The 57,671-nt window shown below is 42.6% G+C and carries 58 protein-coding genes (1 of these 58 running past the window's edge); 21 read left to right on the forward strand and 37 right to left on the reverse strand.

All coding sequences use genetic code 11. The annotated features are described in order from the left end of the window. Positions 1–171: 171 nt before the first annotated feature. The 8 genes from KSZ58_RS17470 (at position 172) to KSZ58_RS17505 (ending at position 5,061) form a co-directional block, all read left to right on the forward strand. The gene (locus tag KSZ58_RS17470; RefSeq protein ID WP_009270001.1) at positions 172–618 is read left to right on the forward strand and encodes an SIS domain-containing protein; all 447 of its coding nucleotides are present in this window, start codon (positions 172–174) and stop codon (positions 616–618) included. Between the two features lie 3 nt (positions 619–621). Then, positions 622–1,011, forward strand: coding sequence for a PTS sugar transporter subunit IIA (locus KSZ58_RS17475; protein ID WP_008816253.1), 390 nt, complete (start codon positions 622–624; stop codon positions 1,009–1,011). Between the two features lie 189 nt (positions 1,012–1,200). Continuing rightward, positions 1,201–1,767 (forward strand): RNA polymerase sigma factor, encoded by a 567-nt coding sequence (locus KSZ58_RS17480; RefSeq protein ID WP_002606474.1) that lies wholly within the window; start codon positions 1,201–1,203, stop codon positions 1,765–1,767. Next, on the forward strand, positions 1,739–2,455 hold the full coding sequence (locus KSZ58_RS17485; protein WP_009270002.1) for a hypothetical protein: 717 nt from the start codon (positions 1,739–1,741) through the stop codon (positions 2,453–2,455). The genes KSZ58_RS17480 and KSZ58_RS17485 overlap by 29 nt, the downstream gene beginning before the upstream one ends. After that, positions 2,440–3,312 carry an ABC transporter ATP-binding protein gene (locus tag KSZ58_RS17490; protein WP_009270003.1) on the forward strand — a complete coding sequence of 291 codons (873 nt, stop codon included), beginning with the start codon at positions 2,440–2,442 and terminating at the stop codon, positions 3,310–3,312. Before KSZ58_RS17485 ends, KSZ58_RS17490 begins: the two co-directional genes overlap by 16 nt. Continuing rightward, positions 3,309–4,541, forward strand: a complete 1,233-nt coding sequence (locus tag KSZ58_RS17495) for an ABC transporter permease (RefSeq protein WP_009270004.1) — start codon at positions 3,309–3,311, stop codon at positions 4,539–4,541. Before KSZ58_RS17490 ends, KSZ58_RS17495 begins: the two co-directional genes overlap by 4 nt. Before the next feature lie 6 nt (positions 4,542–4,547). Then, positions 4,548–4,769 carry a hypothetical protein gene (locus KSZ58_RS17500; protein WP_054343666.1) on the forward strand — a complete coding sequence of 74 codons (222 nt, stop codon included), beginning with the start codon at positions 4,548–4,550 and terminating at the stop codon, positions 4,767–4,769. A 103-nt stretch (positions 4,770–4,872) separates the two neighbouring features. Continuing rightward, entirely contained in the window at positions 4,873–5,061 is a 189-nt protein-coding gene (locus KSZ58_RS17505; RefSeq protein WP_009270006.1) for a hypothetical protein, read from the forward strand. Positions 5,062–5,364: 303 nt separating this feature from the next. Here KSZ58_RS17505 and KSZ58_RS17510 read toward each other — a convergent pair whose 3' ends face one another. The 4 genes from KSZ58_RS17510 to KSZ58_RS17525 are packed head-to-tail and all read right to left on the reverse strand — an operon-like array spanning position 5,365 to position 9,209. Then, positions 5,365–6,618, reverse strand: coding sequence for a zinc-binding dehydrogenase (locus KSZ58_RS17510; protein ID WP_008816233.1), 1,254 nt, complete (start codon positions 6,616–6,618; stop codon positions 5,365–5,367). Positions 6,619–6,634: 16 nt separating this feature from the next. Beyond that, complete coding sequence (locus tag KSZ58_RS17515; RefSeq protein ID WP_009588398.1) at positions 6,635–8,035, reverse strand: PTS mannitol transporter subunit IICB; 1,401 nt, start codon at positions 8,033–8,035, stop codon at positions 6,635–6,637. Beyond that, positions 8,032–8,784, reverse strand: a complete 753-nt coding sequence (locus KSZ58_RS17520) for a nucleoside/nucleotide kinase family protein (protein WP_009270007.1) — start codon at positions 8,782–8,784, stop codon at positions 8,032–8,034. The genes KSZ58_RS17515 and KSZ58_RS17520 overlap by 4 nt, the downstream gene beginning before the upstream one ends. Then, positions 8,781–9,209 (reverse strand): PTS sugar transporter subunit IIA, encoded by a 429-nt coding sequence (locus tag KSZ58_RS17525; RefSeq protein ID WP_008816230.1) that lies wholly within the window; start codon positions 9,207–9,209, stop codon positions 8,781–8,783. Before KSZ58_RS17525 ends, KSZ58_RS17520 begins: the two co-directional genes overlap by 4 nt. Positions 9,210–9,459: 250 nt before the next feature. Here KSZ58_RS17525 and KSZ58_RS17530 point away from each other — a divergent pair, with 250 nt between their 5' ends. Next, a complete protein-coding gene (locus KSZ58_RS17530; protein ID WP_233104432.1) occupies positions 9,460–11,433 on the forward strand; it encodes a BglG family transcription antiterminator in 1,974 nt (657 codons plus the stop codon). Between the two features lie 167 nt (positions 11,434–11,600). Here KSZ58_RS17530 and KSZ58_RS17535 read toward each other — a convergent pair whose 3' ends face one another. Genes KSZ58_RS17535 through KSZ58_RS17550 form a run of 4 tightly spaced genes read right to left on the reverse strand, consistent with a single transcriptional unit; the run spans position 11,601 to position 14,931 of the window. Further along, positions 11,601–13,025 carry a glycoside hydrolase family 1 protein gene (locus KSZ58_RS17535; protein WP_009270009.1) on the reverse strand — a complete coding sequence of 475 codons (1,425 nt, stop codon included), beginning with the start codon at positions 13,023–13,025 and terminating at the stop codon, positions 11,601–11,603. Continuing rightward, entirely contained in the window at positions 13,025–13,372 is a 348-nt protein-coding gene (locus KSZ58_RS17540; RefSeq protein WP_008816226.1) for a PTS lactose/cellobiose transporter subunit IIA, read from the reverse strand. The genes KSZ58_RS17535 and KSZ58_RS17540 overlap by 1 nt, the downstream gene beginning before the upstream one ends. Further along, a complete protein-coding gene (locus KSZ58_RS17545; protein ID WP_008816225.1) occupies positions 13,365–14,606 on the reverse strand; it encodes a PTS sugar transporter subunit IIC in 1,242 nt (413 codons plus the stop codon). Before KSZ58_RS17545 ends, KSZ58_RS17540 begins: the two co-directional genes overlap by 8 nt. 4 nt (positions 14,607–14,610) lie before the next feature. Continuing rightward, positions 14,611–14,931, reverse strand: a complete 321-nt coding sequence (locus tag KSZ58_RS17550; RefSeq protein ID WP_008816224.1) for a PTS sugar transporter subunit IIB — start codon at positions 14,929–14,931, stop codon at positions 14,611–14,613. A gap of 190 nt (positions 14,932–15,121) precedes the next feature. Between KSZ58_RS17550 and KSZ58_RS17555 the strand changes: the two genes are divergently transcribed. Both KSZ58_RS17555 and KSZ58_RS17560 read left to right on the forward strand, forming a co-directional pair. Further along, positions 15,122–17,002: a transcription antiterminator gene (locus tag KSZ58_RS17555; RefSeq protein WP_008816223.1), complete on the forward strand. Its 1,881-nt coding sequence runs from the start codon at positions 15,122–15,124 to the stop codon at positions 17,000–17,002. Between the two features lie 312 nt (positions 17,003–17,314). Beyond that, positions 17,315–18,073 (forward strand): DeoR/GlpR family DNA-binding transcription regulator, encoded by a 759-nt coding sequence (locus tag KSZ58_RS17560; RefSeq protein ID WP_008816222.1) that lies wholly within the window; start codon positions 17,315–17,317, stop codon positions 18,071–18,073. A 386-nt stretch (positions 18,074–18,459) separates the two neighbouring features. Here the strand turns inward: KSZ58_RS17560 and KSZ58_RS17565 are convergent, their stop codons facing one another. The 6 genes from KSZ58_RS17565 to ispF all read right to left on the reverse strand — a co-directional run bounded on the left by KSZ58_RS17565 (position 18,460) and on the right by ispF (position 23,589). Further along, on the reverse strand, positions 18,460–19,350 hold the full coding sequence (locus KSZ58_RS17565; RefSeq protein WP_002606492.1) for a PTS system mannose/fructose/sorbose family transporter subunit IID: 891 nt from the start codon (positions 19,348–19,350) through the stop codon (positions 18,460–18,462). A 1-nt stretch (position 19,351) separates the two neighbouring features. Continuing rightward, a complete protein-coding gene (locus KSZ58_RS17570; protein WP_022299977.1) occupies positions 19,352–20,182 on the reverse strand; it encodes a PTS sugar transporter subunit IIC in 831 nt (276 codons plus the stop codon). Positions 20,183–20,879: 697 nt separating this feature from the next. Next, entirely contained in the window at positions 20,880–21,611 is a 732-nt protein-coding gene (deoC, locus tag KSZ58_RS17575; RefSeq protein ID WP_002606494.1) for a deoxyribose-phosphate aldolase, read from the reverse strand. Between the two features lie 389 nt (positions 21,612–22,000). After that, positions 22,001–22,540 carry a rubrerythrin gene (rbr, locus tag KSZ58_RS17580; RefSeq protein ID WP_002606495.1) on the reverse strand — a complete coding sequence of 180 codons (540 nt, stop codon included), beginning with the start codon at positions 22,538–22,540 and terminating at the stop codon, positions 22,001–22,003. A 36-nt stretch (positions 22,541–22,576) separates the two neighbouring features. Continuing rightward, complete coding sequence (locus tag KSZ58_RS17585) at positions 22,577–22,984, reverse strand: transcriptional repressor (RefSeq protein ID WP_002606496.1); 408 nt, start codon at positions 22,982–22,984, stop codon at positions 22,577–22,579. A gap of 116 nt (positions 22,985–23,100) precedes the next feature. Beyond that, entirely contained in the window at positions 23,101–23,589 is a 489-nt protein-coding gene (ispF, locus tag KSZ58_RS17590; protein ID WP_008816219.1) for a 2-C-methyl-D-erythritol 2,4-cyclodiphosphate synthase, read from the reverse strand. A 195-nt stretch (positions 23,590–23,784) separates the two neighbouring features. Between ispF and KSZ58_RS17595 the strand changes: the two genes are divergently transcribed. The 4 genes from KSZ58_RS17595 (at position 23,785) to KSZ58_RS17610 (ending at position 27,548) form a co-directional block, all read left to right on the forward strand. Next, a complete protein-coding gene (locus tag KSZ58_RS17595; RefSeq protein ID WP_002606498.1) occupies positions 23,785–24,546 on the forward strand; it encodes a DUF6612 family protein in 762 nt (253 codons plus the stop codon). Positions 24,547–24,603: 57 nt separating this feature from the next. Then, a complete protein-coding gene (locus KSZ58_RS17600; protein ID WP_227761509.1) occupies positions 24,604–25,464 on the forward strand; it encodes a hypothetical protein in 861 nt (286 codons plus the stop codon). Between the two features lie 183 nt (positions 25,465–25,647). After that, positions 25,648–26,211 (forward strand): manganese efflux pump MntP family protein, encoded by a 564-nt coding sequence (locus KSZ58_RS17605; RefSeq protein WP_008816217.1) that lies wholly within the window; start codon positions 25,648–25,650, stop codon positions 26,209–26,211. A 71-nt stretch (positions 26,212–26,282) separates the two neighbouring features. Beyond that, a complete protein-coding gene (locus KSZ58_RS17610) occupies positions 26,283–27,548 on the forward strand; it encodes a replication-associated recombination protein A (protein WP_217752835.1) in 1,266 nt (421 codons plus the stop codon). A 325-nt stretch (positions 27,549–27,873) separates the two neighbouring features. On the opposite strand, the gene KSZ58_RS17615 is transcribed toward KSZ58_RS17610, so the two are convergent. Beyond that, positions 27,874–28,302 carry a GNAT family N-acetyltransferase gene (locus KSZ58_RS17615; RefSeq protein ID WP_008816215.1) on the reverse strand — a complete coding sequence of 143 codons (429 nt, stop codon included), beginning with the start codon at positions 28,300–28,302 and terminating at the stop codon, positions 27,874–27,876. Positions 28,303–28,507: 205 nt separating this feature from the next. Here KSZ58_RS17615 and msrB point away from each other — a divergent pair, with 205 nt between their 5' ends. Beyond that, positions 28,508–29,593, forward strand: a complete 1,086-nt coding sequence (gene msrB / locus KSZ58_RS17620; RefSeq protein WP_008816214.1) for a peptide-methionine (R)-S-oxide reductase MsrB — start codon at positions 28,508–28,510, stop codon at positions 29,591–29,593. A 527-nt stretch (positions 29,594–30,120) separates the two neighbouring features. On the opposite strand, the gene KSZ58_RS17625 is transcribed toward msrB, so the two are convergent. The 6 genes from KSZ58_RS17625 to KSZ58_RS17650 all read right to left on the reverse strand — a co-directional run bounded on the left by KSZ58_RS17625 (position 30,121) and on the right by KSZ58_RS17650 (position 35,674). Then, complete coding sequence (locus KSZ58_RS17625) at positions 30,121–30,873, reverse strand: class I SAM-dependent methyltransferase (RefSeq protein ID WP_009270010.1); 753 nt, start codon at positions 30,871–30,873, stop codon at positions 30,121–30,123. Next, positions 30,870–31,586, reverse strand: a complete 717-nt coding sequence (locus tag KSZ58_RS17630) for a hypothetical protein (RefSeq protein WP_008816211.1) — start codon at positions 31,584–31,586, stop codon at positions 30,870–30,872. Before KSZ58_RS17630 ends, KSZ58_RS17625 begins: the two co-directional genes overlap by 4 nt. A gap of 45 nt (positions 31,587–31,631) precedes the next feature. Further along, a complete protein-coding gene (locus KSZ58_RS17635) occupies positions 31,632–32,369 on the reverse strand; it encodes a GntR family transcriptional regulator (protein WP_002606518.1) in 738 nt (245 codons plus the stop codon). A 214-nt stretch (positions 32,370–32,583) separates the two neighbouring features. Further along, a complete protein-coding gene (yiaK, locus tag KSZ58_RS17640) occupies positions 32,584–33,585 on the reverse strand; it encodes a 3-dehydro-L-gulonate 2-dehydrogenase (protein WP_217752836.1) in 1,002 nt (333 codons plus the stop codon). Positions 33,586–33,695: 110 nt separating this feature from the next. Next, positions 33,696–34,478 carry an HpcH/HpaI aldolase/citrate lyase family protein gene (locus KSZ58_RS17645; protein ID WP_009588446.1) on the reverse strand — a complete coding sequence of 261 codons (783 nt, stop codon included), beginning with the start codon at positions 34,476–34,478 and terminating at the stop codon, positions 33,696–33,698. Continuing rightward, positions 34,475–35,674: a glycerate kinase gene (locus KSZ58_RS17650; protein ID WP_008816207.1), complete on the reverse strand. Its 1,200-nt coding sequence runs from the start codon at positions 35,672–35,674 to the stop codon at positions 34,475–34,477. The genes KSZ58_RS17645 and KSZ58_RS17650 overlap by 4 nt, the downstream gene beginning before the upstream one ends. Positions 35,675–35,796: 122 nt before the next feature. Here KSZ58_RS17650 and KSZ58_RS17655 point away from each other — a divergent pair, with 122 nt between their 5' ends. Continuing rightward, on the forward strand, positions 35,797–36,903 hold the full coding sequence (locus tag KSZ58_RS17655; RefSeq protein WP_217752837.1) for a sugar diacid recognition domain-containing protein: 1,107 nt from the start codon (positions 35,797–35,799) through the stop codon (positions 36,901–36,903). Between the two features lie 169 nt (positions 36,904–37,072). Here KSZ58_RS17655 and KSZ58_RS17660 read toward each other — a convergent pair whose 3' ends face one another. The 13 genes from KSZ58_RS17660 to KSZ58_RS17720 form a co-directional block, all read right to left on the reverse strand. Then, positions 37,073–38,257, reverse strand: coding sequence for an ATP-binding protein (locus KSZ58_RS17660; protein ID WP_224720942.1), 1,185 nt, complete (start codon positions 38,255–38,257; stop codon positions 37,073–37,075). A 271-nt stretch (positions 38,258–38,528) separates the two neighbouring features. After that, a complete protein-coding gene (locus tag KSZ58_RS17665; RefSeq protein WP_008816204.1) occupies positions 38,529–39,395 on the reverse strand; it encodes a ketose-bisphosphate aldolase in 867 nt (288 codons plus the stop codon). 20 nt (positions 39,396–39,415) lie between these two features. Next, positions 39,416–40,270, reverse strand: a complete 855-nt coding sequence (locus KSZ58_RS17670; RefSeq protein ID WP_008816203.1) for a class II fructose-bisphosphate aldolase — start codon at positions 40,268–40,270, stop codon at positions 39,416–39,418. Between the two features lie 18 nt (positions 40,271–40,288). Then, the gene (locus KSZ58_RS17675) at positions 40,289–41,377 is read right to left on the reverse strand and encodes a PTS fructose transporter subunit IIC (RefSeq protein ID WP_002606526.1); all 1,089 of its coding nucleotides are present in this window, start codon (positions 41,375–41,377) and stop codon (positions 40,289–40,291) included. Positions 41,378–41,398: 21 nt separating this feature from the next. After that, the gene (locus KSZ58_RS17680) at positions 41,399–41,710 is read right to left on the reverse strand and encodes a PTS fructose transporter subunit IIB (RefSeq protein WP_002606527.1); all 312 of its coding nucleotides are present in this window, start codon (positions 41,708–41,710) and stop codon (positions 41,399–41,401) included. Between the two features lie 134 nt (positions 41,711–41,844). Beyond that, the gene (locus KSZ58_RS17685) at positions 41,845–42,300 is read right to left on the reverse strand and encodes a PTS sugar transporter subunit IIA (protein WP_002606528.1); all 456 of its coding nucleotides are present in this window, start codon (positions 42,298–42,300) and stop codon (positions 41,845–41,847) included. 74 nt (positions 42,301–42,374) lie between these two features. After that, entirely contained in the window at positions 42,375–44,339 is a 1,965-nt protein-coding gene (locus tag KSZ58_RS17690; protein ID WP_044904369.1) for a transcription antiterminator, read from the reverse strand. Positions 44,340–44,363: 24 nt separating this feature from the next. Then, the gene (locus KSZ58_RS17695) at positions 44,364–45,254 is read right to left on the reverse strand and encodes an ROK family protein (protein ID WP_142419853.1); all 891 of its coding nucleotides are present in this window, start codon (positions 45,252–45,254) and stop codon (positions 44,364–44,366) included. A gap of 200 nt (positions 45,255–45,454) precedes the next feature. After that, positions 45,455–46,927: a glycoside hydrolase family 1 protein gene (locus KSZ58_RS17700; RefSeq protein ID WP_009588465.1), complete on the reverse strand. Its 1,473-nt coding sequence runs from the start codon at positions 46,925–46,927 to the stop codon at positions 45,455–45,457. Between the two features lie 17 nt (positions 46,928–46,944). Next, a complete protein-coding gene (locus KSZ58_RS17705) occupies positions 46,945–48,384 on the reverse strand; it encodes a glycoside hydrolase family 1 protein (protein WP_021420187.1) in 1,440 nt (479 codons plus the stop codon). An 11-nt stretch (positions 48,385–48,395) separates the two neighbouring features. Next, positions 48,396–48,845 (reverse strand): RNA polymerase subunit sigma-54, encoded by a 450-nt coding sequence (locus KSZ58_RS17710; RefSeq protein WP_009270015.1) that lies wholly within the window; start codon positions 48,843–48,845, stop codon positions 48,396–48,398. Positions 48,846–49,184: 339 nt separating this feature from the next. Continuing rightward, positions 49,185–50,762, reverse strand: coding sequence for a 2,3-bisphosphoglycerate-independent phosphoglycerate mutase (gene gpmI / locus KSZ58_RS17715; RefSeq protein ID WP_009270016.1), 1,578 nt, complete (start codon positions 50,760–50,762; stop codon positions 49,185–49,187). 102 nt (positions 50,763–50,864) lie between these two features. Continuing rightward, positions 50,865–51,806, reverse strand: coding sequence for an alpha/beta hydrolase (locus tag KSZ58_RS17720; RefSeq protein WP_008816196.1), 942 nt, complete (start codon positions 51,804–51,806; stop codon positions 50,865–50,867). 350 nt (positions 51,807–52,156) lie between these two features. On the opposite strand from KSZ58_RS17720, the gene KSZ58_RS17725 reads away from it, so the two are divergent. Beyond that, positions 52,157–53,065 carry a PD-(D/E)XK nuclease family transposase gene (locus KSZ58_RS17725; RefSeq protein WP_009270017.1) on the forward strand — a complete coding sequence of 303 codons (909 nt, stop codon included), beginning with the start codon at positions 52,157–52,159 and terminating at the stop codon, positions 53,063–53,065. 448 nt (positions 53,066–53,513) lie between these two features. Here the strand turns inward: KSZ58_RS17725 and KSZ58_RS17730 are convergent, their stop codons facing one another. The 3 genes from KSZ58_RS17730 to KSZ58_RS17740 all read right to left on the reverse strand — a co-directional run bounded on the left by KSZ58_RS17730 (position 53,514) and on the right by KSZ58_RS17740 (position 55,710). Further along, positions 53,514–54,131 (reverse strand): manganese efflux pump, encoded by a 618-nt coding sequence (locus KSZ58_RS17730; RefSeq protein ID WP_008816193.1) that lies wholly within the window; start codon positions 54,129–54,131, stop codon positions 53,514–53,516. A 68-nt stretch (positions 54,132–54,199) separates the two neighbouring features. After that, positions 54,200–54,766, reverse strand: coding sequence for a DUF3795 domain-containing protein (locus tag KSZ58_RS17735; RefSeq protein WP_008816192.1), 567 nt, complete (start codon positions 54,764–54,766; stop codon positions 54,200–54,202). Positions 54,767–55,023: 257 nt separating this feature from the next. Beyond that, the gene (locus KSZ58_RS17740) at positions 55,024–55,710 is read right to left on the reverse strand and encodes a hypothetical protein (protein WP_002606536.1); all 687 of its coding nucleotides are present in this window, start codon (positions 55,708–55,710) and stop codon (positions 55,024–55,026) included. Positions 55,711–55,838: 128 nt separating this feature from the next. Between KSZ58_RS17740 and KSZ58_RS17745 the strand changes: the two genes are divergently transcribed. The 3 genes from KSZ58_RS17745 to KSZ58_RS17755 form a co-directional block, all read left to right on the forward strand. Further along, on the forward strand, positions 55,839–56,885 hold the full coding sequence (locus KSZ58_RS17745) for an HNH endonuclease (RefSeq protein ID WP_008816191.1): 1,047 nt from the start codon (positions 55,839–55,841) through the stop codon (positions 56,883–56,885). A 255-nt stretch (positions 56,886–57,140) separates the two neighbouring features. Beyond that, a complete protein-coding gene (locus KSZ58_RS17750) occupies positions 57,141–57,563 on the forward strand; it encodes a rhodanese-like domain-containing protein (RefSeq protein ID WP_009588514.1) in 423 nt (140 codons plus the stop codon). Between the two features lie 4 nt (positions 57,564–57,567). Further along, positions 57,568–57,671, forward strand: the 5' end (the start) of a protein-coding gene (locus KSZ58_RS17755; RefSeq protein ID WP_065530222.1) for an Rrf2 family transcriptional regulator. The gene runs 334 nt beyond the window's last position; only the first 104 of its 438 coding nucleotides appear in the window; it begins with the start codon at positions 57,568–57,570; its stop codon lies beyond the right edge, outside the window.

A 57,671-nucleotide genomic window follows, 5' to 3' on the forward strand; every position in this document is an offset into this window, starting at 1 on the left:
TACTTACTTCTACCTATTTGAAACCCTTTCTAACGCTATATTTATGCTCTGTATAGACTTTTGTAGAAGAAAGTTCCACATTTTTTATTCGCCTTTTGAAAGTGGAATTTAACTTTTCACTTCAGCACAGCAGACTGGTATAAAAACCATAGGGAGCTGCTGCATACGAAAATGGTTGCACGCTATATTGGAGCCGGTCCCTACTATGCAGTTGCACAGGAAGGTGGTTTGAAGATCGCAGAAGCTGCATCTATTGCAGCTCTTGCTTATGAGCAGGAGGAATTTATGCATACCGGAACCACACAGATACAAAAGGATGCTCTATTATTTTTGATTGCTCCAGACGGTGTACAGGAAAAGCGAATGCTGGAGCTGATACGCTGGTGTCGGTTATATAGCGATTATGTAATACTAATCGCAAATCATTCTCATCCATTGAAAGATTCCAAAGCACTACTGTGCCACTTTCAAGATGATCCGTATTGCAGCGTCATGGAGTATATGGTCCCCTTTCAAATGCTTGCTCACCTGCTTGCGGAAGATAGAGGTCTGAGTGTTGTTCATGCGGCAAATGATGGTGCATCTGCTTATTTGAAGACGCACACAGAGGAGGTATGATTCATGAAATACATCATAGCGACCCATGGATATCTTGCGGATGGCTATGTCAGTTCCATACAGGTGTTAACAAAAAAGAACAATATTTACGCTGTTAATGCCTATGTTGATGACAGGGATGCTGCGCTGCAATTAAAAACAATCATTGAATCCTTTGAGAATCAGGAGGAAATTATCATTTTCACAGATCTCATGTGTGGAAGCATGACGCAGGCGGTAGCTCCTTATCTGGACAGATATAATGTACGTTGCATTACAGGAATCAATTTACCGCTGATTCTGGAGTTCGTACTAACGACAAGCACCATTGATGACGCTTATATAGAACACACTATTCAGGAAGCGCAGAAACAGATGGTGTTTGTCAATCACCTACTAAAGCAAACACAATAAAGCGAAGGACTTATTCAAGCTGTATAAAATGCTATAATTTTGTGAAAGCATATTAACGTAAAAAACGTTAGTCGTGAATAAAGCAATTATAGCAAGCTGTGGATAAGTCTTTTTATCATGTATGCTAAAATAAATGAAAAGTAAAACCTTTTTTCAAATCAAATCGTTAAGTAAGTGAGGAGGCGGCATATGAGAGAACAGCAGATCCTGCATAAAATAAAAAAAGGCGATCAGCAGACATTAAATAACTTCATACAAGACCTCTATCCATACGTCTATTCCTTCACATATCGCAAAATGCAGGGAGACGACAGTGCAAAGGATATTACACAGGAAGTGTTTGTGCGCTTCATCCGTCAGCTTCCCATGTATCATGCGCAGGGCAAGACGCTGCATTACCTATACCGGATTGCCAGTAACCTGTGTCATGACTATCACCGAAAAATGCAGCGTGATCTGCACACGGATATTGACAGGCAGGAAAACTTAATTTCTGCGGACAGTGATGTACATGAAGTCATTCTCGATCAGATACGAAATGAAGAGCTTATGTATTACATAGGGGAGCTGTCTGATTCTCAACAGGATGTAATTCTATTGAAATACTACCATCAGATGACATTTAAGGAAATAGCGCAGAGCTTCTCAATTCCCGTATCCACAGTGAAAACAAGACACACGGCGGCATTAAAGCGGCTTTGTGCATTATGGAAAGAAGGAGGTTATCATGAAACAGAAACTCATACAGGTAGATGAGGCAGCGATGGAACAAACGATTCTTCTCTGTCAAAAAGAGCAGGAACAATACATACAAAAAAACTGCACCTCTTTGCTACAGCTGATTCTTCGCTATATGTGGCTAGATTTTCGCTTCTATATGATCCTATCTATTATCGGACTATTGATTTCGATACTGCTGATAACGCTGGATGCAGTCAATGCTCAGATTTACACTGCTATTTACTTTTTCATACTGGGTATTTCTGCACTTTATGAATATTATAAATGCAGCCACTACAGGATGCTGGATATCATCAGTCCTGTTTACCTGAATCCCTGTCGCGCCTTCCTGATTCGTACAGCCGGTATCGCCTTAAACGGGCTCGTGATGTCTTTTATATTACTGGTGATATTCATCCTTAAAGAATCCTGGATTCCTGCTGATTTTATCATGACCGGTATCGTTCCGCTGTATGCCATGCAAATTATTTTTACACATTTAATACACAGAATCAAAGGCTATATATCCGCACTTGCCGCATACTCCATGTTTTATTGTATATATCTTTTTATATACAGTCAGTATATCCGGTACATGATATCCAATCCTCAGGCGGTGCTGGTTATACTTATCGTTTCTTGTTTAACGCTTTTCAATATGCGGCAGTTGAATAAAGGGATGTCGGATACAGAAAGGAGGCAGCAAAAATGGAGCTGGTTATAGAACATATCAATAAATCATTCAAAAAGAATCAGGTGCTGTATGATGTAAATTTAACGATTGAAAAGGGTGTACATGGCCTACTTGGTGCAAACGGAAGCGGCAAAACAACGCTGATGAGAATTCTGTGCGGACTGCTTCCAAAGGATGGCGGCAGCATCAGCTATGACGAAATAGACGCTTTAAAACAGTATGATGTCTATGCGTCAAAAATCGGCTATATGCCACAGCATTTTGGTTTTTATCCGCACTATACCGTCTATGAATTCCTGGAATATATGAGTATACTGAAAAATCAGTCAAAGCAATACAGCAGAAAAAGAATTGACGAGCTGCTGCATATTTTGCATCTGGAGGATAAGCGGAAAACAAAAATGAAACAGTTATCCGGCGGTATGCTGCGTAGAGTGGGAATCGCACAGGCACTACTAAATAAACCGGAGATTCTCATACTGGACGAGCCGACTGCCGGGCTGGATCCAAAGGAACGCATTATCTTCCGCAATCTGATTGCATCCCTCTCACAGGAATGCATCGTTCTGCTTTCCACGCATATCGTAAGCGATATCGAAACCATCGCAGACGATATCATCGTTATGAAGGAAGGAAAAATCATTCTTCATGATACACCAAAAGAGCTACTTCATACTATGAAGGAAAAGGTATGGCAGGTAACACTTCCGAAAAAGGAGGCACTCTCCCTTATGGCTTCCCATATTATCGTAAAGAGTCATAATGTCGATAATGACATCGAACTGCGTATTGTGGCTGATGATTGTCCACATACCCTGGCTCATAATATAACGCCTGATCTGGATGATCTTTATTTATATTATTTTAAAGAAGGTGATTTCCTATGAGACGATTGATTCAATCTGAATTTAAAAAGATTTTCAAAAGCAAAATCAACATCGTATTGCTGCTTATCCTGTTTATCTTCAATGGCTACCGCACCTATCAGGTTTACCATCAGCCACTGCAGTACCGCACTGATATCGTCATGAAGGATGAAAACGGAATAGAAAGAACAGGACTTGCATATTGGAGGCTTGCCGATCAGATTCAGCATTCCTATGCGGGAACCCTCAGTGAAAAGACCATACAGCAGATGGATAAAGACTTCCGCGCCATTATGAACAAGTATACAGAAACAACGCTGGATGAAGAAAAAATGAAAGCTGTATATGGCGATAATTATGAAACCTTACTGAAAGACGCACGCAGCGGTAAGTATACCGGTAAGGAAGTCAATGAATTATTTGAAAACTATATGCAGATCAGTGGAGGTATTTCCTATGAGGAAATCGAAGGAAGCGACAAAGTAAAGGTACATGTTGAAGATTATTTAAAACATGACGGTGTGCGCCAGCTGTATAGTAATATCTATGATTATTATATTGAGGATAAAAAGGATGTTGCCGATTATGAAAACTTCTCTTCTGACGCCCAGAGAAAGTGGCTTCATCCGGATCAGTTAAGTAAGGAACAGCTTAATATTGAGATTGCCGGCTTTGAGTATCCGGACAGCATATACGATGCCACGATGGAGAATTTCATAAACCGCTATAAATCAGCCTCTCATGAGATTGACAGCAATATTCCAAATACACTGTTCGTTGAAGCTTTGTATAATCTGGAATTCGCTTCGCTGCTTATTCTTGTTATCATTCTGGCAAATACCTTCGCCATGGAGAAGCATTATAAGACCTATCAGATTATGATTCCCACAGCTGCCGGAAACAAAAAGATAACTGCGGCAAAGCTGTGTGCAGGTATATTGCTTGCGCTTGGAATCGTACTCATACAATTTCTTATCGTATATATCATGTCCTGTATGTTCCTTCCACTGCGTGGTCTGAATCTGACTTATTATTCCCAGTCGCAGGCATCATTGAATATCACAGCCTATGTATTTACTTATCGAACGCTGATTGTGAATGCTATGCTGCTGATCAGTATCGCATCAATGGCAACCGCCTTTATCACTATGCTTTTTTCCTATATCATAAAGAATCGTTTTGCGACAGTGATTCCACTGCTTCTGGTGACGCTGATCAGCGGATTTACAGGCTTTTTCAATCAGCTTTAGCCAGGCATGGTGATTGATCAGTTCTTTCCTTCCCAGATGGTACATTTCACACAATTTTTCAAAGTCGCATTGAATCCTCATCTGGGTGAAATGCTGCCGTATTTCAGTATTCGCGGTTATTCGCTGGCCTGGAAGAATGTTATTATGCTGTTCTGGATAGTTTCGATTGTCATCATATCCCTGTGTATGCTTCAGCATTCCCGCAGGCATGTGAAGAACTGCAGCTGATAAGCAATATCAATTCAAATCAATAATATCCTTTAAAGCAGGTTACAATCTGATAACAGTGATATAAGCATTACATAAAAATCATATGGCAATCTCTTAGCAAATGATTCATTTAGTGACAGTCTATGGCGTTTTATATGATAATCCAGATGATCCACAGGCACTGCTGCTTCAGGAAAGTATACAGAAAGAGGGTCTTTCCAGCGTTGTAGAACGCATTACCGGCTTTCCAAAAACACATGAACTACATCATGCCATCCTGCAGCATTATGAAAGCTTAAAAAGAAATTGATACGGCTGGCGAAATAGCACTGTGACAGAAAGGCTTATCGCCCAGCAATATGAAACAAGCAAGAGAAGATTGGAAAGTATTCCACTTGTAATTGTATTCGCTTAATCCATGAGGCATAAGATTACCAGCGACAAGTGATTTTATGCTTTTTATTTACGTAGGAATCGCTATGTATGCTTATATACTCTATTCGAAATAAGCCTGATACATGTAAGAGTATAAGTTCAACACATTACAACGAAACATCATAAAAAACCTCATTCCTGCTTTACTTTCTTAGAATGAGGTTCAACGTTTTCCTTTTTAAACCTGATAATACTCCAGCAGATAGGTCTCCGCTTCTTCACACCATACATTATGATTTCTCTCACATATATCTGCCAGTGTTTTAAACAACGGATTTTCAGACTGCCTGCTGCGGAAATTTTCAATCGCAGTCAGTGGCAGATCGATATGCGGATAAATCAGTTTTTTCCCTCCCGGTATATTTGGCAGATTCAGAATTGTTTCCGGTGCAGCCTGCAACCCACCGATATGTGTAATCATATAGCTTGGATTCAGTCTGTTTTCTGCAGACAGCGTAAGGCATTCCAGCATATCCTGCGTTGATCCGCCAGAGGTTCCCACAATATGCGTTCCTTCATAATGCACATTGTAGAAATTAAACGGTACTGCAAATTGTTTATCGGTTGGTCCTGCAAAGAAGTTCAGACATCCATCATTTCCCAATACTGCGTCAGCCTGCTTCAGAAGTGCTGGTACTGCGGCAAATACAAACACATCATCAAAGCCGGTGCCCCTGCTAAGCTTTCGCAGCTCACTTACTGCATCTATATCCTTTGTATTGATATAAATCAATGTTTTCCCCTGTTTCTTTGCCGCTTCTTCCGGTATCAGTGTACGTGCACGTTCCAGACGCTGCTCATCGATATCAGTCACTACAATCAGCTTTGATGAAACCGGCCCATTCACTGCATAATCAATCGCTCCGATTCCCATCGGTCCGGCACAGCCCATAAGCGCCAGCTTTCCCTGTTCCTTTACGCCCATGAAATGCTCATATACATACTGTTTTGTATGATAGGTCGCATGGTATGCTCCGATAATGCAGGACATTGGTTCACTGAGGGATGCATTCGCAAAGTAATTTCCTTGGTAAGGGAGTACACACCCCAGATCAATGGCGATTTTCGGAATAATGCAGTAGGTGGCATTCCCTCCGAAATATTCATAGCTGTAGCCTGCGGAATAACCGCTTGGAAGCCCCATCGCAGGCTGCAGTACAAACTTTTCACCCGGCTGAAATCTGTCTTTCAGATGGTTTCCTACTTCCATGATTATGCCTGTAAACTCATGACCGGTAATCGGCGGACGCTCGCTGATATTATCCGGTACACGCTTGTGATCCTCCCCCAGAAGCGCTGCCTTGTACGTAGACAGACAGATACTGTTTGATATATTCTTCACCAGCAGTTCATCATCCCCGATTGGCGGTAATTCCAGTTCCCTAACTTGTATGGTATTCTTTCCGCATAGTACGGCAGCTTTTGCTAACATGATATCCTTCCCTTCTCTAGTTTTCTGTATTGCTGATTTCTTCGAAAAGCGCATCCAGATTCGGATCATTCATGAAATTCTGAATGGTGATAATACGGCGATTAGGAAATTTCAAGCGTGCTCGATCCAGCAGACTGATGTGCGTTACGATAACATCTGCCTCATCCGGCACCTTTTCAATAGCATAATTACGTACTGTTTTTTCAACTCCTATTTTCTGAAGACGCTTCTTGAACGCTGTAGCCCCTAACGCACTGCTTCCAAGTCCGGCATCACATGCAAATGCGATATATGCAATATCCTTTAAGGCCTCTGCTTCTGTCTGTAATGAAGATGCAAGGAGATCCTTTCCTTCCTGCTTCATAGCCTTGGATTTCTCAATGCTCTTCTCCAGCTTTTCATCACCGTTATCCTTGCTTGTCTTTAAAATAAGGGAAGCAAGCAGGAAGCTGATCACGGTAGCTGTTACTACACCTGCCAGAATACCGATGAAATTTCCTCTTGGAGTCAGAGCCAGATATGCAAATATAGAACCCGGGCTCGGTCCGGCAACCAGACCTGCTCCGAAAAATTCAAACACCATGATACCGCATGCGGAACCGATAATCATCGGAAAGATCATCAGCGGCTTCATGAGCACATATGGGAAATAAATTTCATGAATACCGCCTAAGAAATGAATAATGATCGCGCCTGGTGCTGTTTTCTTACTGTTTCCCTTACCGAAGAAAGAGAAGGCAAGCAGAAGACCAAGCCCGGCACCGGGATTACTGGCAACCATAAAGAAGATGGATTTCCCTGCTTCCGCAGCCTGCTGCATTCCCAAAGGATAATAGACGCCCTGATCAATAACATTGTTCAGGAACAGTACCTTTGCAGGCTCATTTACTACAGATAACAGCGGCAGGAATCCTGTTTTCACAAGTGATGTAATCATACTGGTGATCATTTCATTCGCAAACTCAATAACAGGTCCGATTGCTGCGTAAGAGCAAAGACTCAGAATCATTGCGATAATACCAAGGGAGAAGTTGTTGACAACCATCTCAAATCCGGCAGGAATTTTTCCGTCAATCAGCCGGTCAAACTGTTTTACACACCATGCACTCAGCGGTCCCATAATCATTGCGCCAAGAAACATATTTACTTCAGAACCAACAATCAGTCCAAAGGTTCCTACACATCCAGCAATCGCCCCACGTTCGCCGTGTACCAGTTTTCCCCCGGAATAGGCAAGCATCATTGGCAGCATATACTTTACCATTGGCGCTACCAGTTCATTGAAGCCTTCGTTCGGTATCCATCCTGTAGGGATGAACAGAGCCGTTATAAATCCCCATGCGATAAAGGCACCCATATTCGGGATGACCATAGCGGTCAGAAATCCACCGAATGCCTGCAGCTTCGCTCGATTCATTTTATTTCCTCCTTACAAAATCTCATATCCTGTGACAGTCTGAGAGTCAGATCCGCCTGCATGGAATGCTGTAGGACCCGCGAAACATTTCTGCCGTCACTGCGTTCGTAAAACGCAATCGCTTCGCTGCGGGAAAGTCCTCCCTGTATCTTCCGCTCAATCAGACGCTGTTTCAGCATGTCCTCTTCGGCTTGAATGAAGATACTGTAATCACAGAACTGTTTCAGCTCCTTCCAGCCTTCCTCCTGTAACAGAAGCCAGTTTCCTTCGAGAAGCAGTATATCCTTGGATATCTGTATCTGATCCTCGACAACATCATGCAGATTTCGATCATAAACCGGCCAAGTTATATCCTGATCTCTGATGATACGTAAAGCCTCTGTCAGTTTTTTTATATCAAAGGTTTCCGGACAACCTTTAACATCACGTAATGGGATCCTGATTCCATCCTTCAGCATGGTATGGGAATCAAGGTAGCGCTGCGGATAATGAAACCCGTCTAATCCGATATCCTGTATTTCACAAAGCTGTTCATCAACTCTGGACAGATGGGCGAGTACACTAGCCAGTGTGGATTTCCCTACAGCCGGCGGTGCAGCGAGAAAGACCAGAAGCCGTCGTTTTTTCTCTTTCTGAAATTCACTCAGCTTACGAAGCAGCGGAAGGAATATCATTTCCATATCCTCCTGCTCATAATCTGCTGAAATCGTAAATCCGTTGATTACAAGCGGAAAGGTGACTCTGCTCATGCAAGCACTCTCCTGATATCCTCTACACATTCCGCATGCAGAAGGCCATTCATTTTATCCTCATCCATAAATACGTCAACCATATCACTGAGCAGCTGCATATGTGCATCATTGTCATTGGCGGATAAAGCAATAATCAGATGTACGATATTGTCCTGAGGAAATGCGACACCATCCTTCAGCTTCAGAATGGATATATCCGTTTTCAAAGCACCGTCTTCCACGCGGGAATGCGGCATCGCCACATCCGGCATTATAACGATATACGGTCCATTCACCTCAACGTTGTGAATCATAGCATCAATATATGATGCTCGAATACTTCCATTCTCCAGAAGCGGTGCAGCCGCCATGCGAATGGCGTCCTTCCAGTCCTCTGCTCTTTCTGCAGTCTGCACATGTTTTCCCAGTAAATCAGTAATCATAAATGGTACCTCCGGTAACGTCCTGTTTCTTTACACCCATATGGTATCATGCAAAACAAAAGAAATACATTTGTATTCGGTTTCATTTTATTGTGAAGAAAAGTATCCCCACCACTTTCTTTCACATAAATGTGAAAAAATCTGTCGTACGAAAAATATCTATATCTGTTATAATGTGCATGAAGGTGATAGTATGCTGTCAGATAAAGATATAGAATTGCTTTCTCTTTTATATAATAAGGAAGCCCCCATGAGTATTAAGGATTTGTCGGATTACTTTTCAGTCAGCGAACGCAGTATCCGCTATTATGTGAATAATCTAAACTATGAGCTAAAGGAGCATGGAATTTCAATTATAAAAAAAATCTGTACACTGCAGGACCGTTCCTATGTTGAAGGCTTTTTACAGGAAAAGCGCCCACAGCTGTACAGTGGAGATACCAAAAAGAAATTCATGCTGTACACTCTGTGCTTTGAGGGTAGTATCAACCTGAGTGCCGTATCAAGAAATCTTGATATCTCACGCTCCAGTGCCAAAAGCTATATGGATGATATTCGTACAACTCTTACAAAGTATCACCTGGAGCTGTTACAGGAGCATAAAAAAGGACTGGTGCTCACCGGTTCTGAAGAAAACATACGCAAGCTTTTACTGCAGCTGCTTATGGAATATGAAAAGCTGCCGGAAACACAGCAGAAAATTCTGATTGAGATTCTTTATCACTGGCGTACTGATCTTGCGGAGGAACAAATTCATAATTTTTTACATGTTATACAGAAAGAGCTTGGTTTTGTTTTATCTGACCATAGTTATTCTATCATGTTTTATTCCTGCCTGATTATTTTAGCCAGAACAGCAGCACAGCAGACTCTGTTATCCTGTGATAATGAGTATTTCCTCATTACATGCCCGGAGTATAAGGTGATTGAAGCAAATAAGGAACTGCTTAAGCAAGACCTGAATCGTTATGAAGCAATGCAGCTGTCTTCCCTGTTAATTGGTTCAAATTATGCACAAAACAGTAATCTTCGGGAAAATGAATGGTTTGAACACGATTTGCTTGTATCTAAAATCATCAATCTGTACAGCAAATATTATCAGTTAAACCTAAATCAGGATCGTACTCTCTATGAAAGTCTTTTGACGCATCTTCGCCCGACTATGTATCGCCTGTTGAACCATATTCCTGTATCAGATATGGATTACCGCCTGATTCAACAACAGTTTCCCAAGGAATATGAGGTGATGAAGCAGGTGCTTACAGAGTTGAATTTCTTTACAGGTGAGCATCAGGATCAGGATGAAACCGCTCTTTTGACATTGCATTTCAAGGCAGCAATTAACCGGTGCGAAAAAAACAATAGTAAGAAAAAGAATATTCTGATAATCTGTTCGCACGGATATGGAACCAGCAGACTTCTGGAACAGCAGCTGTCAGATACCTATGAGGTGAATGTTCTCGATTGTATTCCCTACCATTATTTAAAACAGTATGAGCTGCTGCATCAGGTGGACATGATTGTCACAACAATCAATACTCTGAAATATTGTAACGACCTTCCGATTCTTCATGTGCATCCTGTCTTAAGCAGTGAGGATATTCAACTGCTGGATGAGCAACTGCTTGTAAAGCGAAAAAAGCGGGCTCGTATGACCGCTATTCTGGAGGCTGTGAAAAAATCCTGCACAATCCATGATTATGCGGAGTTGAAGAAAAACCTGAGCGAGGCATTGCAGGATTTATTGATACGGGATGATGGCCGTGACCAAACACTCCTTGATATCCTGCCGGCAGAGAATATCCTTCTGAATTATCCTGCTGAAAACTGGAGAGATGCGATACGTACAGCAGGTGGTCTGCTCGTAGTAAACGGTTATGTGGATCAGCGTTATCAGGAACAAATGCTGTATTCTTTTGAAAATTATGGGTCCTATATGATAATTGATGATGGAATTGCTATTCCCCACGCGAAGAATGAAGGAACGGTCAGAAAAACAGGCATGACCTTGTTAATTTTAAAAAAACCGGTAGAATTTATTAATGGAAAAAAGCTTCAGGTCTTCTTTTCCTTCTGTTCTAAAGATAATATCGAACATCTGGATGCTTTGGTCGCAGTAGCCAACTTGATCAAGGAAACGGATTTTCGACAATGTATAAAGAGATTTCATAATTCTCTTGAGATAGTACAATTTATAAAGACACATACACAAGAAAGTATTTAGAATAATGAAAAGATGCTTACAGGTATCTTGCAATTCATTAACGCTATGAATTGCATATTTCTGTATTGCATCTTTTTTACTATTATTCTTTTTCTGTAGTAGTTCCTTTTGTATGATAGGTCGATTCTCCGCGTTTGATTCGATCACATGGGCACACGTTGTGCACCCTATAAGTTCTCTGCGTTCGATTTTATAAGGCGAGCGTACCAGTAGAAGGAATCCTTTGGTATACATTTACCAGTGCCATTTCCCTCGTTATCGATATCCACGTAAATAAGCCCATACCGCTTTTCCATTTCACAGCTGTTTCCGCTGACGATATCAAATGGTGACCACATGGTATATGCGAAGATATCTGTACCCTCTTCCATTACATCCTTTAACTCCTGAATATGGCGTTTCTGATAATCAATCCGGTATTCGTCATGTATGCAGCCATCACTTCCCAATGCCTCTTCCACCCCCACACCGTTCTCTGCAATCATCATCGGTACGCCGTAACGATCCCAATACTGTGCCATCGTATTGTACAATCCAACCGGATCGATCGTCCAGCCCCACTCCGTCGCCTTTGTGTACGGATTGGCGCACCGATTTCCATTTTCATCAACACAGTGACTATAATAATATGCGACTGCCAGGAAATCCATGGTATACGAACGGATCAGCTCCTCGTCACCATCCTCCATCTGAATCGTGATACCATGCTTCTTAAACCACGTTTTCGCATATCCCGGGTATTCTCCACGCAGCTGTACATCCGCAAAGAAGAAATCCTTCATCCGGTTTTTCTCAATCGCTATCTTTACATTCTGCGGATCACAGGTCTTTGCATACGTCAGCTGATCTGCCAGCATCATACCGACTTTTAACGCAGGATCAAGTTCTCTTGCAGCCTTGACGATTCCCGCACTTGCCACAAACTCATGATGCACCGCCTGATATTTTTCGGCAGTGAAATCCTCATACTCATCCATAACCATTCCCAATGAGCTGAAGGACTCCCCAAAAATCAGGTTGATCTGATTGATTACGATCCAGTATGTAACCTTGTCCTTATATCTTTTCAAACAGGTTTGTGCGAAACGCTCATACAGATCAATCGTCCTTCTGCCATACCATCCCTGATAATGTGTTACCACCTTTAACGGCATATCGTAATGTGTCAGTGTGACGATCGGCTCGATGCCCTGTCTGTGCAATTCATCAAACACCTCATCATAAAACCGAAGTCCCGCTTCATTGGGATATTCATCATCCGCATTCGGAAAAATCCGTGCCCAGCTGATACTCATTCGAAATGCCTTAAAGCCACACTCCTTCATCCAACCTATGTATTCTTTATATCGGTGATAGAAATCCACCGCCTTATGCTTTGGATAATATTGCTGCTGCTTTTCTGCCTGCACATCTGCAATACGCTGCTTCAAAAGCTCTCTGGTATAATTGGTATTGCCGCCGCCTGCAGCTTTTTTATAACAAATCTGGATATCCGCAACATTCAACCCTTTTCCATCCTCCAGATAGGCTCCCTCCATCTGAACAGCAGCACTTGCGCCACCCCATAGAAAACCTTCAGGAAACACACTCATCAGCTTTCCTCCTTTTTTACAAACATAGCCGCAAAGCTGCGAAAGGTATCGATTAGAGAACTGCACAATTCAATTTCACTGTTGATTGTCATCAGTGTGTCCTGCGCATGATTGAACAGCATGCAGTATTCATACTGCACACCCCGTGCTTCGGCCTGAATAATTTCTGTCTGTGCCGCATGAGCCTGTGTTATCTCTTTTTTGGCTTCCTTCAGGCAGGCATCCGCCTTCTCAAACTGCAATGCTTGTACATATTTTAATGCCTCTTTGGTATGCAGACGGGCATCTCCGGCATGCGTCAGAATCCCCATTGCACTCAGTATCAGCTCATTGTTTTCATCAGTCATTTGCTTCCATCTCCATTTCTTCCTTCACCATTTTATTCTCATGTGCCTTAAAGAACGGCCACCAGATCAGCCATGACAGCAGGAACATGCCTACAACCAGAATCACGGCACGGAAATCACCATGTGTTGCCAGAAAGGAACAAATCGGCATCGGCAGCTGGTTCACATTCATGACAGCATGCGGAATCGTGACAAGACCGCTGGAGAACGCAAACCATGCAATCGTTGGCAGAACCAGTGCATTGATCCACATCGGTATCATTAAAATCGGATTCAAGGCAATCGGTGCCCCATATACCAGAGGCTCATTGATATTGAACAGCGACGGTATCATAGCAATCTGTCCGAACTTCCTGATTCTCTTACTGCGGGATTTGAGCATCATGATATTCAAAGCCAGTGTCATTCCCATACCTCCGATAAAGATTACCGAAAAGGTTACATTTGATGTATAGATATTTGTCGGCTGCAGCCCCTGTTCAAATGCAGCTGCATTTGCGGTGATTCCTGCAAGACCGATAGGACTGGTGATTGGATTCATAAACCAGCTGTTGATACCAAATGAATAGAAGAATACCGGTATAAAGATACAGAGCATAAAGCCCGGATAGGTCTGACCGATACTGATCAGTGGTGAGAACAGCTTGGTAATGAGCTCAAATAGGTCAATATTGCACCAGTAAATAAGGATGGTAGTAAGCACAAGCACGATAATTCCCGGAATAACCTGATTCAGCCAGCGAATCAAAAAATCCGGAAGAGATACGGAATCCTCAAACAGATGCAGCTTGAAATACAGATTACTGATTACAATGGTCACAATACCCGCAAAGAATGCAGAAATCATACCGGAGCCTCCGAATCTTCCAAACGCTACCTGAAACTGAAAGTCCGCAATAGACGGTTTAATCACCATAAAGAACATCATTAAAGCGATTAAGCCGGTTGACACACCATAATCCTTAAACCCATATTCCTTTGCGCCGTGATAGCCAACCAGAAAAACAAGTGTCAGCGACATAATGCCAAAGCTGAAATTATAGACCGGAGAAAGATCCGGAAGAAAGGAGACATAACCCGCAAGCAGATTATATATGGAGATGATACTCCCCAGCAGCAGAATCGGCACATTGGCCATCAATGCCCCGGAAAGTGTACGTATTATTTTTTTATCCATGGCCTTTGCGACCTTTGGTGCAAAGCTGGAGCCCAGCCAGTTAATAAATGTATTCATAGCTCTATCCCTTTTCCTTTAACGTTTCCATACATAAAGCAAGCAGTCCTTTTCCATCCAGTCCTGCATACATATCCTTCGGTATCATCAGAACCGGAACTGCATACGGACCACACATCGCCTTTAATTCATCAAACGCATAGGATAAATGCGGCCCGATGAGCAGAATATCCGTCTTCGGAAGATCATCCGCTATATTGTTCTGACTCTTTGCTTCCACCTTGGCCATGATCCCCTGTTTTTTTGCTGCACCGCGCATCTGCTGTGCCAGAAAGCCGCTGGACATCCCTGCTCCGCAGCATAATAATATATTCAGTTTTTCCATCTTTTCTACCTCCTGTTGGTACTGGAACTGTTCCACGCCTATATTATCTCCGGTATAAAGAAAATGCTCAACTTGTAATCTTTCCTTGCAGGGGTGAAAGTTTTTATATTTTCATCCCTGTAGTGAAAAAGATTCGTTTTGCTTTGTTTACTTCTTGCATTATAATAACAGTAAAGAGAGAGGTATGCGTATGAAAAAGAAACATGAGGAGCTTGTCCATATAATAAGACAGCAGAAACAGCCGATTTCTTCCACACAGCTTGCCAGACTGCTTAATGTTACTCCGCGATCGGTAAAAAACTACGTTGCCGCCATACAGGAGGAATTTCCTGATCTGATTGCGGCAGGTCCCAGAGGATACCGTATTGATACAGATACGCATGTGAAAGCAGAAAGTGATATTCCGCAGACATACCAGGAGCGCAGCTCTTATATCATCCGGCAGTTTTTCATTGACCACGCGCAGGAAATCGATCTGTATGATCTTTGCGATGAACTATATTTGAGCTATTCATCCATAAAAGGGTTGCTGAATCGCATGAACAAAGAGTATCAGGATACCGGAATCACCTTTCGATGCCGTAATGATATGATATATGCGGACGGGGAGGAAAGACATAAACGAAAATTTCTGACAGACATCATTTATCAGGAGTCTAGTGAACGCTTTGTGGATTTACAGACATTGAAGGATATATTCCCGAATTTGAATGTGCAGCAGATTCATGATATCCTGCATGAGACATTCAAGAAGCACAGCTGCTATATCAATGACTTCGGATATACAAATCTGACACTGCATCTTGCCATACTGCTTGACCGTATGCAAAGCGGCAATACGATTGAGCATTCACAAAAGGAGCAGCCTGAGCTTTCAGAAATTACGGTGTCTGTGATAGACGAATTAGAAAAAAGCTTTCATGTTGCCTTACTGGATCCAGAACGCTGTGATATTCACAACCTTGTCACCACCAGCATCAACCTCTGCCATGCGGAAAGCCGACAGGAGCTGATTACCGTTGTTGGACAGGATATCTATGAAATCACACAGACCGTTATATCCTCTGTCAACCGGCAGTATGGTTTACAGCTCGATAAGGATACGCTGCTGTATCCGCTTGCTCTGCATTTCAAGAATTTATTTGCCCGCTGTAAGAGAAACACCTCATTGCGCAACCCGCTGCTGGAAAGCATTCAGGCCTCCTGCCCGATGCTGTTCGACTGCGCAATCTATGTCGCAAATTATCTGGAGGCTTCCTGTAATCTCCACATCACTGCAGATGAAACCGCTTATCTTGCTATGCACATCGGTGCCGATATCGAACGGCAGAGCAGCGACAGCGGAAAGCTGAAATGCGTACTGCTGTGTCCGGATTATCAAAATAGCAGGCAGGAAATCTATAATTATCTTCTCATTCATTTTGATTCTGAAATCTGTATCAGTGCTGCATGCTCCTATGAAGCACAGCTGCCGGATACAGCCATCGACCTGTTGTTTACCACAATTCCCGTACAAAAAGAGTATCCGCATATGCTGATGATTCCTCCATTGAAAAAAGCAATGGATCTTAAGCAGATATTCGAAAAAATACAGGAGGTTATGGATCAGAAAAAGCTGCATATCCTCTCTGAGAGCTTTTCTGACTTTTTTCATGAATCGCTTTTCTATCTGCATACAGATGCCGGTTTGAAAAAAGAACAGATAATCCGTATCCTCCACGATAAGCTCTATGCACAGGGCTATACCTTTCCATCCTTTTATGAGGATGTAATCAAGCGGGAGGAGGCCGCTTCCACAGCCTTTGGATGCATCGCCGTTCCTCATTCCATGAAAATGGACGCCAGAAGGACCGGCATAGCTCTCGCCCTGTCGAAGCAGGGTATCACTTGGGACAAGCAGATTGTTCATGTTGTCCTGTTGATCGCCATACACGAACAGGAGTCACATTTATTCAGAAAGCTGTATGAAGCCCTGATTCTGCTGTTCTCTCAGAAGCATGTACCCGATCAGATCAAGGAATGTATAAGCTTTCAGGAGTTTAGGCAGCTGTTGCTTACTCTGACAGATTAACAGCTCCTACATATACTCATCCTTACCGGCTGAACAGCTCTAGTGACAGACTGCCTTCCGGAAAAAGGATGACTTTTTTATTTACATTCCTTCTGCTTATTTGCTTGTTTATGCTCATTTTAACATCTATATCCATAATAAATCGTACATTTTCGATAATATTCGTGCAATAGTGCTTGTAATGCTCTTCCTATTCTCGTATAATAAAGCTATGAACGAATATGCTGACTACAGTTTGCATACCGCACCAGACACACACATACATAAGGATAAATACCTCTGATAAGCCATAAAGATAGGAGTTGAACAGACATGCTGTCAGCTGAAAGAAAGCTGTATATTCTAAAAAAACTGGAATCGGAACAGACGATACAGGTAAAACAGGTTGCCAAAGAGCTGCATGTATCGGAATCCTCCATACGCCGAGACCTTCTTGAGCTGGATGATGAAAATAAGGTTGACAGAATTTACGGGGGCGCTGTAAAAAAAGAACGGGAACGCATTCTGACAGATGAAGCGGAAATAAAAATGATGGAACGCATGTCCATTCATTATGATAAGAAGCTGCGGATTTGTAAAGCTGCCAGCACACTGGTAGAGGATGGGGAGTGTGTTTTTCTGGATGGTGGTACCAGTATTGTACCGATGATTCACTTTCTAAGCAGCAGACCGATTAAAATTGTGACAAACAATCACCTAATCGTACAGAATGTTCAGAATCCAAAGGCTAAAATCATTGTCATCGGTGGAGAATTCAATACGAAGTATCGAATGAGTGAGGGCAATGAAGCTCAAAATATGCTGCGTCTCTATAATTTTGACCGTGCCTTTATCGGCTGTGCCGGAGTTAGTTTGGGCATGAAGAAGGCTTTTACAGCCGAGATGGCCACAAGAGAGCTGAAGCGTATCGCTATGGAATTATCAAATCATAATTATCTTCTGATCGATGACAGCAAGCTGCACGTAAAGGGCTTTTGTACGTTTGCTCAGCTGGATGAATTTGAAGATGTTTTTATCAATCGCACGACAGGAATGGAAACACTTCCGGATCATTTCATTGCTGTCAAATAGCAGCTGTACTGCACCATTTCCATACAACAGCAAAGAGTAGTCCTATATGGATGCTCCACAAGCAGTTCATCATCCGGCTTATATTGCAGGAATACATCATTTCATTACATATATTCATATCTAAAAAAGCTTTAAGCTTTATCGAAGAGTCTGAACCGTTTATCTCCCGGAGGCTTTGAACTATCCATCATACTGTACTAAAAAATCATCGAAGCAGTATCGATGATTTTTTATATGATAGCAGCTCTTCCAAAGGGAGATTACAAACATGACAGTCGCTGTCTTGGAAAAGGAGATGTCTGTATTTCAGAAGGAAGCTGCATCATATTTAATTACATACATTTATCCATCAGGGATGCAACAATTCCTCTCTTTATCTGTCTTTCTTAATATGACAGACCCGGATCAAAGAATCCAACCAGAACTCCGGCAACAGCAATCACAACCATGAGTAGCATGATCTTGATCGGGCTGATTCCTTTTTTCGCCATCAGCCACCAGCAGCCCATAACAAACAGCAGAGTCAGAACGCCGGGAAATGCACCATCGAGCTTTTCCTGCAGTAGTACAGGTACTTCCTGAGTTCCTGTAACCTTTTCGATAACTTTAGAGCCTTCAATGACCATCTCTGTTTTATTCTGAATAGAAGTTGTCAGCTGTACAGCCGTTGTAATTGAAACCCAGGTGCCGGCCATGGCACCTACGATTACCTGACCCATTACAATGACAGATTCACGCAATGCAGTTGCCTGTTCGCCGACAATTACCTCCACAGCTGAACCGCCAAGCTCATAGCCCTTTCCATAAATCCATTTCTGAAATAAAATACTTGTGATATTCCATACGATAATATAGAACAGAGGACCAATCAGTGAGCCACCCTCTGAAAGCCCCAATGCGATACCCAGCAGTACCGGAATATAGGTGCCGACAATCAAAGAGTCACCAATGCCTGCAAGAGGTCCCATCAAACCGGCGCGAATACCATTGATCATCTCATCATCAATTTCTTCAGCACCGTTCGCACGTGCTTCTTCCAGACCAGCAGTTATGCCGACAACAATGGAACCAATCTGCGGCTCCGTGTTGAAGAATGGGTAATAGGTCTTCAGCTTTTCAGCCTGCTCATCCTTGGAGTCATACAGTTCCTGAACGATTGGCAGCATGGACCACATATAACCGAAGGTCTGCATGTGCTCATGAGAGAAGCATGTTAGATTTCCGTAAAACCAGCGCCAGAAGGATTTGGATAAAACTTTTTTCGAAAGCTTCTTCATATCAGATATCCTCCTCTTCATTTGTATTTGTCTTTGCACCTCTCAAACGAATCATCGTCATCTGATAATTGATCAGTGCGAATACAGCACCGACTGCAGTTGCCGCAATCAGAGTTAAATGCATGGATGCCGCAACCGTGAAGCCAAACAGGAAGAAAATCAAATCGGTTGCTTTGCTTACGACAGATTTCAGCAGTATTGCAATCCCTACCGCAGGCAGTAAGCTGCCGATAGTAAACAGCGATTTCATATACCAGGAATCCATTGGCAACGCCGTTTTAAAATCTGTAACAGCTCCAGCACCATAATAGGTAATCAGCATGACCGGAATAAAGGATACAAGAATATGCGAAATCAGCGGAAGTATCACATTGACCTTTGTTATGATACCAAAATCCTTTTTATCAAGTCTTGCCCATCCGATATGCTGCCAGACAAGATTCATCATAGCAGTTCCATAAAACTGTACCGTGCCGACCGTACCTACCAGTGCACCAATGGATCCGGCAAGTCCCAGTGCTTCCGGACCGCCAAGATCAAGCCCCTGTGATTTCGCTGTTGCATAGGCAAGCGGGATACCGATATACGATACTGCACGAAGATCGGCAGCAACGGTTCCTCCAGGTGTTACAACTGCGATATAGATAATCTGCATAGGAATAGCCAGTTTGATACAGCCCTCTACATCACCCAATATCAATCCGACAAATAATGAGGCAATCAACGGACGATTTAATGTATAGTTACCAATCGTCGTACCCAGTGCGGCAGGGATGGACGCTGCTGTACAGCTCATTAGACCCAGCAGTGCAGCCTGTACCCAAGTAATCATAACTTCATCTCCTTTTCTCTGCATAAAGCAGCTCAACAGCAAGTCATCCTTTCTCACAATTCACGGCCCCTACCTCTTGGAAAATCAGACCTGCTGTAATTACAAGGATATTATATTTATTTGTGTAATCGTTTACAAAACTATAAATAGCGATTTACTTATAAATGACATGCAGCCTTTTTATTATTTGCTCATTCTTGCGCGTTTGACAGCATTGCAGTTACAATTCTGCTTATTCAAAGCAGAAAAATGTTTGTTATTATAAAATAATATATTCGAAACTGTGATTTTATTTGGTATTTTCCATATTTAGCAAGCTTTTGTTTCTTGTTTATCTCATATTCTGATTAGTTTACTGTTTTTCAAAGGAAAACCATTCATTTCTCTAAATCGATACGAATACATAGCAGCTCTTCTTGTAAGCAGCCATTTTGTTTTAAAGGATTCGTATATCGATCAGCAATTGCATAGATACAATTGTATGTTCTTTTATAATATTCAGGTATGCAGTACGACATCTTTCATACTTTACAACCATACATACATTCACAGTACAGCTAATATAACATTTTATGTACAATATGTATGAGAGTTACCACACAGCTTTCCGGTATCGTGCTGCTGATAATATTTCCACAGTAAAAAAAGAGGCATCCCTATTTGCCTCTTTACTATATTCTTCGCTTCTTATCCGATATTAGTAATTATCTGTGGAAACCTTATTATCCAGACCTAAAACCACCGGTACAGACTTGTATCCGACACCCATGCGATCGATTCCCATATCGATCAGCTGCAGGAAATGTTCTCTGGTACGGATGCATCCGCTTCCCTTAACCTTACATTTACCGTCAACCTCTTCCATCATAACCTTAATGATTTCCGGTGTTGCTCCGTGTGATTCAAAGCCTGTAAGGAATCCGGTGCTGGTTTTTACAAAATCTGCCCCTGCATCGATACAGCATTTGCATGCTTTACGCACCTGTTCCTCATTGAGAGCATCTGTTTCAAAAATCACCTTGATTTCTCTGCCATATTTATGAGCAGCATCCGCACATGCTTTCAGATCCTTCGTGACTTCATCAAACTTACCGGAACGGATCAGACCGAAATTAGCAACGATATCCACTTCTTTTACAGTATCGTATTTTGCTACGATTTCAATCTGCTTCACTTTAGATTCTGTTGAGCTCGTCCCAAATGGGAAGTCACATACCGGACACAGCATTGTTTCGCTTCCCTTAACATATGGTTCACAAAGATCCATATATCCTGGATTGATACAGATTGTAGCACAGCCCAGCTCGACGCCGTCTTTTGTAAGAGCAATGATATCCTCCTCTGTAAATTCAGGTTTTAATACGGAATAATCAATATACTGTGCAAGCTCCTTTGTCGTCATTTCACATGCTTTTTTTGTTGGTTTCATTTTGTCACCTTTTACACCATAGTGCCCTTTCTTACAATCTAATTATAAGGCTGCAGCGAAACAAAATCAAGCATTTTCATTCATTTTTATATATACTATAAATGAATTTGAATGTTTTTGCTCATTTTAACCAGTATTTCTTATCAACAGGTAGATTAACAAACAATTATATTTCTTTCTATATACAATAATCACAAGCCTACACGCAGGATTCCGGGTGCGATAGGAATCCTATGGAAGCATGCTGAACCTGAAGAATCGCGTTTATCGCTATGCATAAGAAGGCAGTGCCCCAACACCAATAGTGCTATAAAATCACGGCTTAGAAATAAGCTGTATATCGTATAAAAAAACACGGATCTATGCCGTGTTTTCTTAATGACTTTCTCTTAGTAGTTTTTAGCTTCTTCAGCGAAGTGAGCTCCGGAGTATCCGCATACCGGACATGCCTTTGGTGCTGCAGTTCCTTCGTGACGGTATCCACAGATATCACATACCCATACAGTAGCTTCATCTTTCTCAAATACTTTACCGTTCTTCACGTTTTCCAGCAGCTTCAGGTAACGTTCTTCGTGGTGTTTTTCGATTTTAGCAACCTGCTCCATCTGGAATGCGATTTTAGCAAAGCCTTCTTCTTTTGCAGTTTCCGCAAATCCCTTGTACATGTCAGTCCACTCATAGTTTTCACCAGCAGCTGCATCCTCCAGATTTACTGCAGTTGTAGGAACCTTATCCTCATGCAGAGCCTTGAACCACAGCTTTGCGTGCTCCTGCTCATTGCGTGCAGTTTCTTCAAAGATATCAGCGATCTGCTCCATACCTTCTTCACGAGCCATCTGTGCGTAATATGTGTATTTGTTACGTGCCTGAGATTCACCGGCGAATGCTGCCATTAAGTTCTGTTCTGTCTTAGATCCTTTTAATTCCATGTTTTTTTCCTCCGTTTTTAACTTTACATTTTCTAATCAGTGTTCCTGATCCATACCATTCTGCTTTTTCAAGCAATCCTGGCAGATACCCTCTGCCATCATATTGTGTGTCTTGATTGGAAGTCCAGTCTGTTTTGACATTTCCTCGTTGAATGACTCAAGATAAGGAATATCCAAATCAAGGATGCGGTCGCACTTAATACAGTGCAGGTGATAGTGCGGTTTACAAGTTTTATCGTACTGATAACCATCTATAGGATGCGCAATCTTTTTGACTTCATGCATCTCACAGAGAATATTCAGATTTCGATAAATCGTTGCCAGACTGATTTTCTGGCCGCCGGCATTCATTTCCTGAAAGACCTGCTCCGGTGTGACATGACCATCTATCTGTTTCATATAGTTTAGTATCATATCACGCTGCTTGGAAGACTTTCTTATCATGTCAACCTCCAATCTTAAGAACCGTTCTTATTATATACCCGAAAAGTGAATCCGTCAATAGTTTTAAGAATAAAATTAAAAATAATTCTTAGTTTTATCATTGGAAGGAAAAGCGGTTATGCAATGCCTTCCTTTTTATGCAGCAGTACCACACACTGTGCCTGCACACCTTCCTCACGACCGACGAAGCCCAGCTTTTCCCCGCGTGTTGCCTTGATGCTAACCTGTTCCATATCACAGCACAGTGCCTCTGCGACATGCTTTCTCATTGCCGGAATATGCGGAGCCATTTTGGGTCGTTCAATCATGATCATGGCATCCAGATTACCGATTGCATATCCCTTTTCCTCCATAATCTTATATACCTGCCTCAGCATCCACAAAGAATTCATATCCTTATATCTTTCATCCGTATCCGGGAAATGCTTTCCCAAATCCCCCAGCGCCAGCGCCCCCAGAATACTCTCCGCTATTGCATGCAGCAGCGCATCCGCATCGGAATGCCCAAGCAGTCCCATCTCATGTTCAATTTCCACACCTCCCAGAATCAGCTTTCTTCCTTTTACCAGCTGATGTATATCTGTAGATTGCCCGATTCGTATCATACAGACACCTCCTTCTTATATTTATATAGTGTATCGCAGATTTCCGGAAGACGCAATTCATCCGTGTTTATTTCATAGGGAAACACAGTTAGTTTGTATTTCTTACTTTTTTGTAATTTGTAGAAAAATACTACAAAATGAAAGAACCTTATGGTATTATTAAACTATAATAAAAATAGTAAGGGAGAGAAACAAATGAAAAAATTAGCCGCACTGGTATTAAGTTTTGGTATGCTGTTTTCCATGGCTGCCTGCTCCGGTTCCAAGGTAAGTGACGACGCACTGGATAAGCTGGAATCCTCGGTAAAGAAATTCAGCGAGGTAAAAAATGCGAATTACTCTGCAGATATGGATATGACTGTAGATAAGGAAAATGCAAAGATTAAGCTGTATGGTGGTTTTATTTCAGAAACAAAGAAGCCTCTGCAGTTGAGCATGATCATGGATATGGAAGCAAGTGGACAGAAGCTGGAGAAATACATGCAGCTGTTTGTTAAGGACGATACCATGTACCTGAACATGATGGATATGATGAAACAGAAAACAAGTCTGAAGGATGCAATGGGTACTGCAAGTATTCCAAATGTAAATTTTGATGCGGATACCTTTAAAATGAACAAGGAAGACATGAAGAAATTCCTGAAGGAAGCATCTGTAAAGGGAAACGACCTGAAGCTTTCCTTCGATGTTGAAAAGCTGAACGAGGAAACAAAGAAAGAAACAGAGAAAAACAATGTTACGGATGCGAATGTAGAATTCAAGAAGCTGGATATGGATGTCACATTGAACAATGACTTCATGGAGAAAGCTGTCATTACCATGGAGATGACAAATACCAAGGGTGAGACCAAGCAGGAAATGAATGGTACGATATCTCTGACCGTAAAGGATATCAACAAGGTTTCCAGCATTGATTTCCCGGACTTCAAGGATTATAAGGAAGGCAGCATAGAATAACATGTAACGGCCGTTGAACTCTTAGCTTCGCGGCCTTTTTCTAAATAGAAAAGGGAGATGAGAAAATTGAAAAAAATACTGGCGATACTGACCTGTGCACTGATGGGTTTCACACTTGCAGCATGCAGCAGTAAGAACAAAATAAATGAGGATGCACTGGATGCGTATGCGAAGGCAGCAACAAACATTACAAAGATGAAATCCGCAGCCTATGATATGAAACTGCTCGTTGATGCAGATGATATGGATATGCATGCCAAGGTTACCATGGACGGAACGTATAATGCGGAAAAGAAGCTGCAGCTGGCTTTGCACATGGATGCCGCTGTAAATGGAATCGGACTCGATGATCTTGCATCATTTTATATGAAGGATGATGTTGTGTATGCAAACATCATGGAGATGGAAAAGGAATACAATGAATTGGATGATCAGCTGCTGAACAAGCTGAAGCTTGATAAGGAAACCGGTGATCCGAAAAAGAATGTTGAAAAGAGCTTTGAAGAAATGACGATGGAGGAAAAGGATGGCAGAAAGGTCATCACGGCTGTCATGAATAAAGACGGTCTGAGTGCCGCAAAGGATTATGCTAATAAATCCATTGATGATGATACCTTTAAACTCGGGAATGGCATTAAAGTCACCGGTATACGTGAAGGCTCCTATATTTTCACAGTGAATAACCAGAATCAGTTTGAGCGTATAGAAATGAAGGTCGCAGCGTCCTATGAACTGGACGATGAGGACGAAAAAAAGAAAGCAGTTGATATGACGATCAGCCTCGTAGTGAATCTGAACGATATCAATCAAGTAAATAAAATTGATTTTCCATCCTTTAAAGACTACAAAAAGGCAGATAGCAGGAAATCGGAAGCAAATGACCTGCTAAATGAATTAAGTAATGAAAATGCACTTTGATATATTGCATTTTACATTTATTTCTGATATGATGTACAGGCTTATAAGGGAGTAGTTAGCTCACATTTGAGTAGTTAGGTCAACATAATGATTCACAGTGAATCTGGCTTAAGTATTAAATAACGAGACTTATGCGTGTGTTTTTCACGTATGAGTCTCTTTTTCATTCAGGAGGATAAGGGTATGAGTTTATTTTCTATTTTTATGATCGGTATCGGGCTGAGTATGGATGCATTTGCGGTCAGCATCGCAAGAGGTATGACAATGAAGAAAGAAGATCTTCTGCGTTATGCACTCACGCTGGGTTTTTTCTTTGGTGTTTTCCAGGCTGTTATGCCATTGATCGGCTGGTGGGCAGGAAGCTATTTTCAGGAGTTCATCGCTTCCATCGACCACTGGATTGCATTTGGTCTGCTGGCCATCATCGGAGGGAACATGATACGGGAGTCCCTTCGTGGAGAAGAAGAGGCCTGTGAAGATAAATCTCTGACTTTAAAAACCATTCTGATTCTGGCTGTAGCGACCAGCATTGATGCACTTGCTGTCGGTATCAGCTTTGCATTTCTACAGGTACATATCTGGACAGCGATTACAGTTATTGGTGTTACAACCTTTGTGCTCAGCTTCATCGCCGTCTATCTTGGAAACCGCCTTGGTGATCTTTTAGAGAAATATGCCGGCATTCTGGGAGGTATCATTCTGATACTGATTGGTACAAAGATTCTTCTGGAGCATCTGTTTGGGTAGAAATACCTGTTGATGCTCCCTTTTCTATGATTTTATGATAAAATTATACGTACATGAATGGAGGAATGTATATGAAGCAGCCACTGGCTTTTCGGATGCGGCCGCAGCATCTGGATGATATCATCGGACAGCAGCACCTGATTGATGAAGGCAAAGTTCTTCGCAGATGTGTTCTTGAAAAGCGCTTATTCTCCATGATTTTCTATGGACCTCCCGGTACCGGTAAAACAACACTGGCTATGGTGCTCGCAAACGAGCTGGAGCTTCCGTTTCGCATGTTTAATGCAGTAACCGGAAATAAGAAGGATCTGGAAACCATATTTCAGGAGGCAAAGTTTTACGAGGGACTGATCGTGATCATTGATGAGGTGCATCGGTTGAACAAGGATAAGCAGGACCTTCTGCTCCCACATGTGGAAAACGGTAATATCACCCTGATCGGCGCAACCACCAGCAATCCGCTGCATGCCATCAATCCCGCCATCCGTTCCCGCTGTCATCTGTTTGAAATCAAGCAGGCGCAGCAGGAGGATATCGAACAGGCTCTGATGAAAGCCATTCATCATCAGGACGGCCTCAATGACAGTGTTCAGATTGAGGAGGAAGCACTGCATATCATAGCGCGTCACAGCAATGGAGATATACGATATTCACTCAACATTCTTGAAATCTGTGCACTTGCAAGTGACGGTGTCATCACACAGGAGCTTGTTTCACAATATTCCCAGTTTCCGAATATGAGCATGGACAGCGATGGAGACGGTTATTATGATGTATTAAGCGGATTCCAGAAATCCATTCGGGGAAGTGATGTAGATGCTGCCCTGTATTATCTGGGTATCATGATCGAGGCGAATGATATGGACAGTATCGAGCGTAGACTGCTCGTTACCGCATATGAAGATATCGGTCTGGGAAATCCTGCAGCAGTGGCACGGTGTGCAACGGCAATTGATGCCGCAAAACGTGTAGGCTTTCCGGAGGCCCGCATTATCCTGGCCGTAGCCGTGATAGATCTGACTCTATCACCAAAGTCAAAGAGTGCAGAGCATGCAATCGATGCAGCAATGAGTACACTGCGCCATACCTCCTACAGTGTCCCGGATTATCTTCGATTTACACCGGTCAATATGGATGATGATGAAAAATATGATTATGAACGTAGTGATCTATGGAATCGTATCCAGTATCTGCCGGACAGATTGAAAAACAAGCATTTCTATGAACCGGAGCTGACATCCTCCTACGAAAAAATACTGGCGCAGAATCTGGAAAAGCTGCGCAAGGTACCACGTACGAGCAATCTGAAAGCATTGAAAAAGCAAAACAGTCGATAATGGCAATAGTATTGTTATCCTCACGAAGCTGTTCTGCATAGTTCTTACTTTCTTCTGCAGAATGCAACATCTAATACTTAAAGCAATCCTCCTGCATTCCCATATGCAATACGCTAGCCAGCTGCCGCAATGAGATCATCAGATTTATATGTCATTTTGAAAAAGGGTGAAATTCATCTTTTTTTGATATCCCATCAGCAAGAAGCAGGCAGCCGCCAATAATTTAAAAGGTAGAAGGCAGGCTGTCAGAATATACTTCAGCATAAAAAAACGATATAATCCCTGTTATATCGCAGTACGCATTCTTTCCCTCAATAATCTAATACTAGTCAAAATATTTCAGATAGTGTTTCAGGTCGCTGTGACTCTTGAATCCATGCTGACTCAGCAGCTTGAAAAGATTTTTTCTTCTGACATTCGCAGTCATACGAAGACCGCAATATCCGTTTTTACGTACTCTGGCCTCAAATACATCATAAATCTGACGCACCTCTTCATTGTCCGCGTAATCATCACTGACTACCAGAGCCACAATATTGACCAGCTTATCTGAATACAGTGTTTCATAAGGCGATCCGTGAATATAACCAACAACTCTGCCTTCATCCTCCGCAACGGTGATAAAGTCACTTCCCGTTTCCAGTATGGAAATGATACGCTCATACACCTTATCCTCATCATAGGAATACCCCAGCTTTTCATTCAGTGCATGGATGTCCTTATAATCTTCCGGTTTGATTCTTCTAAACTCCATAGCAATGCTCCTTTCCATTTCAGCTTTAGTCTATCATAGAATTGCCGTGATTGTAACAGTTTCTAATACAATTCTTGCCACATTTCTCACCTTTATACCGCATGTATAAATATTTGTTCTCTGGGGATGCTGTAAGTGTTGAAGCTGCCGCATGCAGTTTACGATGACAACAGCTACTATATGAAAGAAAGGCAGATGATATGACATGGTACTTTTAATATTCGCCGCCGCAGGGATACTTTTACTGTTTTATTTGTTTACAAGAAAAAGCGAACAGCCGGTTCAGAAGGTAAATATTCAGGCAGATATACAGCATGATGAAGAAGCAGAGATATTTCTGGCCGGCGGGTGCTTCTGGGGTGTACAGAAATTCTTATCCTCCCTTGAAGGCGTCCGCTTTACGGAGTGCGGATATGCGAACGGAACGAGTGATAATCCAAGCTATGAGGATGTCTGTACAAAGGATACGGGCTTTGCAGAGTGTGTACATGTCCTGTATGATAAAAACGTGCTTACGCTGGAGGAGCTTTTGAATCAGTTTTACACCATCATCGACCCGGTATCCGTAAATCGTCAGGGAAATGATACCGGCTCTCAGTATCGCACCGGTATTTATTATACCAATCCAAAGGATGCCGATGTTATACAGCAGTCTTTGGACAAGCTTCAGAAATCCTATGATCAGCCGCTTGCTGTTGAATATCAGTCTCTTGAAAATTTCTATTCCGCAGAGACCTGTCATCAGGATTATCTGGATAAGCATCCGGATGGTTACTGTCATATACCCGCCTGGAAATTTGAAAGGAAGGAAGCGGCAGAGCCCCACCGTTTCCCGTTGCCGGAGAAGCAGGAGCTAAAGCAGAGACTGAGTGCAGAGCAATTTGCAGTAACACAGGAAAACGCGACAGAGCGACCTTATCGAAATGCTTACTGGGACACCTTTGAAAAAGGAATCTATGTCGATATTGTCAGTGGAGAACCGCTATTTCTTTCTACGGATAAGTTTGTTTCCGGTTGCGGATGGCCGAGCTTTACCAGACCGATTCAGAAAGACCTGATAAAAGAAAAAAGTGATATAAGTGGAGGTATGCGTCGAACAGAGGTACGCAGTGCACATTCCGACGCGCATTTGGGACATGTGTTTGATGACGGTCCGCAGCATTGCGGTGGGATGCGTTATTGTATCAACAGTGCGGCATTGAAGTTTATTCCCATCTTTGAGATGGAGGAAAAGGGATATGGTGATTATCTGGTGCTTATACAGCAGGAAAACCAGCAGTCTGCTGAATGAGGTATGCATTTTTCGCACGATACAAAAAAGAACAGGAGAGTATGCTTACGTTCAAAATCGGAATAAGGTAATTCTAGGCTATCAGTCACTATTAGAATTACCTTTTTTATAATATCCGAGAGTGAATCAGAGCCTGCTTCATGTTCTTTTTCTAAATGTATGTTCACATACCTGTTCGTTTTTTCGCTGTTTCTTTTCTACAGTGTTGTTCCTTATACTTTCAACCGCTTTCATCAGAAAAATGAAACCGCTTATATTTATAAATTACGGTTTTCGCAATCACCTGTAAGAAAGTTTATTTATAGAAATTACTTTGATAACCATAGCTGGAAACATACCATTTCATACAGCAGCAACTAGAAATCATATAATATAAAATAATTTTATGCAGTCCGTCTCCGCTTATATTTCCTATGCGCGTTCCTTTATTATAATTTTTTATCACTGCAATTCATCGCAGTCATGCCCAGCTCAAGTCATTTTATCAGGTGTCATAAGCAATCATTTCTTTATCCTCACATTGCCTTTCACATTTCTCTTGTCATTTTTCTCGCCCGAACAATCAGAAAGCTTGGTTTGATTAACTCTTTTATCATACCCGGACATTCCTGCAGCGCATGTTCATCCGGCAGCGTTTCCACCATATCTTCTACAAAAAAACCAGTGTGTGCAAGCGTGGTGATGATGGTTCCCATCATGCGATGATAGTTTTCCACATTGTCAACATACCAGAAGCCGCTCCTCTTTCCTTCCCTTCCATAATCAGAAAAGGTATAGGAAATACAATCTCCATGCGCATCGTGATTATAGTGACCCTTTCCATCATAGGTCGCAGTTATAATTGGATGCATTTGTGAAAACAGAAGGATGCCACCCGGTCGTAACAGCTTATAAATATCATGTACCAGGGCAGGGAAATCTTCAGCATAATGGAAGGCTAAAGAGCTGTACACAAGATCATAGCTATTGTTTAAGGTGCCAAGCTCCGCCATATCCATTCGCATATATGTAATTACAGGATGTGCATAGTTTCTTCTTGCTTCTTTCAGCATTTTTTCTGAGATATCGATCCCGGTTACATGTGCAGCGCCGTTTTCTGCAAAATGAAGACAGTTATGCCCATAACCACATCCGATATCCAATATCGCCTTACCTTTACTATCCGGCATCAGCTTCTGCATCTTTGGCTGCTCCATAAAATCATTATAGTTTTTCCTATGCAGACGTAAATCCATATACGCAGAAAAAAATTCATCATTATCGAAAATATTTTGCGTCATTTCACATTCCTCCTTCTTTCCTCTATGATTTTTCGTGACCGCTCCGCCTGTATTTTCAAAATGCCGTTTTTTTCTGCATATGCCTGAACAAACGCTTCACTTTTTTCACAGGTAAAGGCAGACATGCAAAGAAGCAGCTTCCACAGAATCAAAGAGTCTTTCTTCCATTTTTCAGCCAGCTGCAAAAGTGAATCACAGATTTGTGGTGAAGCGACATCCGGGTGATAAAAGGCCATAAACCCTATAGCGTCCAAAGCCTCACTTACTTTTGCTTTATCGTCACCTTCTGTAACAGCTACTAAAACAGAGGCTGTACATGGATTCATTTTTCCCATACAGCGCGCTATAATATCCCGCGGAAGTGGATAGGATTTTTTTGCGGATACTGTCTCGGGAACTGTTTTATACTGGTTTGTCCCTATCCTTCCCAGATACAGAGCCATTTTTTCAGCTGTTCTTTGATCACCTGCCTCAAGCGTTTCACAAATTGCTATCCGCGTGTATAAGCACTTCTCCTTTTCCAGCTGCTGAAGAAGCTCATCAGCAGCCTGCTCCACATCTTTTTTCAGGCTGATTGCTGCGGCACTTCTTATCCATGCCGTTTCATGTGATAGCAAAAGTATACGCTTCTTCACTTCCAAGGATGACAGCTCTTCTATATCATCCGATGATGCCTTTCCCCGCTTTCGCAATTGCTCCTCTGTACTTTTCATACACATACCCCTTCGATAAAAAGACACTGTACAGTGTCTTTCAGCCTATTTGTTTTTATATTTTTTTGAAGTTTCCGTACTTACAACCGTATAAGTAAACATCTTATAGTTGTAAATGGTTTTTGTATATTCGATTGGATTATTATTCAAATCATACGCCGTATTATAAACAATCAGAGCAGGACCTGACTTTGCCTGCAACAGAATATGTGCGTCTTCACCGCGAATGCTGTCTGCCCGAATGTCATCTCTTGCCCATGATAAATCCAGGTGATAATGCTCATAGAAAACATCATATAAAGAAAAGCTTTCAAAGTTGAACATTTCAAGACCCGGACAGTATAATGCATTGATATGCGCATATTCTACAGCGATTGCTTCATCATTCGCATAACGGATCCTATGCAGAAAATAGACTTCATCCGTTTCCTTCAGATTCATTGCCTCACGTATATGCTCATCCGGTTTTATCCTTTCCAGATGCAGCACCTTACTATGGCATTTCAATCCTTTTCGCTCCATGAGTTCTGTAACGCCCAGTATTTCCTTGCTTCTTTGAATCATCAAATCCATTACAAACGCACCACGGCCACGATCAATGCGTACCACTCCCTGCTGCTCCAGCTTTTGCAGGGCATGTCGGATGGTCATTCTGCTTGCGCCAAAGCGCTCCTGCAGCTCCCGCTCAACGGGCAGTTTATCTCCCTGCTTATATATTTCCTGTCGTATTTCCTGATGAATCGCATCTGCAATTTCCAAATATTTAGGCTTACTCTCTTTCATTTACCTCACCTCATTGTATGTTAATCCTATTATAACAAATAAATCAGTATTTGTATGTACCTTACAGGATAATATATCTTGAGTAGCAATTGTCTATACAAAGCATCCTTCATAGTGTATATTTATTTCCTATCAGCAAAGATATCATACTCACTTTACAGTATGGAAAAAGGCCCATCACACAACGATTGGACCTAAAGAAGCTTCTCTCACATCACATTGCAAGAACCTTATTCCATTTTTCTTCAATAACAGGAATCCCGTTTTTCCTATGCTCCTCCATTGTTCGCCATTCCGGTTCACCCGGATATAAAACAGGCCTTGCTTCATCGATCGGCTTGGATGCCTTGATATAAGCGAGGATACCATCCACAATGGCATCGGTCTGCTCTTCAGTATTTGCCTTCGATGGGTCTATAGCAATCATCATCTGAGATAGTCCTATCTCATCTTCAAAGGTCCCGATTGTATGCACCGCATTCCCGGCTGTCAGCACACTTGCGATCATATCCAGTGCAATCGAAATCCCGCTCCCCTTCCAGAAGCCCATGGGCAGCACTCTTTTTGTTTTGTATATTTCACCGGGATTCCTTGTAATCTGTCCGCTTGTATCATATCCGCCAGGCACCGGAAGCTGCAAGCCCTTCAGCCTGTAATCCTCTAACTTTCCATAGGAGAACTGAGACATTGCACAGTCGATTACAACATGTTGCCCATTGCTGCGCGGAATTGCAAATACCAGTGGATTATTTCCGATTCTCTGATCCTCACCACCCCATGCAGGCATATTCGGCTTTGTATTTGACCAGCAGATACCGATGCACCCGGCATCCGCTGCCTGAAACCCATAGCTCCCACCACGCATCCAGTGATTGTTATTGGCCAGTGCTACCATACCAATGCCATACTGCTTTGCCAGCTCACAGGCTCTTTCCATAGCCTGTCTGGCATTCAGGGGACCAAAACCGCGATGTCCGTTCCAGCGTTCATACGCTCCAAGCTGTAGCTCACAGGTTGCCTTGATATCAGGATCTATTTCTCCCTTCTCCAAATACTCCACAACCTTTGGAAAACGATTTAATCCATGCGAATAGACCCCTGCCAGACTATTCTGTGCAAAGATTGCCGCAGCAGCCTCTGCTCTGTCCTCCTGAAACCCCTTCTTCATTAAAACACGTTTGAATATCTGCAGCATTGTATCATAACTTACACGCATAATAAGTACATTCCTCCTCACGGTACTTTGATTGTTGCGTTTCCTGGTTTCCATATTTGGTTCTATGTACTCGCTCTATGTTCTTAGTTGCTCTTAAACGAGCACGGCTGTCAGCCCATGATGATTTCCTTTAGCTGATCTCCTTCATTTTTATAAAAATCCTTAAGGATACGCAAATCTGTTCCCAGTGCAAAATCACGAACGCCAAGCTCATAATAATAGGCCGCATCCGCTGCATTCCGTATTTCTACACGGATGCGTTTTCCATATCGAAGTGCTGTTTCGATTACATATTTTTCAACCTCTTTGACCTCATCCGGATGTACGCTTTTGTCAAACCCGGAATTCATGGAGAAATCAGCAGGACCGAACTGCAGGAAATCGACCTCCTCCACCTGACAAATCTCTTCCAGATTGTGTACTGCCTCAACCTTTTCTATCATAAAGCCCTTAACGATATCACAAACATCCCGTGCGTAATCCATCTGACTGGACAGATTGGCATTGCGTATCCAGCGTCTGTTCACAAAGCCAAGAGCGCCTCCATCCGGTGTAGCCGGTGTAATTTGCCGGATGGTCTCTCTCACCTCTGCCGCTGTTGTATGATCGGTGAACAGGATTCCCTCAAAACCGGATGCCATAGCCTTTTGCGCCACATATATACGATTGTGATAGTCCGGCTTTATAATCATGGAAATATTGTGCAGCTCTGCTGCGCGTGCCATGTTCTCCAGGTCGTAATGGTCAAATGGGGCATATTCCGCCAGGAATTCCACATAATCATACAGCTCGTTGCTGCCGATGATTTCAATAAGCTGCGGCCATGTAAAATCGATACGGGTTGCGACGATAACTTCTTTTTCCATTAATTTCTTTCTTAACTGATTTATCATATTGTTTTTCCTTTCCTGCAGAGCTCTTCTGCTATCGTTACTTTTTGATTCTTTAACACTGTGTGCGATATCCCTGCTGTCATGGTAATCAGACGCATCAGCTGGTAACCGGTTTCCTCCAGATATTCCTCTGTATGTGCCAGTGCCTCATGGAGTGGATAGATTCCCTGCTGTATGGTGAAAATGCCTTGGAAATATGTAGTAAGTGCTATACAATCCACTTCCCTCTGCCCGCATACGGCAAGCACAGGAATGCCTTCCTTCTTCGCTGCCTGCGCAATACGTATCGGAAGCTTTCCCTGCAGGGTCTGATGATTCATCTGTCCCTCTCCCGTAATCACCAGATCTGCTGTATGCAGTCTTTGCTCCAGACGGACATAACGGTTGATCAGCTCATAGCCAAAGGTTAATTCCGCACCGAGTATGTGCAGTCCTGCAGCACAGCCGCCACCTGCACCGCAGCCTTCCTGCATAAGATTTCTTGCGCTTCGCTGCTCCAGTAGATGAAGCTGCTGTTCAAGCTTGTGCATCTGCATGGCATTTGCCCCCTTCTGTGCAGAATAGGTAAGCACACAGCCCTCTTTTCCATACAGTGGTGCACAAACATCACAGCCTACAAGAAGCTTCATATCACCGAGCTTCTTTCTTACGGTCTGAAAGGCTTCTTCATCCCAGTGATCAAAAGCAAACAGAGGATTGCAATCGTCAGGCAGCACATTTCCCATTTGGTCATACAGCCTGATGCCCAGTCCCTGTAGGACACCAAGACCACCATCGGTTGTGATTGTTCCGCCGAGAAACAGCAGTACCTTGTGAATCGCATGGCCGTGCAGCTGATTAAGAAGCTCACCGAGTCCATAGGTTGATGCAGTGGCAGCAGTGGCACTGGAAACCTCGCAGTTATGCAGCCCGAAGATATCCGCGGCCTCCACAGCACAGCACAGGCTTTCCCCCTCTTTAAACAGCAGTGTGCGCACGGTTATTCGTTGATGAAAGGCATCCCGGCATTGCCATGTCTTGTATTCCCCCTTTACACAGGCTGCCAGTGCATGGACGCTGCCCTCTCCTCCATCCGCTACACTGCAAACCGTCGTCTGATGTCCGCTTGTCCGCAAGATTCCTCTTTCCAGAGCCTTTCCTGCTCGTTCAGAGGACAGCGCGCCTTTGAATGAATCCATCGCTATTAGAACGTTCATGTTCATCTCCTTTCCCCTTACAATATAATTCTAATATGCAGATAGGAATAATCATATGTGTTATAATACAAATATAACCATGATTTTATTACATATTTTTGTGATATAGAACAGGAGAACTTATGAAAATTTCTGAAGAGCTAGCAAAGATTATCGTTGATAATATCCATGAAGTCATCCCTGAGGAAATCAATTTCATAAATGCGGACGGTCTGATTATCGCCAGTACAGATCCAAAGCGTATGCATCGTCTGCATACCGGCGCGCTCAGTGTTATTCGAAACCGCGAGCAGCTGAGCGTGCAAAACGATACACAATATTACGGTGCACGTAAGGGAATCAATATGCCGGTATTCTTTGATGATGAAATTATCGGTGTGATTGGCATTACAGGTGAGGAACAGGATGTTATCGGCTATGCGAAAATCCTGCAGAAGATGACACAGATTCTTGTCAAGGATGCATATTATCGTGACATCCGTCATCAGAAGCGTTCCAGTGACAGGATTCTGATTGAGCGTGTGCTGAGCGGGAATTTTGAGAATGAATCCTTATTTCAAAATGACAATCTGACACAAAGGAGTCCAAGACTGATTGTATGTGCAAAGATTGACGGACAGCTGAAGGATGAGCAGATCGACCGTATACACCGTCTGCTGGAGGCTATTCCCTTTTCCACCTATATTGAGAAAAAGGCGTTGTATGTGCAGGAGCTGATTTTCATTATCCCTGCACAGAACAGGATGTATATCCATCAGTGGATCGGAAGTATCCGGGAGATATGTCCGCATGCGATTTTCTGGGGAATCGGCACTGTGACTGAGAAAATCAGCGATTTGCCGCTTTCGTATAGCAGAGCAAAAACAGCTGCCCTCTGGGGCAGCGGGATCAGCGGGCACAGTGTTTCCTGTTATGAGGATATCGGGGTCGGTATGCTGCTGCCGCATATCAATGAGCTGGAGAGAGCATATTACCTGAAGCATCTATTCAAGGATTGCAGTGCTGAGCGAATTGCGGAAATCATGATGGTTTTATCCCTGTATGAGGAGCATAACGGCAGCATTCTTCATTGTGCAAAAGCCTGCAATATGCATCGGAACTCCTTTCAGTATAAGCTTCTGCAAATACGCAAGCAGACCGGTCTGGATCCGAGAAGCCTTCATGATTATGTGCTGCTGAAGCTTGCTGTTGTGCTGTACCAATTTCAGCAAAATACACCGCATTCCTAAACGAAAACCTGTTCATGCAAATGATATTTATGAGAAAAGCACGCCTTGACTCTTTGGAGTTCCTGCGTGCTTTTATTCTTGTGGGTAATCTGTTCATATCTTTATATTCACTTCTGGTTCGATTATCACAGGTGAAAGTCTTATCATACTTAATCTATAATCAACAGGCTTATATGCTGTTTAAAGCTACCGCTTGAACATCCCTATTGATTGGATAATTCTCCAGAGTATTACACAGAATAATACGATTTTCAATCTGATATAGCGACGATTTCAACTGATCAAATCCCTTTGCATCACTTGCTTGAAAAGAAACACCCTGTTTTATTTCTATGAGTGAAAGCCTTCCTTTATAAAGAAGGACAAGGTCAATTTCATTTTGTTTACTATCCCGATAATAATATGCATGAAACGGCTCCTTATTATTTAAAAAGGTTTTTCTTATTTCATTCACTACAAATGTTTCAAAAAAAGCACCGGATAAATTGGAAATACGCAGAGTTTCGGGATAATTCATCTTTATCAGGTAAGCTGCAAGACCTGTGTCACTGAAATACACCTTACTTGATTTTACAACACGCTTCGTTATGGATATATCATTATACGGTTGTAGAAAATATATCAAACCGGTAGATTCCAATATAGAAAGCCAATGCTGTATCGTGTTACTGCTTACTTGCAGTTTTCTGCTCAGGTCAGAAGCATTGATCTGCTGACCTGTAAGAGCAGCAAGATATTGAAGGAAATCATGAAATTTCAGCTTATCCTTTAGGTGTATCAGTTCACTGATATCTCTGTCAATGTACGTATTCACATAATTCTCATAATAGTCAGGCACCGCTTGATCTGTCCGATATAATTCCGGATACATACCCTTTGTAATCAGTTCAAATACATCTTTTACACTTATTTTTATACTTTTCTGATACATTGCTATGCGATCTTTTGAAGGTACAAACGGTAAAGTTTCTCTACCCAGAATTTCATCCAGCCCCAGAGGCACCATTTGAATAACACTGGCTCTTCCTGCAAGGGACTGTGTTACATTTTTCATTAAATGAAACGCCTGTGATCCTGTTAACAGATACATTCCATTGGCATTACCAGTTTCCAGTCTCTTTCTGTTTACAATTTCTTCTATCACTTCAAATAAAACCGGAGCATACTGCACTTCATCTATGATCAGCGGCGTGTCAAACTGCTGTAGGAAATACTTAGGATCAGAAATTGCAAGCTTTCTTTGATCAATATTATCAAGTGACACGTACGCAAAGCCCTTTTCTTTCACGAACTCATAAGCAAGTGTAGATTTCCCCACCTGCCTTGATCCGGTTAAAATTACAACAGGATACATATCCAAAGCTTTTACTACATGTGGTTTTATAGCCCTTTTCAACATGAACAGTCACCTCGTTTCGCACATATTTTAAGTTCAACTTCATAATAACACTAATTTCTTCTTTTTTCAAATATAAAAAATCCGTATGAAAAGCTCCTTTTCAAGTATACCCATGAAAGAGTCCTGTCATCACCATTCTCTTTCCTGTTGCTTTATTATATGAAAAGGACTGGTTCCATCGCTTGAACCAATCCCTTTTCATCTTTATAAGAAATTATTTTTGATCTTAGTAGTAATATTTCACTTTGTCATTCGATTTGAACAGACGAATCTTTTCCTCAACGACTTTTCCACATACTTCCATTGCTTCCGGATAGATTTCCAGAGGTTCACGATAACCTGGATTTTCATTCAGAGTCTTGCGGCACTGTGTATAGAATGCAACCTTGATATCACTGGAGATATTGATTTTACAAATGCCATTATCAACTGCTGCTGCAATCTCTTCGTCTTTATTGCTGGATCCGCCGTGCAGTACCAGTGGTACATCCACCTTGCTGGTAATGTCTTTCAGAATATCAATACGCAGCTCCGGTTTCATATCCTTTGGATAAATTCCGTGAGCTGTACCGATAGCTACGGCAAAGGTATCAATTCCTGTGTCCTCAATGAACTGCTTTGCTTCTTCAGGAACCGTATAGATAACACCCTGTGTTCCGCCCTCAATTGAATTACCGGTTGTACCGATGGTTCCTAATTCTGACTCAACGGATACATTGGCGATATGTGCGGTTTCCACTACTTTTTTCGTAACTGCAACATTTTCCTCATAAGGCAGTGTGGATGCATCAATCATAACAGATGTCATACCTGCACGGATGGCGCGTACTGCTGTTTCATAGGAATCCCCGTGATCCAGATGGATACATACAGGCACATCGGTCTGTGCTGCTTCATAAATCATAGCCTGAATCTGTGCATCTCCTACAAAGTTAAATTCATCCGGACTCATTTCCAGAATAACCGGTGAATTTAATTCCTTTACTTTTTTCATAACAACCTTTAACAGCTGATCGCTTCCGATGTTGAATGCAGGTATTGCAAAATGATTTTTCTGTGCAACTGCAAGTAAATCCTTCATATTCATTAACATAAGTTTAGCTCCTTCTTCCCTTACAGGGATTTTCCTTCCGATTTTGATAATCTGATGTAATGCCTGATAATCTCGCGACTATCAATTTCAACCTGATGCATCATGACCCAGTAATTGATGTTCGGATCTTTTTCCAGATGCTTTTTGATACTGTCAACATTGGCATTCATGAAATCACAGCCGACATTGATTTTGTTAATACCGTATTTTACACAATTTTCTATGTTTTTATCCCCGGAGCCGGAACCTCCATGCAGAACCAGCGGCATTTTGGTAAGCTCCTTGATTTCCTTTAGACGTTCAAAGTCAAATTCTGGAACATAGCCTTCCGGATAGTTGCCATGAGAGGAGCCAAAGGAGATTGCCAGCGCATCAATGCCGGTTTCCTTCGCAAAGCGCAATGCCTGCTGCGGGTCTGTCTTCATGGCATCATTTGTATAATTGCCGCCTTCACTACCACCCATGCATCCGATTTCCCCTTCAACAGATGCATCAAACTGTCTGGCAAATTCTACAATTTCCTTTGTCATTTTGATATTGCCTTCCAGATCATAGCGGGAGGCGTCCACCATGACACTGGAATATCCGTCATGAAGTGCTTTTTTCAAATATCCGATTTCTTCCCCATGGTCGAAATTTAATGCAACTTCAACACTGGCCCGCTGTGCCAGCAGCTTTACGATCGGTGCAATCAGCTCGCTGTCACAGTGATTCACCATATGCTCCTGAACGATATTCACAATGATGGGAGCTCTTAAATCCTGCGCTGCACTTATGACAGCTCTTGCTGTTTCTATATTAAAGCAGTTGATTGCCATGACTGCATAATTTCCTTCGTTGGCTCTTTGCAGCATGCCTTTCATTGATACATACATTGCGATCCCTCTTTCTTTTTATGAGAATGTGATGCCGGAAAGATCCATTTCCTCTTCGACCTCTTCCACCTGAACTTCATCAGCGTCTGTTCTCTTCTTTTTGATAAGTACCAGCAGAACAGCTGTCACACACGTACCGGCCAGCAGTGCGAGCAGGGCTGCGAATGGATTGGTCATGGCCGGGATAACGAAGACACCGCCGGATGGCACGGCACTTCCCACACCCAGAGTAAAGCTGATAGCGCCTGTAACACCACAGCCGATGGAGGTACAGATAACCGTACGAATCAGGTCATTCATAGCAATCGGGATAACACCCTCGGAAATCATGCACAGTCCCATCGGGAAGGCAACCTTGATGTTTTCAACCTCAGTCGATGTATAGATGCGTTTTTTGATGAATTTAGAGATAACAAGGGATAAGGTGATTCCAAGTGGCGGAACCATGGCTGCAAGCACCTTGATTGCTTCCGGCTCCAGAATTCCTTCCAGCAGTAACCCGTCGCAAATAAGATTCGGAACCTTGCTGATCGGACCGCCGAAGTCCAGACATCCAAGGGCACCGATGATAAAGCCGTACAGAACCTTGGAGCTCTGATCCAAACCTGTGATGAAGTTTGTCAGACCTTCTGTTAACCATACGATTGGTGTACCGATTACAAAGTACATCAGTAATCCTGCAATGATGGAAGATAATGTTGGAATGATCATCATCGGCATCAGTGCCTCTGCCCAGTGTGGAACCTTCAGATGCTTTCTGATGAACAATGCGATATAACCGACAATGTAGCCTCCGACCATACCGCCCAGGAAGCCGGCACCCAGGAAGGAAGCAATCTGCCCCATCAGGAAACCTGGAGCAATACCCGGACGATCTGCGATTGAATAAGAAATATAACCTGCGATAAATGATGGAAGAAGACCCATTCCCAATACACCGAGTGATGTCAATGCACTAGGAATCGTCATCTTGCTTAAATCTGTAACTACCTCTCCACCCATCAGATTTCCGATAGCGATCAGCAGACCGGAAGCAACTACCAGCGGCAGCATATAGGAGATGGCGGTGAGGGCATGGCGTTTCAGCTCAGCACCAAATTTTTTCATAATCCTTTTTCCTCTCTTTCTTTATTTGTTTAATTCTGCTTCAATTTTTTGAATCAGCTGCTTCGGTGCCTTCACACACACATTGGTAGGAACCTTTACTGTCTTTTTCCCCTCAAAGCGCTCCGTACCTGTAATGGCGATGTCAATGGCAAGAATGACAACATCTGCGGCTTTGATCTGTTCCGCTGTTAATTCATCCTCAGTACCGATCGTTCCCTGTGTTTCCACATGGATTGTGTGTCCCATACCTTCCGCAGCTCGAATGAGCTTTTCTTTTGCGATATACGTATGAGCGATTCCGGATGTACAAGCTGCAACTGCAACGATATTCATTTGTACGTCCTCCTTTCTTTAACTGTCTATATTATAAAATGTTTCCGACATTCCTTCCGATTCATTGTGGTATTTTTAATACTGCCCTTTTTTTCTTTCCTTTGAAACAGATGGGAAGATAAATGTGGTACTTTTTATTTTCCTGCAAATATCTCCTTTAATTCTTCTACATTCTCTACCTGCAGCAGACGTTCGACTGCCTCATCATTCCCCAGCTTTCTGGCAATATCCGCCAGCAGCAGCATGTGGTTGCGTGCATACTCATGATCATTGCTTACCGCAAACAGGAAAACCAGACGGACGCCCTTATCATCCAGTGTCTCCCATTCAATTTCATGCTTCAGCTTTGCAATTGCGATACCGACCTGTGTCACAGAATCACTTTTTCCGTGCGGAATAGCGATATAATTGCCGATTCCTGTTGTTCCTTCACTCTCGCGCAGATAGATATCCTTCTTGAAGGCCTCCACATCTGCGATATAGCCTGCATCCTTCAGCTTTCCTGCGAGTAATGTTAATACCTCTTCCTTATTTGCCGCCTCTGCGTTTAAGTCGATGATTCTCTCATCCAATACATCTATTAGTTGCATATCATGTTCCTCCTCGTATTTTTTTATGATATAACATTGCAAATCTTCATGTTTATCGCGTATACTTCTGTCGACTACTGTATCAGATAGCGATACAGCTCCAGATTCGATTTTTTACTGCGTATGATTTTCACCTTTTCATCTGTCTCTATCAGCGATATATACTGCTTATAGAATGACTGTATTCTTCGGATTTCCTCATGTGTGGACATTTTAAAGCCCAGCAGGAAGATCACATCCACCCGGTCATCATCCCAGACAATCGGTTCCGGTAATACTGCAATCGCGACATGGGATTCATTCACTTCACTCATGGCTCCATGGGGAAGTGCCACACGGTTTCCGATACTCGTCGTTGTCGCTTTTTCCCGCTCCATGACGGAATCATAGAATTTTCCTGTCACATAGCCCTTCAGCTCCATGCGCTCACACATGTACTTCAACAGCTCTTCCTTCGTATCAAATGACGTATTGATGAACATCAGCTCAGGAGAGAACAGCTGAAAGCAGATCGGCTCAAATGGATTGATTTCCTCCGATACCCGAAGATTCAGATTATCCATGAAGCTGCGAAGCATCCCGATCCCCGTATCACTTAACAGGTTCGGTATGACGATAATGCGTCTGTCTGTTTCCTTTAACAGCTTGGAGCTTATGATGATATCCTCATCCGGATGCTCATACAGCTTGAAATCATGATGACTGATAACCTTCAGACTGCTGATTTCCGGTACGGTTTTGCGAATCCGCTCGCTTAGCAGCTGTGCGTGTCCCAGATTGCTTTCCGCAAGCAGAATGGCACTGTAGCGCTGATTTCGTCTTTCCAGTGCTGATTGTATATACAGCACGATATAGCCGAGCTCATCCTCTGTAATCTGCAGACCGAAGGTGTTCTCAAACATCATGGATATCGACCAGGCCGCACGGAAGACCGTCTTGTATTCGGTTTTGATGAAATTCACAAGCGAATTGCTTTGTGGAGAGCCGTAACGCAGACGGAATATGGTTGGTCGCATATGGAAGATGAGACTTTCCCGCAGCTTGCTGTCATTTGTCAGATCCACTTCCAGAATATTTCCAATCGTAACCAGCATCTCATCAATAAAATTCAGTATTTTCTGATCATATTTTGAGATATTGGAAATCATATCCACAGCATTGTTGATGCCGATGAATTTCGAGCATAAAATCTGCGTTGCCAGAAACATGACATCCTCGTTGGAGAAGATCACATGCATCTTCTCATGCAGCTTTTTGAAGATAGCGATGGTAAACGGATATTCGTTGTAGCGTTCCAGGATTTCCTGATCCTCCTGTGCGATGCGAAGCGGTGTACTGAAATCCTTACGCTGATATGCCAGACAGCAGTAAATGAGTATTTCGTAAAAGGATGTATCTGTGAAACGATAATTCCATTCATTCTCCGTTTCAATAATCGCTTTCTTTATTAAATCGATATCGATATTGGAGAAAAAGTCCTGTGTCTGTCTGCGTGTTTCATCCAGATCATGATCCAGCATGATATAGTCCTTTAATGCGATTCGATAGCTTGTTTCATCATATTTCAGTGAACAGCCGCGGCTTCGTTCGTTGTTGATTTCAATGCCATACGGAGCAAGCCATTTTTCACAGTCTTTCATCACCTTCAATACGGTTGGCGGACTGAGATACAGCTCCTCTGCCAGCTTCTGTGTTGTGATGGTTTCTCTGGGCATCATACGAAAGAATATCTGCAGTGTTTCTCTTACCCGCTGTGTTGCATCATAGCCTACACTGAAGTGCTCGGCACCATCCAGCAGCCGCAGCATTTTTTCCTTCTGCTGCTCGTCCATATTCAGCCAGATTCCGACACGCGGCTTCTTTTCAATGGAGCCTAGCTGATTCTCCTGTAAATAGTTTTGCAGGTGCTCCAGCTTATTTCTGGTTGCCTTTTCCGAAAGAGCAATCATGGAAGCTATTTTACCTGTTGCGACGATATCGCCCTGTACCAGTATCTTCAGTATTTCCTTAATATAGTAATTTTCTTTTTCAGACTTCATAGACACCTCCTGTATCTGCAGTTTCTACACTTGAAGAAACGCAAGACAGGCTGCTCCGAGCAATCCGCTGTCTTCACTCAGGTTTGTTTTTACAACCTTCACCAACGGCTGAATATTCGGATACACCTTTGTTTTCACTCTCTGTTCCACATCCTCTACAAACCCCGGTATCTTGATTGCGACACTGCCGCCAAGAATGACGATTTCCGGATCGACAAACGCATAGATTATGGCAATCGTATTTGCAAGATATTCCTTGGCATCCTCCATAATGTCAATCGCTGTCTGATTTTGCGAACAGGCAAGTGCATATACATCGCCGGCATGCTCAACATCCAAACCGGCTTTTTTTGCGCGTGTTGTAATCGCTGTACCGCTGCAGATAGCTTCCACACCGCCGGGATAAATGGAACCATGGCTGGGACCGTTTCTCCATAACGGAATATTCGCGATTTCATGTGCAAAGCCATGCGCTCCCTGATAGATCTTTTTATCAATGACAAGTCCTGACCCAAGTCCTGTGGAAATGGTCAGAAACTGCACATAGGAGTAGTCTTTCCCCTGACCCAGAACAGCTTCCGCAAGACATGCGAGATTTGCATCATTTTCCAGAAAAACCGGTACCTTTAAACGTGCACTCAGCTCTTTGCTTACCGCAAGACCATGCCAGCCTCCTTTTAAATTGGGAGTGTCCAGAATAATTCCCTGCTTCAAATCCAATGGACCCGGACAGGATAAACCGACTCCTGCGATAGCCACGGAAAAGCTCTGCACCGTCTCCTGAATTTTTTGAAGTGTTGCCTGTGGATTATTTACATCTGTAGGAAACTGTATCCTTTGAATAATCTCATATGCTTCATCAATCAGTGCGATTCTTGTATTCGTTCCTCCGATATCAATTCCTGCTGTATACAATCGTATCCCTCCTTATTTACAAGTTAAGAATACCATGAACCCTTTATTCCCTCAAAAAAATATGGGGAATATAAATGAGGTAGTTTTTCCTTTTTGTCGTTTTTGCAGGAATACATATGAAAAAGACCTGTTTATAGTAAACGCATATCGTTCTTTATAAACAGGTCTTTTAATCCTACTTCAAGCTGAAAGATTCGTTGCTATTCCAAATCCTCACCGTTGGATGCTATCACTTTTTTGTACCAGTAGAAGGAATCCTTCTTGTATCGATTCTTAGTACCATTTCCTTCGTTATCCAGATCTACATAGATAAACCCATAGCGTTTCTTCATTTCACCTGTGGAAGCACTAATCAAATCAATACACCCCCATGGAGTATAGCCTCTTAAATCCACGCCATCCTTCAGTGCTGCATGCATAGCTCTGATATGCTCGCGCAAATAGTCTATGCGATACGGATCATGGATACTTCCATCCTCCTCCAGCGTGTCAATTGCCCCTAAGCCATTTTCTACAACCATAACAGGAATTTCATAACGGTCATAAATATCATTGAGGAAATACTGTAAGCCGTCCGGATCCATCCCCCAACCCCAGTCAGTATATTGAATATACTTATTTTTTACACCGAGGCTGAGATTGCCTGCCCCATCCTTTTCTACGCCCTCATGCGTCGTTACGCAGCTTGTTCCATAATAGGAAAAGGTAAAGAAATCAACGGTTCCCTTTTCCAGCTGCTGCATATCCTTCAATGTACAATCAAGTTCGACATAGTCTTCTTTCCAGATTCGTTTTGCATAGGCCGGATATTTCCCCCGTACCATAACATCACCGCAATAATAAAACGCATCCTGCATCTTTTTTTGTGTTTTCAGGATATCCTTCGGATCGCAGGTCAACGGATAATTACACATCCCTGCCAGCATACATCCCACCTGATAATCCGGGTCAGTCTCGTGCGCTCTTTGCACAGCTCTTGCACTTGCGACGAACTGATAGTGCAGCTGCTGATAATAAGAGGATACCATTTCTCTGGTTGCATTCGGCATCCAGTCTTTCATCATAATCAGGCAATTGATTTCATTAAATGTAAGCCAGTATTTAACCAACCCCTTATATTCCTTAAAAATGACTTCTGTATAGCGATCAAAATAAGCAATCATTTTGCGTTCATTCCAGCCGCCTTCTTCCTCTTCCAAATAAAGCGGTGTATCATAATGTGAAATCGTTACTAAGGGTTCAATATGAAATTTCTTCAATTCCATGAACACGTTTCTGTAGAAATCCAAGCCATCCTGATTTGGTTCATGTTCAATTCCCTGCGGAAAGATCCTTGACCAGGAAATTGACATCCGAAACATTTTAAAGCCCATTTCAGCAAACAATGCAATATCCTCTTTGTAGCGATGGTAGAAATCTATCCCCTCCTGATTGGGATAATAATAGCCATCCAGAACTGCACCTTTTCCTCCCTCAGGAATACCTTCAAACTGAGAAACAGCACCCGTCGTTCCATCCGGCATGCGATAGGTCAGCATTCTCGCCGTATCAGCCGTACCTGCTGTCGTGATATCGGTTCTTGCAGGTCCACGTCCTCCCGCATTCCATCCACCCTCGCATTGATTGGCAGCAGTTGCACCGCCCCATAAAAAATTCTTTGGAAAGTTATTCATAACGTTTTATCATCCTTTCATTCCTCTAGCTTTGCGCCATTGGACGCTATCACCTGTTGATACCAGTAGAAGCTGTCCTTTCGATAACGTTTCATCTCTGCTGTTTTTGCGGCATTATCATCCTCATTACGATCTACATAAACGAAGCCATAGCGTTTTGAAATTCCTTCTCTTGTTGAAACCAGATCAATCGCAGACCATGGACAATAGCCCATGATATCTGCACCTTCCTCGATGCCGATACGCATTTGACGAATTGTTTCCCGTAAATGCTCAATGCGATAGGAATCGTGAATTGATCCGTCCGCTTCCAGTATATCTTCTCTTCCATAGCCGTTTTCCGTTATCAACACAGGAAGGTGATAACGCTGCGTCAGTCTTCTAGCGGTTATGCGGATACAATAGGGATCAAAGCTGTGTCCGTCAGCTTCCGAATTCATAAGATATTCATTTTGCACAGCACGCCCGATACCCGGCTTATCCATCAGCTTCATCAAATAGCTTACTTCTCTGTTATCCGCATGCAGCATAGCTTCATAGTCAATTTCAAAGTACGGCAGATATTCCGTTGTATCATTACCATAGCAATTGAAGCCGATAAAATCCGGATGGCAGGTTCTCATGCATTCAAAATCGCCTTCCTCTGTACGTATCTGAATGTCATTTAATTCAAAGTAGTGATTGACACTTTCCGGATATTTCCCGAATACCAGCGCATCCAGGTAAAAATTATTTCTCAGATCATCCATATTCATTGCGGCGATATAATCGATTGGATTGCACGATTTCGGATAGGATGTTGTAATATTCGGTGCCGGTCCGATTTTCGCATCCGGACACAGCTCATGACAAAGATGAATTGCCTTTGCCTGTGCGACCAGCTGCACATGAGCCTGATTATATAATGCATCTAAATTCTGCACCCTGCCGCTGCCGCCTGTCATATCCACGGCCCCAAAGAAAATCAGCATATTCTGTTCATTGTACGTCAGCCAATATGTAACATCCTCTTTGAATTCCGAAAACAGCACTCTGCAGTAGGCGACATAGGCATCCATCATCCTGCGGTTATTCCAATTCCCGTATTTCTTTTCCAAAGCAAGCGGTAAATCAAAATGAAAGATGGTAACAATGGGTTCTATGTCGTATTTACGACATTCAGCAAATACCGCTTTATAAAAATCTATTCCTTTTTGATTTATCTCATTTTCACCATCAGGCAGGATACGGCTCCAGGAAATGGACATCCTGTATGCTTTGAATCCCATTTCCGCTATAAGTGCAATATCCTCTTTCCAATGATGATAGAAATCGGAAGCGTAATGAAAGGAACAGGTTCCTTCATTCAGTTGCTTGACATCCCAGATAGAAAGTCCGCGTCCATCACAATCATAACCGCCCTCTACCTGCGCGCTGGAAGAGCTGCCGCCCCATAAAAATCCTTCCGGAAACGCCATAGCTAAACCTCCTATGCTTCCAGAGCTTCTGCTTGTTCCTTTTCAATACACTGCTTTTCATAAATTTTGAAGAACGGATACCAGATGATTGTCAGTAATGTTTTGCCAGTGCCCTGTTCGCCGACGATCAATGTACTCATAGCGTCTTCCGGATAAAGAATAGCTGCTTTTGCTAATTGAACAGCATTCTTCAGGCTGCCGTTGACACCAATCAGTTTTGAGAAGCAGGATAAATGCTTTTCTTCCTTTTTACCTTCTTTTAATCTATACAGTACAGGTCTTTGCTTTGATTTTTCCAGAATACCCTGCTTAACACAATCATTTAATATCGCTGAAAGATTGGTTCTCTGTATATTTAAATCAGCCGACAGCTCCTGAGTCGTAAAGCCTTTGAAATCTTCACCCTTTTTTATGGTCATGTCCTGCATATACATTAAAACCATTTCTTTATTTGTCCTCATCTATGATCACCTCGGTTATCAGATAACACCTTCATTTTTATAGTATCATATTTATACTTACCAGTACCGCTAAAAGTATAAGAACATAGTGTATAACAGGTTATACAGTATCACAAGAGCTTTGCATGAAACTGCACCTTGCTGTTCACTCATATGTGCGAGAACAGCAAGGTCAGATTGTTATGTCTGTTATGTAAAAATAAAGAGGGTTTTCTTCCAGCATCCACAGACAGAACCTCAGGCTGTCCTCGCTTGCTATATAAAAAAAGCCAATCCGCTTATTAACTAAGGGACTGGCTTATATATTATATATACCTAGACAGATGTTATACAATACAATTATTTTTTGATAATACTTTCATTCCAGTGTTCATTCGGTGCTACTTCCAGCAGGTCTGCTACGGTAGCTGCCACATTGGATAATCCAAGCTGCTCATCCTGCTTCAGCTCTACATCAGCACCGTAAATGATGAACGGAACCTTGTTTAATGTGTGAGATGTCTTTGCCTTTACAGGAGCATCTTCCTTTTTCTTCTTTTCATACATTTCATCGGCGTTTCCATGATCAGCGGTTACGATCAGAATACCGTTAACTGCATCCACAGCCTTCTTTACACGGGCCAGCTGCAAATCCACTGACTCCACACCGATCACAGTAGCTTCAAAGTTTCCTGTATGTCCAACCATATCACCGTTTGGATAGTTCGTACGCAGGAAATCATAGTTTCCGGATTCGATTGCCGCACACAGAACATCTGTAATTTCTGCAGATTTCATCCAAGGACGCTGTTCAAACGGAATTACATCGGATTGGATTTCCACATAGTCTTCCAGCTTTTCATCCAGCTTTTCGGAACGGTTACCATTCCAGAAATACGTAACATGTCCGAATTTCTGCGTTTCACTGATTGCATATTCACGGATACCATGCTTGCACAGCTCTTCCGTCAATGTATATTTAATTTTTGGAGGGTATGTCAGGAAATTATGAGGGATGTTCAGGTCAGCATCATACTGAAGCATTCCGGCAAACATCACCTTCGGCATTCTGACACGGTCAAACTTGTCAAAGCTGTCATCTCCGTCAAACGCCAGAGAGATTTCCTGTGCACGGTCACCACGGAAGTTGAACAGAATGACACTGTCTCCATCCTCGATCGTACCGACCGGCTTTCCATCCTTCGCAATAACGAATCCAGGCAGATCCTGGTCAACTACACCGGATTCTGCACGATAGGTTTCGATTGCTTCCTTCGCAGACGCAAATTCTCTACCTTCGCCAAGCACATGCACATGCCATCCCTGCTCAACCATTGCCCAGTTTGCTTCGTAACGGTCCATGGTAATGGTCATACGTCCGCCACCGCTTGCAATGCAGGCATGGAAGCTGTCATCGTTCAGCTCAGCCATGTAAGCTTCTATATCATCTACATAGGTTAATGCACTTGTTTCCGGAACATCACGTCCATCCAGCAATGCATGAACACGCACTTCCTTAACACCATCTTCCTTAGCCTTTTTAATCAAAGCCTTCAGATGGTTGATGTGAGAGTGCACGTTTCCATCAGAAAGCAATCCGAGGAAATGCATCTTTCCATCCTTACAGTTATTTACAAGTCCGCTCCAGGTTTCTGTTTTAAAGATTTCACCTGTTTCGATATTTTCATTTACCAGCTTCGCTCCCTGAGAATAAATCTGTCCGCAGCCAAGTGCATTGTGTCCTACCTCGCTGTTCCCCATATCATCATCCGTAGGAAGTCCAACAGCAAGACCATGTGCCTTGATTTCTGTATGCGGGCTGTTTTCCCACAGGTTGTCTAATGTTGGTTTATACGCTTTTTTTACGGCATTTCCAAATTCGGAATCACTGATTCCCACACCGTCCATAACCACTAATACTACTGGTCTTTTACTCATTTTCAATACCTCCTGTATTCCCTAATAATATAACACTTTTTGCTGGTTTTAGGAATCCTTTTATATCAATTTCAGCCGTTTGCATGAAATAATCTTATGCCTCTATATGTATTTTTCAAGGAAGGTATCCACCTTTTCCCAATAGGCCAGCGGATCGGCCTCTCTACTCTTTCCATGTCCGGCTCCCTTAACAATCATAAGCTCTTTTTCACCGGCAGCTGCCTTATATAGAGGGTACACCATATCTGTTGGAACGAAATCGTCCGCATCTCCATGGATGAACAGCATGGGGACCTTTTTCCTTTTTACTGCGGCTAGCGCATCCGCATCCTTTAAATCATAGCCTGCACGAAGCTTTGTCACAAGATTTGCGGCATCCAGTGCGGGAAAAGACGGCAATCCAAACAAATCATCCAGCTGGAAGCTAAATTCATCCCAGGCACTTGTATAGCCGCAGTCTTCCACTGCGACTTTTACAGCATCCGGAAGCTGTTCGTTACCACTTGCCATCATAACCGTGCTGGCTCCCATGGATACTCCATACAGAGCGATACTGGCTGAGCTGTCCTGCTTCAGAATATACTTCGACCATTCAACAATATCCTCGCTGTCCCATGCACCCATTCCTATGGAATCGCCTTCACTTTGTCCGTGAGAGCGAAGATCAGGCACCAGTACACGATATCCCTGTTCCGCAAAATGGTTTGCGACCTCTGCCATGTTTTTTGCTTCGCTGATGTAGCCGTGAACAACAATGACCCATTTATTTCCGGTTTGATTGATTTCATAAGCATGCAGCCTATAGCCGTCTTTATTTTTCATCCAGACATCCTTTGTATCACGCGCCATCATTTCATTATAGGAATCCTTCGATGCCTGTGCTGCTTTGGGATCCTCCTCTTCATTTCCGAATACAACGCTTTTATCACTATGTGCGTCAATCGCCAGTGTATAGAAATAATTACCGGCAAATCCAAGACCGCCCAATACCAGAATCAGCAGACTGATACCAATTCCGATTACTACCTTTGTTCTCTTTTTCATATCATCACTCCATTTACTTTTATAATCAAACTTTGTTATTATAGCAGACATTATCTGAAATGCAAGCAAATGAAGAATGAATTGAATATGAATCGTTATGAAACACCATAAAGCTGAAAAAAACTCATGATGTGATACAGAATGGAGTGAACAGCTTTTATTGCATGGCTCGAATATATCATATAGAAGATTCTCATATTGAATGAAAAAGCTCTTTGCGAATTTATTTTTTCTTTTGACACATAAAAAATTTCGATAAATATAAACAAATAGTGGATTATTTAGGAATTCAGTATCTTCCATACGTATATAGGGGTGTAAGGAACCCTTACAGAATGGAGGACATAAAAATGTCAAACACAATGCATCAACTCAGCTACAGTAATGATCTATTTTTTAAGTACACCCTTTCCCGTGAGGATGAAGGCTCTGTGTACGCCCGCAACACCATCATTGAACGTGTTACCGGAATTCGGGTAAAGGAAAGCACCGTGCTCAATCCCAATCTGGATCCGGGCATCATTCTGGATGTTCATGTGAAGGATGAACAAAACCGCCATTTCAATATCGAGATGCAGACCACCTACAAGGGATTAGCGGAAATGATGCGCTTTGAATTTTACGGTGCCAGAGCATTGAACAATCAGCTCAACAGCGGTAAGAAGTACAGGGATTTAAAGCCGGTATATCAGATTATTTTCATTGACGAATATGCATGGAACAACAGAAATCTGATCAATCAGTATCAGATGCGCAATGAGCAGGGAGAGAAGGAAAGCTACTATCCGCTCATCCTTCGCACCTATATTCATATGCCGGCAATCAATGACATCGTAAGGGAGAAGGAAATACAGAGGCTGAATGACTTTGAACAGCTGGTGTATCTGTTTGAAAACAATGGAAAAAATGATATACTGAAGTCAAAGGAAAGGCTGGTGAAGGTATTCATGGATAAGTACGAGGAAATGCAGAAGGATGACGAGCTGTGGTCAACCGCAATGGCGATTCAGATGGGAGAGGCACGTTACCGCTATGGCTTGGAGGACAGCTTTGAAGAAGGAAAAATTGAAGGGGAGAAGATTGGTATACAGAAAGGTAGGATATCGCTGTTACTCAAGCTGTTAAAAAGTAAATATCATGAGGATTGCTCAGCCTGGCTGCTCTCTTTGAATGATGAACAGATGGAAGCCGTATCCAGCTTGATACTGGTCTGTAATTCTTTTCAGGAGCTGAAGAATCAGGTTACGATAATGAAGTAATACATACAATCCCAACTAAGAAAACTGTTTTATGAGCGCTTCTGATAAAACAGTTTTTTGTTCTTTTTCACTCTCAAACATATAAAGCCCTGTTCATACAGTTGAGCCAGTCCGCTTCACCTCAATCTGCTCATTATCCTGAGCTATACACGTATATCGCGTATGAAGAAAACAGCAGCGCCATTCGGCATCCCAATCCCTGAAGCAGCACAGGTCTTTTACAGGACTGCAGGGAGGACAGCCTATTTCTTAATTCATCAGCCTATATTGGTATACAGGAGTTAATAATCAACAATTCCATTGCTTAAAAGCTGGCTTTCCAGTAGGTGCCCGACACGAAAACCTATCGTACATGCAATAGAAATGGAAGCTGGTGTAAGCCAGATACAGAAGTAATCCTTATAAAACAGTATGAACCAAAAAATACATATCCAAAGCAGATATGTATTCAGAGTATTCTTGAAAATGCCAGGATCAGAAACAGAACTCCACTGACCCAGGACAGCCTGCATTCTTTCAGCGATAGCACTCTGCTGCCCAGAAAGGATCCCCCCAGAATTGCCAGTATACCGACGCAGAAACTGATGACCAGCACCGGCAGAGGCTGCACAATGCTGATACCCAGCGCAAAGCCGCTCGCCAGTGAATCAATCGACAGAGCCACAGCCAGATACAGTGCCTCCTTCAGGGAAAGCAGCTTGCTGTTATCCGCATCCGCCTTGGTTTCATCCAGATAGATGTCCAGAACAAACGATATTCCACTGTATTCAAAGCTCAGCTTTTTCCGTTTATAGGTGCCAAGAAACGACTTGATGGTTCCCTGAAACAGGGAGCTAAGACCAATCATAAAGAAAATCGTGAAGGATATCATGCGGCAGATATACGGCGGTATGAACTGCTGTATAAATGCTGCTGTATACAGGGAAAATGACAGAAACAGCACACCGATCAAGGAAATCAGAACCGCTGATTTCCAGGGTATGCGTATATGCTCGCCACCATAGGCAAGAGAGGCCAGAAAGCTGTCCAGACTCAGGGCAATGACAAGTAAAAAGGCATTCCACATGCTTATCAGACTCCTCTTTACTATCATATTGAATCTGAAAATTTATGTGACGAACGTTTTACGGAGCCTTATCCGACGGATTTCTGTTTCGGTTTCTTTCTAAGCTTTAATTCAGCAGGTATTTTAGCAGCGGCCTCCTGCAGCAGGGACGCAGCAAGCTCCGCTTTTTCCTTTCTTGTGTACGTATCCGTTTTTACTTCTGATAAACGTTGCATGACACCTCTCAGCTCCTTCAGCTCCAGCAGATTTACAGCAAGTGTAAACAGCGTTTTCCTTCTGCCATCATTATAATCTGATAAAAGCTCCTTTAGAATCTCAATTTTTTCCAGCTGTTCCTTGTGATATGCAGCGGCACCTATCGTATGCATGCGCATGAAATCCTGCATGCGGTTGCGGTGCGTGATAAAGGAATCATACGCATCCGGTTCTGCATACCGCTCACAAGGAAATTCAGAGCATGCAGAGCAATACATCGGTGTATCCTCCTTCTGCATAGCACACCGTGCAATCGCACACGCCTGATTTCCGGCACCTCCCCCGCACCCTGGACAATACCCGCCCAGATGCATACTGCAAAGTCCGCAGTTCAACCCGCATAGTGAAAACAGCTGATCCTCTCTTTCAAACCCCTTCATGCACACACCTCCGTTTTGATACAAATCTGCTTCTCTGTCTTCATTCTACCATCTCTATTTCAGAAAGTCATGACTTTTATCGGCATGTGTATATCAGAGCTTGGCTTGCAGGCAGGAGACGGTTAGAATATACAGCTGGCAATTACGAAAAAAAACAGGAAGCGAGCCATGTCGAAATTGCTCAATCCTCCTGTTCTATATATCAGGTGCTGTGTCGAAGCATGTATGCCGGATAGCGTATGCATGCCGGCAGAAGATTACAGCTCTGTAATATTACCTTTCTTATCAGCCAGAATCACACTCATATTCAGACTGTTTTTTACTGCCTTCGGAATTTCATTCCACTGTCTGCGATAGGAAACAGAGTCGTTAAATGCAATACTGTAATGTGTATTTGTATCCTCAATATGCTTTAAAACCTCGCTCAGCTTCACCGGCAGTGTCTGTTTTCTTCCCCGTTTGATCCCCTGTACATTGATCACCCAGCGCTGGCTCTCGTTGTGTGCTTCAATGAAATCCTTATTTTCGATGTATTCCCAGCCATGCTCACCCAGCCAGGATTTGATAAGATTGCATAAATCCTCTGTATTTCTCTTCATTTTTGCTTTTCTTGCGGCCAGCTTTTCTTCTTCACTCTTTGCCGGTCTTCCGCGTTTCTTATTCGGGAACATACGCTCTCTTTCCTCCAGCTGCTCTACATAAAAGCGTACCGTCAGATGAGAACCAAAGCCGGTATTTCCCTTTGGTCTTCTGAGAATCTCATCGCCTTCCAGCATCAGCTTGTAGATTGCCTGGCAGCAGGTTGGCATCGTTGCATGGTTTGGGCTCACGTTCGCATGCAGCTCCTTGGAGTTTACTTCTATAAATGCCTTGCCTTCTTTTTGTGCAGTCACCTTCATGTTTTCAATAACTTCCAAGTAATCTTTAATTCCTGGACCTTTCATTCTTTAACACTCTCCTTTTATTGCTTACATTGTAAATGTTTTGATTTGTCGAATACTATCACAATTTGACCAGTTAAAAAATTTTTTTAAAAAATATGTGTATAATAGAGTTAGGAAGTGGTGAAGACATGAGAAAAATGCTATTTAAGAAAATTTTGAGCATCCTGGATGCCATCGAGCTGCAGGGTGTTAGCTTACATGATGCCCCGTTGCGTGTATATGAGGAGATTGCAGGCGAGTATTATGCCATGAAGCTCAGTGAAATTCGGGATTTGATCGGCTTTCTGAATGAAAAGAAAATGCTGAAGACAACGCCGCGTGGAATTGATTTAACGCCTGCGGCAACAATCTATGCCAAAAGCAATCAGAATTCCGGTGTGGAGGCTCTGTCTATATTTGAAAGCTTTATCAAGGATCCTTTAATTTTCAGATACTATCATGAACAGATGCGGACAAATCCGTTTCGTGATAAACAGCTTGTCCTGGAATATGTCGACAGAGAAAGCCTTCAGCTCATGCTGCAGACAACTCTGTTTGAGGTCGTGGAGGAGAAGCTGCGCTTCCATCCGCGGCTGCTGAAGGGAATATCGGATATCCTGCAGGAATACAGTGATGAAAAAGTACCGCTGGTATCCATCACACTGACTGCGCTGTACACCTCCATTATCGTTGCTCACGAGGATATGCGTATTGACTATAAGAATACCAGCTACAGTATGATCGATTATAAATATAAGAATATCATACATGGCATCATTCCAAGAAAAGGGATCCCCCATGACCGGGATGAAACCAAGGCGCTGCAAGTATTTTATAAGGATACGCTGTTTCATGAGTTTGACCATAGCTGTCCAATCTGCGGTATCAATATACCACATATGCTGATTGCATCACACATCAAGCCGTTTCGTGACTGTGCGCATATTTATGAGGCAATCGACCACGACAACGGTTTGCTCTTATGCCGCAATCATGATTATCTCTTTGATCAGGGCTATTTTACATTTGATGAAAATGGCTATATCATCTTCAGTGAAGAGCTGCTGGAAAAAGATAATCTGGACAGTGCCTACAGTCTTCGTAAGAACTACAGGCTTGCAGAATGCTATCTGAGCGAAAACCGGATGAAGTTTATGGCATATCATCGGGAATTTATTTTTCACAGGAACAGGTAAGATATCCATTCCTTATTATAGAGATAAAATATAAAGTAAATATTAACAGAACATAAAATAGTATGTGAAATTGTCGAAGAAATGATACCTGCAGATCCTAAGAAATATACCATGAAGGAAGCTCACTGCTTCCTTTTTATATGGCAGGTTACAATACGTGGCAGCTTAGGATAAAAAAGATGTTCAAAAATCTAGGGCAGGATGATCGACTATTCTAACTGTAACTTTTACACTTACAGTAAAAGGAGGTATTGTATGAAAAAAATAGCTTTGTTTACCGTATTTGCCTGTATCATGGTCATACTGCAGGGCTGCGCAAAGGATATGCCGACGGAGGAGAATAAGGAAGCTGTACAGGAAAACAGCAATGCCTATCACAAAATTGACGCGAAGAAAGCAAAAGAAATGATGGATGCCGGAAAGGTCACGATCGTTGATGTAAGAACACAGCAGGAGTATAGGGAAAAACTTATACCGGATGCCGTCCTTGTACCGAATGAAACGATTGAGGACGAAGCGAAGGACAAGCTTCCGGATACGGATGCTGTTTTGATTGTACATTGCCGAACGGGAGTCCGCAGTAAACAGGCAAGCGACAAGCTGGTACAGATGGGATATAGGAATGTGTATGATTTTGGTGGTATCAATGACTGGCCGTATGATACCGTAAGCGAATAAGCTTATGAATAGCGAATTTATTATTGCTCTGCATGCACTTGCCTATCTAAGGCATCGCAATACAAAGGTTTCCAGCGAGGAGCTGGCGAAAAGTATATGTACAAATCC

Source organism: Erysipelatoclostridium sp. DFI.2.3 (assembly GCF_019132535.1).
GTDB classification, from domain to species: domain Bacteria; phylum Bacillota_I; class Bacilli_A; order Erysipelotrichales; family Erysipelotrichaceae; genus Clostridium_AQ; species Clostridium_AQ innocuum.

Bases quoted from the DNA above. Each gene is read 5' to 3' on its own strand.
- KSZ58_RS17490 (WP_009270003.1), top strand. From the start codon at position 2,440: ATGGAGCTGGTTATAGAACATATCAATAAATCATTCAAAAAGAATCAG.
- KSZ58_RS17505 (WP_009270006.1), top strand. From the start codon at position 4,873: ATGATTCATTTAGTGACAGTCTATGGCGTTTTATATGATAATCCAGAT.
- KSZ58_RS17605 (WP_008816217.1), top strand. From the start codon at position 25,648: ATGAGTTTATTTTCTATTTTTATGATCGGTATCGGGCTGAGTATGGAT.
- KSZ58_RS17545 (WP_008816225.1), bottom strand. From the start codon at position 14,606: ATGAATACATTTATTAACTGGCTGGGCTCCAGCTTTGCACCAAAGGTC.
- deoC (WP_002606494.1), bottom strand. From the start codon at position 21,611: ATGAAACCAACAAAAAAAGCATGTGAAATGACGACAAAGGAGCTTGCA.
- KSZ58_RS17625 (WP_009270010.1), bottom strand. From the start codon at position 30,873: ATGACGCAAAATATTTTCGATAATGATGAATTTTTTTCTGCGTATATG.
- msrB (WP_008816214.1), top strand. From the start codon at position 28,508: ATGGTACTTTTAATATTCGCCGCCGCAGGGATACTTTTACTGTTTTAT.
- KSZ58_RS17700 (WP_009588465.1), bottom strand. From the start codon at position 46,927: ATGAATAACTTTCCAAAGAATTTTTTATGGGGCGGTGCAACTGCTGCC.
- gpmI (WP_009270016.1), bottom strand. From the start codon at position 50,762: ATGAGTAAAAGACCAGTAGTATTAGTGGTTATGGACGGTGTGGGAATC.
- KSZ58_RS17740 (WP_002606536.1), bottom strand. From the start codon at position 55,710: ATGAAAGGTCCAGGAATTAAAGATTACTTGGAAGTTATTGAAAACATG.
- KSZ58_RS17630 (WP_008816211.1), bottom strand. From the start codon at position 31,586: ATGAAAAGTACAGAGGAGCAATTGCGAAAGCGGGGAAAGGCATCATCG.
- rbr (WP_002606495.1), bottom strand. From the start codon at position 22,540: ATGGAATTAAAAGGATCTAAGACAGAACAGAACTTAATGGCAGCATTC.
- KSZ58_RS17550 (WP_008816224.1), bottom strand. From the start codon at position 14,931: ATGGAAAAACTGAATATATTATTATGCTGCGGAGCAGGGATGTCCAGC.
- KSZ58_RS17635 (WP_002606518.1), bottom strand. From the start codon at position 32,369: ATGAAAGAGAGTAAGCCTAAATATTTGGAAATTGCAGATGCGATTCAT.
- KSZ58_RS17690 (WP_044904369.1), bottom strand. From the start codon at position 44,339: ATGAAGTCTGAAAAAGAAAATTACTATATTAAGGAAATACTGAAGATA.
- KSZ58_RS17735 (WP_008816192.1), bottom strand. From the start codon at position 54,766: ATGAAGGGGTTTGAAAGAGAGGATCAGCTGTTTTCACTATGCGGGTTG.
- KSZ58_RS17520 (WP_009270007.1), bottom strand. From the start codon at position 8,784: ATGAGCAGAGTCACCTTTCCGCTTGTAATCAACGGATTTACGATTTCA.
- KSZ58_RS17645 (WP_009588446.1), bottom strand. From the start codon at position 34,478: ATGATAAATCAGTTAAGAAAGAAATTAATGGAAAAAGAAGTTATCGTC.
- KSZ58_RS17720 (WP_008816196.1), bottom strand. From the start codon at position 51,806: ATGAAAAAGAGAACAAAGGTAGTAATCGGAATTGGTATCAGTCTGCTG.
- KSZ58_RS17495 (WP_009270004.1), top strand. From the start codon at position 3,309: ATGAGACGATTGATTCAATCTGAATTTAAAAAGATTTTCAAAAGCAAA.
- KSZ58_RS17535 (WP_009270009.1), bottom strand. From the start codon at position 13,025: ATGAGTGTGTTTCCTGAAGGTTTTCTATGGGGTGGCGCAAGTGCTGCT.
- KSZ58_RS17730 (WP_008816193.1), bottom strand. From the start codon at position 54,131: ATGTGGAATGCCTTTTTACTTGTCATTGCCCTGAGTCTGGACAGCTTT.
- ispF (WP_008816219.1), bottom strand. From the start codon at position 23,589: ATGATACGAATCGGGCAATCTACAGATATACATCAGCTGGTAAAAGGA.
- KSZ58_RS17500 (WP_054343666.1), top strand. From the start codon at position 4,548: ATGGTGATTGATCAGTTCTTTCCTTCCCAGATGGTACATTTCACACAA.
- KSZ58_RS17570 (WP_022299977.1), bottom strand. From the start codon at position 20,182: ATGATTACTTGGGTACAGGCTGCACTGCTGGGTCTAATGAGCTGTACA.
- KSZ58_RS17595 (WP_002606498.1), top strand. From the start codon at position 23,785: ATGAAAAAATTAGCCGCACTGGTATTAAGTTTTGGTATGCTGTTTTCC.
- KSZ58_RS17485 (WP_009270002.1), top strand. From the start codon at position 1,739: ATGAAACAGAAACTCATACAGGTAGATGAGGCAGCGATGGAACAAACG.
- KSZ58_RS17660 (WP_224720942.1), bottom strand. From the start codon at position 38,257: ATGTATCCTGTTGTAATTTTAACCGGATCAAGGCAGGTGGGGAAATCT.
- KSZ58_RS17585 (WP_002606496.1), bottom strand. From the start codon at position 22,984: ATGATAAGAAAGTCTTCCAAGCAGCGTGATATGATACTAAACTATATG.
- KSZ58_RS17540 (WP_008816226.1), bottom strand. From the start codon at position 13,372: ATGACTGATGAAAACAATGAGCTGATACTGAGTGCAATGGGGATTCTG.
- KSZ58_RS17510 (WP_008816233.1), bottom strand. From the start codon at position 6,618: ATGTTAGCAAAAGCTGCCGTACTATGCGGAAAGAATACCATACAAGTT.
- KSZ58_RS17750 (WP_009588514.1), top strand. From the start codon at position 57,141: ATGAAAAAAATAGCTTTGTTTACCGTATTTGCCTGTATCATGGTCATA.
- KSZ58_RS17480 (WP_002606474.1), top strand. From the start codon at position 1,201: ATGAGAGAACAGCAGATCCTGCATAAAATAAAAAAAGGCGATCAGCAG.
- KSZ58_RS17670 (WP_008816203.1), bottom strand. From the start codon at position 40,270: ATGTATGTATCAATGAAAGGCATGCTGCAAAGAGCCAACGAAGGAAAT.
- KSZ58_RS17475 (WP_008816253.1), top strand. From the start codon at position 622: ATGAAATACATCATAGCGACCCATGGATATCTTGCGGATGGCTATGTC.
- KSZ58_RS17655 (WP_217752837.1), top strand. From the start codon at position 35,797: ATGAAAATTTCTGAAGAGCTAGCAAAGATTATCGTTGATAATATCCAT.
- KSZ58_RS17525 (WP_008816230.1), bottom strand. From the start codon at position 9,209: ATGATTACTGATTTACTGGGAAAACATGTGCAGACTGCAGAAAGAGCA.
- KSZ58_RS17710 (WP_009270015.1), bottom strand. From the start codon at position 48,845: ATGAGGACAAATAAAGAAATGGTTTTAATGTATATGCAGGACATGACC.
- KSZ58_RS17675 (WP_002606526.1), bottom strand. From the start codon at position 41,377: ATGAAAAAATTTGGTGCTGAGCTGAAACGCCATGCCCTCACCGCCATC.
- KSZ58_RS17650 (WP_008816207.1), bottom strand. From the start codon at position 35,674: ATGAACGTTCTAATAGCGATGGATTCATTCAAAGGCGCGCTGTCCTCT.
- KSZ58_RS17600 (WP_227761509.1), top strand. From the start codon at position 24,604: ATGAGAAAATTGAAAAAAATACTGGCGATACTGACCTGTGCACTGATG.
- KSZ58_RS17530 (WP_233104432.1), top strand. From the start codon at position 9,460: ATGAGTATTAAGGATTTGTCGGATTACTTTTCAGTCAGCGAACGCAGT.
- KSZ58_RS17560 (WP_008816222.1), top strand. From the start codon at position 17,315: ATGCTGTCAGCTGAAAGAAAGCTGTATATTCTAAAAAAACTGGAATCG.
- KSZ58_RS17685 (WP_002606528.1), bottom strand. From the start codon at position 42,300: ATGCAACTAATAGATGTATTGGATGAGAGAATCATCGACTTAAACGCA.
- KSZ58_RS17470 (WP_009270001.1), top strand. From the start codon at position 172: ATGGTTGCACGCTATATTGGAGCCGGTCCCTACTATGCAGTTGCACAG.
- KSZ58_RS17665 (WP_008816204.1), bottom strand. From the start codon at position 39,395: ATGTTAATGAATATGAAGGATTTACTTGCAGTTGCACAGAAAAATCAT.
- KSZ58_RS17515 (WP_009588398.1), bottom strand. From the start codon at position 8,035: ATGAATCGAGCGAAGCTGCAGGCATTCGGTGGATTTCTGACCGCTATG.
- KSZ58_RS17565 (WP_002606492.1), bottom strand. From the start codon at position 19,350: ATGAAGAAGCTTTCGAAAAAAGTTTTATCCAAATCCTTCTGGCGCTGG.
- yiaK (WP_217752836.1), bottom strand. From the start codon at position 33,585: ATGCGTGTAAGTTATGATACAATGCTGCAGATATTCAAACGTGTTTTA.
- KSZ58_RS17745 (WP_008816191.1), top strand. From the start codon at position 55,839: ATGAGAAAAATGCTATTTAAGAAAATTTTGAGCATCCTGGATGCCATC.
- KSZ58_RS17680 (WP_002606527.1), bottom strand. From the start codon at position 41,710: ATGAATATCGTTGCAGTTGCAGCTTGTACATCCGGAATCGCTCATACG.
- KSZ58_RS17615 (WP_008816215.1), bottom strand. From the start codon at position 28,302: ATGGAGTTTAGAAGAATCAAACCGGAAGATTATAAGGACATCCATGCA.
- KSZ58_RS17610 (WP_217752835.1), top strand. From the start codon at position 26,283: ATGAAGCAGCCACTGGCTTTTCGGATGCGGCCGCAGCATCTGGATGAT.
- KSZ58_RS17705 (WP_021420187.1), bottom strand. From the start codon at position 48,384: ATGGCGTTTCCGGAAGGATTTTTATGGGGCGGCAGCTCTTCCAGCGCG.
- KSZ58_RS17725 (WP_009270017.1), top strand. From the start codon at position 52,157: ATGTCAAACACAATGCATCAACTCAGCTACAGTAATGATCTATTTTTT.
- KSZ58_RS17555 (WP_008816223.1), top strand. From the start codon at position 15,122: ATGAAAAAGAAACATGAGGAGCTTGTCCATATAATAAGACAGCAGAAA.